54 protein-coding genes (1 of these 54 running past the window's edge) are annotated in these 57671 nt (G+C 46.3%); 26 read left to right on the forward strand and 28 right to left on the reverse strand.

Going from position 1 to position 57671, the window contains the following annotated elements; genetic code table 11:
- Nucleotides 1–225 precede the first annotated feature (225 nt).
- From ACW6QF_RS15165 to ACW6QF_RS15225, 13 genes are all read right to left on the reverse strand, one after another.
- Entirely contained in the window at nt 226–1554 is a 1329-nt protein-coding gene (locus ACW6QF_RS15165) for a formylglycine-generating enzyme family protein (RefSeq protein WP_456088432.1), read from the reverse strand.
- Between the two features lie 42 nt (nt 1555–1596).
- The gene (locus ACW6QF_RS15170) at nt 1597–3174 is read right to left on the reverse strand and encodes a formylglycine-generating enzyme family protein (RefSeq protein ID WP_456088433.1); all 1578 of its coding nucleotides are present in this window, start codon (nt 3172–3174) and stop codon (nt 1597–1599) included.
- Nucleotides 3175–3268: 94 nt separating this feature from the next.
- Nucleotides 3269–3712: a hypothetical protein gene (locus ACW6QF_RS15175; protein WP_456088434.1), complete on the reverse strand. Its 444-nt coding sequence runs from the start codon at nt 3710–3712 to the stop codon at nt 3269–3271.
- 15 nt (nt 3713–3727) lie between these two features.
- A complete protein-coding gene (locus ACW6QF_RS15180; protein ID WP_456088435.1) occupies nt 3728–4129 on the reverse strand; it encodes a hypothetical protein in 402 nt (133 codons plus the stop codon).
- Nucleotides 4130–4133: 4 nt separating this feature from the next.
- Nucleotides 4134–4676: an RNA polymerase sigma factor gene (locus tag ACW6QF_RS15185; protein ID WP_278629847.1), complete on the reverse strand. Its 543-nt coding sequence runs from the start codon at nt 4674–4676 to the stop codon at nt 4134–4136.
- A complete protein-coding gene (locus ACW6QF_RS15190) occupies nt 4660–4884 on the reverse strand; it encodes a hypothetical protein (RefSeq protein ID WP_278629849.1) in 225 nt (74 codons plus the stop codon). The genes ACW6QF_RS15185 and ACW6QF_RS15190 overlap by 17 nt, the downstream gene beginning before the upstream one ends.
- 30 nt (nt 4885–4914) lie before the next feature.
- Entirely contained in the window at nt 4915–5271 is a 357-nt protein-coding gene (locus tag ACW6QF_RS15195; RefSeq protein ID WP_456088436.1) for a hypothetical protein, read from the reverse strand.
- A 613-nt stretch (nt 5272–5884) separates the two neighbouring features.
- Nucleotides 5885–6904, reverse strand: a complete 1020-nt coding sequence (locus tag ACW6QF_RS15200; protein WP_456088437.1) for a hypothetical protein — start codon at nt 6902–6904, stop codon at nt 5885–5887.
- Nucleotides 6905–7031: 127 nt separating this feature from the next.
- Nucleotides 7032–7577: a DJ-1 family glyoxalase III gene (locus ACW6QF_RS15205; protein WP_456088438.1), complete on the reverse strand. Its 546-nt coding sequence runs from the start codon at nt 7575–7577 to the stop codon at nt 7032–7034.
- A gap of 7 nt (nt 7578–7584) precedes the next feature.
- Nucleotides 7585–8439: an energy transducer TonB family protein gene (locus tag ACW6QF_RS15210; protein ID WP_456088439.1), complete on the reverse strand. Its 855-nt coding sequence runs from the start codon at nt 8437–8439 to the stop codon at nt 7585–7587.
- Between the two features lie 9 nt (nt 8440–8448).
- Nucleotides 8449–8859: an ExbD/TolR family protein gene (locus ACW6QF_RS15215; protein ID WP_298549791.1), complete on the reverse strand. Its 411-nt coding sequence runs from the start codon at nt 8857–8859 to the stop codon at nt 8449–8451.
- A 68-nt stretch (nt 8860–8927) separates the two neighbouring features.
- A complete protein-coding gene (locus ACW6QF_RS15220; RefSeq protein ID WP_005640108.1) occupies nt 8928–9638 on the reverse strand; it encodes a MotA/TolQ/ExbB proton channel family protein in 711 nt (236 codons plus the stop codon).
- Nucleotides 9639–9676: 38 nt separating this feature from the next.
- Nucleotides 9677–10402, reverse strand: a complete 726-nt coding sequence (locus tag ACW6QF_RS15225) for a pyridoxine 5'-phosphate synthase (RefSeq protein WP_298549790.1) — start codon at nt 10400–10402, stop codon at nt 9677–9679.
- Nucleotides 10403–10487: 85 nt separating this feature from the next.
- Between ACW6QF_RS15225 and ACW6QF_RS15230 the strand changes: the two genes are divergently transcribed.
- The 11 genes from ACW6QF_RS15230 to ACW6QF_RS15280 all read left to right on the forward strand — a co-directional run bounded on the left by ACW6QF_RS15230 (nt 10488) and on the right by ACW6QF_RS15280 (nt 22694).
- Nucleotides 10488–11147 (forward strand): CBS domain-containing protein, encoded by a 660-nt coding sequence (locus ACW6QF_RS15230; protein WP_298549788.1) that lies wholly within the window; start codon nt 10488–10490, stop codon nt 11145–11147.
- Between the two features lie 34 nt (nt 11148–11181).
- The gene (locus ACW6QF_RS15235) at nt 11182–12060 is read left to right on the forward strand and encodes an NAD kinase (RefSeq protein WP_298549786.1); all 879 of its coding nucleotides are present in this window, start codon (nt 11182–11184) and stop codon (nt 12058–12060) included.
- A 234-nt stretch (nt 12061–12294) separates the two neighbouring features.
- Nucleotides 12295–13122: a hypothetical protein gene (locus ACW6QF_RS15240; RefSeq protein ID WP_456088440.1), complete on the forward strand. Its 828-nt coding sequence runs from the start codon at nt 12295–12297 to the stop codon at nt 13120–13122.
- Between the two features lie 174 nt (nt 13123–13296).
- Nucleotides 13297–13830 (forward strand): FHA domain-containing protein, encoded by a 534-nt coding sequence (locus tag ACW6QF_RS15245; protein ID WP_298549783.1) that lies wholly within the window; start codon nt 13297–13299, stop codon nt 13828–13830.
- 420 nt (nt 13831–14250) lie between these two features.
- Entirely contained in the window at nt 14251–15456 is a 1206-nt protein-coding gene (locus ACW6QF_RS15250; RefSeq protein ID WP_456088441.1) for an MFS transporter, read from the forward strand.
- 74 nt (nt 15457–15530) lie between these two features.
- Nucleotides 15531–16964, forward strand: a complete 1434-nt coding sequence (locus ACW6QF_RS15255; RefSeq protein ID WP_456088442.1) for a TolC family protein — start codon at nt 15531–15533, stop codon at nt 16962–16964.
- Between the two features lie 18 nt (nt 16965–16982).
- On the forward strand, nt 16983–17978 hold the full coding sequence (locus tag ACW6QF_RS15260) for an HlyD family secretion protein (protein WP_456088443.1): 996 nt from the start codon (nt 16983–16985) through the stop codon (nt 17976–17978).
- 22 nt (nt 17979–18000) lie between these two features.
- Nucleotides 18001–19200, forward strand: a complete 1200-nt coding sequence (locus ACW6QF_RS15265) for an ABC transporter permease (RefSeq protein WP_456088444.1) — start codon at nt 18001–18003, stop codon at nt 19198–19200.
- A 15-nt stretch (nt 19201–19215) separates the two neighbouring features.
- Nucleotides 19216–20403 (forward strand): ABC transporter permease, encoded by a 1188-nt coding sequence (locus ACW6QF_RS15270; RefSeq protein WP_456088445.1) that lies wholly within the window; start codon nt 19216–19218, stop codon nt 20401–20403.
- Nucleotides 20404–20522: 119 nt separating this feature from the next.
- Nucleotides 20523–22250: a tetratricopeptide repeat protein gene (locus ACW6QF_RS15275; RefSeq protein ID WP_456088446.1), complete on the forward strand. Its 1728-nt coding sequence runs from the start codon at nt 20523–20525 to the stop codon at nt 22248–22250.
- Between the two features lie 9 nt (nt 22251–22259).
- Nucleotides 22260–22694 (forward strand): hypothetical protein, encoded by a 435-nt coding sequence (locus ACW6QF_RS15280; protein ID WP_456088447.1) that lies wholly within the window; start codon nt 22260–22262, stop codon nt 22692–22694.
- Between the two features lie 60 nt (nt 22695–22754).
- On the opposite strand, the gene ACW6QF_RS15285 is transcribed toward ACW6QF_RS15280, so the two are convergent.
- On the reverse strand, nt 22755–23966 hold the full coding sequence (locus ACW6QF_RS15285; protein ID WP_456088448.1) for a DUF763 domain-containing protein: 1212 nt from the start codon (nt 23964–23966) through the stop codon (nt 22755–22757).
- Between the two features lie 114 nt (nt 23967–24080).
- Here ACW6QF_RS15285 and ACW6QF_RS15290 point away from each other — a divergent pair, with 114 nt between their 5' ends.
- Complete coding sequence (locus tag ACW6QF_RS15290; protein ID WP_298549768.1) at nt 24081–24596, forward strand: DsbA family protein; 516 nt, start codon at nt 24081–24083, stop codon at nt 24594–24596.
- A gap of 255 nt (nt 24597–24851) precedes the next feature.
- On the opposite strand, the gene ACW6QF_RS15295 is transcribed toward ACW6QF_RS15290, so the two are convergent.
- The 4 genes from ACW6QF_RS15295 to ACW6QF_RS15310 all read right to left on the reverse strand — a co-directional run bounded on the left by ACW6QF_RS15295 (nt 24852) and on the right by ACW6QF_RS15310 (nt 27976).
- A complete protein-coding gene (locus ACW6QF_RS15295; protein WP_008145829.1) occupies nt 24852–25853 on the reverse strand; it encodes a GGGtGRT protein in 1002 nt (333 codons plus the stop codon).
- Between the two features lie 8 nt (nt 25854–25861).
- Nucleotides 25862–26053, reverse strand: coding sequence for a hypothetical protein (locus tag ACW6QF_RS15300; protein WP_008145831.1), 192 nt, complete (start codon nt 26051–26053; stop codon nt 25862–25864).
- A complete protein-coding gene (locus tag ACW6QF_RS15305) occupies nt 26046–26738 on the reverse strand; it encodes an iron-sulfur cluster assembly scaffold protein (protein ID WP_186927939.1) in 693 nt (230 codons plus the stop codon). Before ACW6QF_RS15305 ends, ACW6QF_RS15300 begins: the two co-directional genes overlap by 8 nt.
- A gap of 119 nt (nt 26739–26857) precedes the next feature.
- Nucleotides 26858–27976, reverse strand: coding sequence for a TlpA disulfide reductase family protein (locus ACW6QF_RS15310; protein ID WP_298552205.1), 1119 nt, complete (start codon nt 27974–27976; stop codon nt 26858–26860).
- Nucleotides 27977–28089: 113 nt separating this feature from the next.
- Here ACW6QF_RS15310 and ACW6QF_RS15315 point away from each other — a divergent pair, with 113 nt between their 5' ends.
- Nucleotides 28090–32145 (forward strand): response regulator, encoded by a 4056-nt coding sequence (locus ACW6QF_RS15315; RefSeq protein WP_456088449.1) that lies wholly within the window; start codon nt 28090–28092, stop codon nt 32143–32145.
- An 18-nt stretch (nt 32146–32163) separates the two neighbouring features.
- Here the strand turns inward: ACW6QF_RS15315 and ACW6QF_RS15320 are convergent, their stop codons facing one another.
- Complete coding sequence (locus ACW6QF_RS15320; protein WP_456088450.1) at nt 32164–33888, reverse strand: ATP-binding protein; 1725 nt, start codon at nt 33886–33888, stop codon at nt 32164–32166.
- Between the two features lie 327 nt (nt 33889–34215).
- On the opposite strand from ACW6QF_RS15320, the gene ACW6QF_RS15325 reads away from it, so the two are divergent.
- The 10 genes from ACW6QF_RS15325 (at nt 34216) to ACW6QF_RS15370 (ending at nt 52509) form a co-directional block, all read left to right on the forward strand.
- Complete coding sequence (locus ACW6QF_RS15325) at nt 34216–34548, forward strand: hypothetical protein (protein ID WP_456088451.1); 333 nt, start codon at nt 34216–34218, stop codon at nt 34546–34548.
- A gap of 702 nt (nt 34549–35250) precedes the next feature.
- Entirely contained in the window at nt 35251–38322 is a 3072-nt protein-coding gene (locus ACW6QF_RS15330) for a SusC/RagA family TonB-linked outer membrane protein (RefSeq protein WP_456088466.1), read from the forward strand.
- Nucleotides 38323–38346: 24 nt separating this feature from the next.
- Entirely contained in the window at nt 38347–39969 is a 1623-nt protein-coding gene (locus tag ACW6QF_RS15335; protein WP_298552198.1) for a RagB/SusD family nutrient uptake outer membrane protein, read from the forward strand.
- Nucleotides 39970–40348: 379 nt separating this feature from the next.
- Nucleotides 40349–41455 carry a basic secretory protein-like protein gene (locus ACW6QF_RS15340; RefSeq protein WP_298552197.1) on the forward strand — a complete coding sequence of 369 codons (1107 nt, stop codon included), beginning with the start codon at nt 40349–40351 and terminating at the stop codon, nt 41453–41455.
- 16 nt (nt 41456–41471) lie between these two features.
- Complete coding sequence (locus tag ACW6QF_RS15345) at nt 41472–43799, forward strand: GH92 family glycosyl hydrolase (protein ID WP_298552195.1); 2328 nt, start codon at nt 41472–41474, stop codon at nt 43797–43799.
- 17 nt (nt 43800–43816) lie between these two features.
- Complete coding sequence (locus ACW6QF_RS15350) at nt 43817–46105, forward strand: GH92 family glycosyl hydrolase (protein WP_456088452.1); 2289 nt, start codon at nt 43817–43819, stop codon at nt 46103–46105.
- Nucleotides 46106–46251: 146 nt separating this feature from the next.
- Nucleotides 46252–48567 carry a GH92 family glycosyl hydrolase gene (locus ACW6QF_RS15355; protein ID WP_456088453.1) on the forward strand — a complete coding sequence of 772 codons (2316 nt, stop codon included), beginning with the start codon at nt 46252–46254 and terminating at the stop codon, nt 48565–48567.
- A 64-nt stretch (nt 48568–48631) separates the two neighbouring features.
- On the forward strand, nt 48632–49282 hold the full coding sequence (locus ACW6QF_RS15360; RefSeq protein WP_456088454.1) for a DUF1349 domain-containing protein: 651 nt from the start codon (nt 48632–48634) through the stop codon (nt 49280–49282).
- A gap of 104 nt (nt 49283–49386) precedes the next feature.
- Nucleotides 49387–51033, forward strand: coding sequence for a diphosphate--fructose-6-phosphate 1-phosphotransferase (locus tag ACW6QF_RS15365; RefSeq protein WP_456088455.1), 1647 nt, complete (start codon nt 49387–49389; stop codon nt 51031–51033).
- A gap of 90 nt (nt 51034–51123) precedes the next feature.
- Nucleotides 51124–52509 carry a Fic family protein gene (locus ACW6QF_RS15370; protein ID WP_456088456.1) on the forward strand — a complete coding sequence of 462 codons (1386 nt, stop codon included), beginning with the start codon at nt 51124–51126 and terminating at the stop codon, nt 52507–52509.
- A gap of 77 nt (nt 52510–52586) precedes the next feature.
- Here the strand turns inward: ACW6QF_RS15370 and ACW6QF_RS15375 are convergent, their stop codons facing one another.
- A complete protein-coding gene (locus ACW6QF_RS15375; RefSeq protein WP_456088457.1) occupies nt 52587–52742 on the reverse strand; it encodes a hypothetical protein in 156 nt (51 codons plus the stop codon).
- Between the two features lie 308 nt (nt 52743–53050).
- Between ACW6QF_RS15375 and ACW6QF_RS15380 the strand changes: the two genes are divergently transcribed.
- Nucleotides 53051–53452, forward strand: coding sequence for a hypothetical protein (locus tag ACW6QF_RS15380; RefSeq protein WP_456088458.1), 402 nt, complete (start codon nt 53051–53053; stop codon nt 53450–53452).
- Between the two features lie 121 nt (nt 53453–53573).
- Here ACW6QF_RS15380 and ACW6QF_RS15385 read toward each other — a convergent pair whose 3' ends face one another.
- The 3 genes from ACW6QF_RS15385 to ACW6QF_RS15395 form a co-directional block, all read right to left on the reverse strand.
- On the reverse strand, nt 53574–53990 hold the full coding sequence (locus tag ACW6QF_RS15385; RefSeq protein WP_456088459.1) for a DUF2442 domain-containing protein: 417 nt from the start codon (nt 53988–53990) through the stop codon (nt 53574–53576).
- Nucleotides 53987–54220 (reverse strand): DUF4160 domain-containing protein, encoded by a 234-nt coding sequence (locus ACW6QF_RS15390; protein ID WP_456088460.1) that lies wholly within the window; start codon nt 54218–54220, stop codon nt 53987–53989. The genes ACW6QF_RS15385 and ACW6QF_RS15390 overlap by 4 nt, the downstream gene beginning before the upstream one ends.
- Before the next feature lie 115 nt (nt 54221–54335).
- Complete coding sequence (locus tag ACW6QF_RS15395; RefSeq protein ID WP_456088461.1) at nt 54336–54560, reverse strand: hypothetical protein; 225 nt, start codon at nt 54558–54560, stop codon at nt 54336–54338.
- A 425-nt stretch (nt 54561–54985) separates the two neighbouring features.
- On the opposite strand from ACW6QF_RS15395, the gene ACW6QF_RS15400 reads away from it, so the two are divergent.
- On the forward strand, nt 54986–55387 hold the full coding sequence (locus tag ACW6QF_RS15400; protein ID WP_456088458.1) for a hypothetical protein: 402 nt from the start codon (nt 54986–54988) through the stop codon (nt 55385–55387).
- Between the two features lie 42 nt (nt 55388–55429).
- On the opposite strand, the gene ACW6QF_RS15405 is transcribed toward ACW6QF_RS15400, so the two are convergent.
- From ACW6QF_RS15405 to ACW6QF_RS15425, 5 genes are read right to left on the reverse strand one after another with little or no spacing between them, the layout of a single operon-like run.
- Entirely contained in the window at nt 55430–55741 is a 312-nt protein-coding gene (locus ACW6QF_RS15405; RefSeq protein ID WP_456088462.1) for a HepT-like ribonuclease domain-containing protein, read from the reverse strand.
- Nucleotides 55742–55753: 12 nt separating this feature from the next.
- Nucleotides 55754–56053: a nucleotidyltransferase family protein gene (locus ACW6QF_RS15410; RefSeq protein WP_298549886.1), complete on the reverse strand. Its 300-nt coding sequence runs from the start codon at nt 56051–56053 to the stop codon at nt 55754–55756.
- Between the two features lie 47 nt (nt 56054–56100).
- Nucleotides 56101–56442, reverse strand: a complete 342-nt coding sequence (locus tag ACW6QF_RS15415; protein ID WP_456088463.1) for a TM2 domain-containing protein — start codon at nt 56440–56442, stop codon at nt 56101–56103.
- Between the two features lie 6 nt (nt 56443–56448).
- Nucleotides 56449–56757: a nucleotidyltransferase domain-containing protein gene (locus ACW6QF_RS15420; RefSeq protein ID WP_456088464.1), complete on the reverse strand. Its 309-nt coding sequence runs from the start codon at nt 56755–56757 to the stop codon at nt 56449–56451.
- The gene (locus tag ACW6QF_RS15425; RefSeq protein ID WP_298549889.1) at nt 56754–57185 is read right to left on the reverse strand and encodes a nucleotidyltransferase substrate binding protein; all 432 of its coding nucleotides are present in this window, start codon (nt 57183–57185) and stop codon (nt 56754–56756) included. The genes ACW6QF_RS15420 and ACW6QF_RS15425 overlap by 4 nt, the downstream gene beginning before the upstream one ends.
- Before the next feature lie 79 nt (nt 57186–57264).
- Here ACW6QF_RS15425 and ACW6QF_RS15430 point away from each other — a divergent pair, with 79 nt between their 5' ends.
- Nucleotides 57265–57671: the 5' portion of a riboflavin synthase gene (locus ACW6QF_RS15430; RefSeq protein ID WP_298549890.1), read on the forward strand. It continues 196 nt past the right edge of the window; 407 of the gene's 603 nt are visible here — the first part of the coding sequence; it begins with the start codon at nt 57265–57267; the stop codon falls past the right edge of the window.

Consider the following 57671-nt stretch of genomic DNA (forward strand, 5'->3'; position numbering starts at 1 on the left):
TGAAAGAAACACAAAAAATGTTGAAATCCAATGAAAAATAACTATATTTGAACCGTCTAATCAGACGCACTTAGTGGTATACTTTTCAATTACTAAGTGGAGTACTTTTCAGTTATTATCTACAACAATGGCGATAGCCATTACTAAAAACATTCTTTTCATACAAAATTCTCCTTTTTTAATTTATTATATATAAAGTTGATATTTTCTTGTTGACGCAGTGAATTATCGGGAGTTGGCAGCATCAGTCCTTACCACCCGGAAACCGACATTGGCGTACCCCTGAGTGCCCGTCTTCACGTCATCCGATTTCTCGCTGCGACAATCATCGCGTTTAGAGTCCCAGCTACCCCCTTTGACGATATACGAACCGTTTACATCAGTCGAGGATGTCCACTCCCAACAATTTCCCCAAAAGTCGATACCTCCGCAAGCACCGGGCGACTTACTGTAAGCATCCACTGACGTTAATCCGGATTCCACGTGATCGGAGTTCATGGCGACATCCTTGGGCATGTGACCGGCACCAAGAATCCACTCTTCTTCACTTGGCAAGCGGTAGATGTGCTTTCGATCCTGCTCCGTGAGCCAATCACAATAGGCTTTGGCATCATCGATTGTGATATTAACAACCGGATAGTTGTCCTTTCCTTTGTCATAGGTAAATCCGGCTTTGAAAGCGGCGTATTCGGCATTGGTGACAGGCGCATAGCCGATGTAGGCGTTCAGAGCTGAAGCACCACGCAGCACCATCCAAGCATCCTTCGGGTTCTCGTCCTTTCGAGGATCGATAAACCGGAGGAATTGTTGCTGTATTCGGATGTCGCGGTTCTGAACCATTTCGTTCACAATACCCTGCATGTGTTCCACGATACTGTAAGTTCTTGCCTCACGCTCCAGCTCACGGAGTTTGTTTTTCTTTCTTGCCACCACTTTGTCATAACGAACGCCCATTTGCTCCAGTAGTGCTTGTCTGTTGGCTTCCGTCGGTTTCCTTCGGTATTGGAGGAAAAGGGTGTGCGTCTTGGAATCCATCTTAGGCCGTCCTTCTTCGACAAGCGGGGCACCGGGCTTGTCGAACTCCAATTCATTCTCCACCAAGTCATCGGGGCTTATAAATATTCCCGGCTCCACAGTCTGATGTACGCCGAAATAATGTGCCACAAGCCCGTCACGGTAGATGGAAAGCCTATATCCTCCGTAGAGGTCACAAGGCAAGGTGGAGATATAATAATCCTTGCCGGGCATGAAGCCGGACTTGTCGGCTGTGTTGAACGTGATGATAGTGCTTGCGTTTTCTATATCATTCACCGTCGGTTTTCCCTGAGCGTCCTTTTTGATACTTGCCGTACCTGCCAGTGGATTGCCATCGACACTTTCCAATTCTATCTTTGTTACACCCGAAAGACGGATGTTAAACTTAATACCGCAGCAGATTGAGGAATTATTATATACGCCTTGTTTGTCTGTTTGTACGGTCGGAATTACCATCATATTTGTATTGCCATTCTCTTGTGCGGACATAACAGTGGCCGTCACAATGGCAATAGCCATTGTTAAAAACAATTTTTTCATATTTGAATATTGTCTAAGGGATTAAATAGAATCTGTTCTTACTACTCTAAAACCGACATTGATGTAGCCTTGTGTGCCAGTCCTCACAACGTCCGATTTCTCGCTACGGCAATCATCACGGTCAGAGTCCCAACTGCCTCCCTTGATGATATACGAACCGCTCGCGTCTGCCGAAGAAGTCCATTCCCAGCAATTGCCCCAGAAGTCGATACCTCCACAAGCACCAGTCGTCTGACCGTAAGCGTCCACTGCCGTCAATCCCGGCTCCACATGACCGGAGTTCATGGTAACATCTTTGGGCATGTGCCCAGCACCGAGAATCCACTCTTCATCGGTTGGAAGACGATAGGTATGAGAGTTGTCTTGAGTTGTAAGCCAGTCGCAATAAGCTGTGGCTTCAGCAATCGTGATATTCACTACCGGATAATTTCCCTTTCCTGCGTCATAGATAAAGTCTTCTTTGAAAGCTGCGTATTCAGCATTCGTTACAGGTGCATAACCGATGTAGGCATTTGGTGCAGATGCGCCACGCAACACCATCCAAGCGTCATTCGGATTATCGTCTGTCCGAGGGTCAATGAGTCTTAAAAACTGTTGTTCCAATCGGATTTCACGATTTTCAACCATCTCATCCACAATACCCTGCATTTCTTCTACGAGGTCAGGAGTCTTTGCCTCCCTCTCCAACTCGCGGAGCTTAGCTTTCTTTCGTGCCACAACTTTGTCATAGCGAAGCCCCATTTGATTCAACAACGCCTGTTTGTTTTCTTCTGTCGGGTCTTTTTGATATTGGTGGAGAAGAGTGTTCGTGATGGCATCCAGTTCCGGGCGTTCTTCTTCTACAAGTGGGGCATCCGGGTCGTCAAATTCCAATTCGTCCTCCACCAAATCGCTCGGGGTTATGTAAATAGCACGTTCCACTATCTGATGTACACCGAAATAATGAGCAACCAAGCCGTCTTTGTAGATGGAAAGCCTATACCCTCCATAGACATCGCAAGGCAAAGTGGAGATGTAATAGTCCTTGCCGGGAGTGAAGCCGGATTCATCGGAAGCACTAAAAGCCATGATGGAATTGGCGTTTCCAGTTTCATCGATTACAGGCTTTCCCTGAGCATCCCATTTTATTCTAACCGTACCGGATAAGGCATAGCCGTCAACACTTTCCAACTCGACCTTTGTCACGCCCGGCATCTGGAAGTTAAGCTTTATACCGCCACAAACAGTGTGGAAATTCAAAGAATTAGAGATTGTACGAGCCACTGCCACCGCCGACTTTGCATCATATCCGTTGCCTCTGTCAGTTTGAATAGCGGGAATGGTTAGAGTTACACTTTCATAATCAGAAGATACCATACCGTCTGTCGGAAAAATACCGTACAAAGGATTGTCATCGGTGAAAGTGTCTTCAACAGTGCCTGAAAGACTCGACGTGCTACCGGATTCTTGTGCTTCTACGGAGACAGTTTTTCCATCGTAAAGCAACAGGATGGCATCGCCTGCACTCCAATTAGTATAAAGTCCGTCAGAGAGAGTTGCGGTAAGGCTTTCCTGAGTTGAATCCTGTTCTTGTCCGCCGGACAATACGGTATCTTCCATTTCTTCATTCCCACACGAAAACAGTGTAGCCAGAAAGAGGAACGATAAACCACACAAACTGAAAATTTTCAATATCTTTTTCATAATCAAATCGTTATTTATAAGCTTTTTTCTTTTGAGAGCGATAATACAGACGGTTCATCATTTCCCTTTCCAATTTGTAAACACGCTCAATCTGCTTCTGTGTCAGAAATTGGCTGTATTCCACATAATACTTTTTCCTTAGGTCAAGTATCTTTTGGCTGTGGTCAAACCGCTCTTTCAGTGTTTGTTCAGTCTCTGCATCCGTACGATCTGAGGTCTCTCTTTTAGGTCTGGGACCGAGTGCCCAGATTTCTTGCTGGAATCGGCAAAAAGTTGCGATAAACTTTTCTGAGGTCGTATCGTCCATCGCCATTTCCTTTGCAATATATTTAGCCTGTTTCTCGGCTAATTGTTCACGTGTCATACGTTGTCTGCTATCCTTTTGGGCATAAGTGCTTACGCAAAAAGTGGTCATTGCCATAGCAAACAGAAGAATTCTAAAAATACTTTTCATGATTGGTCTCTTTTATTAATTTATAAATAAATCGTCCTGATATACGGTAAATAGATAATCCTGATCGGCGTTGCTTAGGTTTGAGAAAGCTTGTTCAAGCACCTCAAAATCGTTCGTCTTTTGATGATCGGGCAGGATGTTGAATATAAGCAGCAACGTAACGCTTGCTGCTACAAGTCCACCAGATATAGAATACCAAAGGCGATAGTTCCGTTTGGGCTTGGACGGTGTCTCCGTTTTCTCGTCTTTTACCTGCTCGTTCATAAAAAGAGGTGTGAATGTTTCTTGAACGTGGGCTGGTGTCACTTCATCTTTTACCCGCTCCCACACCTGCTTTTCCATATCATCCAAAAAACCTTCAGGAGCTGTGTAGGGCAGACGTTTGCCTATGCGGTTGAAATCAAAATCTTTATTCATATGATTAATTGTTTAAGTTCATATATTTGATAATCTTCTCTTTTGCGATATGATAGCATGCTTTCACACTGTCTGTCGTAGAGCCTGTAATTGCGGCTATCTCATCATATCCCAGTTCATTATAGTATCGCAAGTTGAAAGCTAACTGTTGCTTGGTAGGCAATGCCAAGATAGCCTGTTGCAGCCTGACCGTTTCCAAATCGCTGTAGTCCACATAACTGTCTGCTGCCATTCCGCATAAGGAAATATCAGGGCTATCAAGGGAAACTTGCTCATCCTGACGACGACTTAACAAGCGTAATGCCTCGTTGGTCGCTATGCGGTAAACCCATGCAGTAAGTGAGGTATCGCCCTTAAACTGACTGAAAGAACGGAATATCCGTACGAATGTTTCTTGTGCGGCATCCTGTGCATCAGCGTGTGACACGACTAAACGGCGGATGTGCCAATAGACCGCCTCTTTGTATTTAGCCATTAGAAGCCGGAAACCGTTTTCTGGATTTTTTCTTATTGCCAAAAGGATGTCCGTGTCATTTCGTGTTATCATAGGGCACAAATTCGGTCATTGCCAAATATTCTTCGGCGGTGAAACTACTATTACTTTGAGAGGTTATGTTAGCTTGTTCTGCAACGACAATCACATGATGGCGATGCGGATGACGGCGCGGAGTTTTGTGTATGATGGTACAAGCATTAAATAGCAAAATGATTCCTACCGTCGCTATACCTAACCTCCCTTTTGTTGCAAAGTTCATAATTATAAGAATTTTGTTATATTTACTCTATTATCTTTTCGTGTACAGCTTTTTTCTGCCATCCATTACGAGCATTATTGGTTTCTTTTTATCTGCTACAAAAGCATCCAATTCCGCCTCTGCCGTCGCTATTGTCAGCCTTGTCATCTTGGCATACTTCTTCACGGTAAGATATTTGTGTTTCTCTAAATAAGCAACCGCCATTGCCAGACGTTCCTTTTGGGTGAAACGATTATTGACATGAACCGTTACCGCCGGCTGCGTCACGACAGTAACTACATTACGTGGATAATAGTTCCGACGCCAACGCTGCGCGTTTGCCGTTTCACATACTAAGGCTAAAGCCATCATCATTATCGTAATTTTCCATTTTACTATTGAGTTCATAATTTTAAAATTTATGCGTTATACATTACATTTCACGTTTCTATTCACGAGCCCGTTTGAATGTACATTCTATATATAAGACCTTGCAAAGAGAGGAAAGTAAAATCAGAACAATAATTTTTCTCTCTTTAAAATCTGCTTCAAGTTGACCTTATAAAACATAAACCTTTAAATAACAGCTGATTAGTAGATTTACAAATTGTGGAAAGTGAGGCACAACAAATTCATGTCCCATTCAATAAACTATCATACTTTAATTATTTTTATCCTACTCGTCTTAGGATTTTCGGCAAGTGCAGGGTGCAGCTATATCTATATATATAGCTGCACCCTGCACTTGTGAAATACACTCTGAAAATCAACAACTTATAAATGCATCAAAAAATACAGTGCAATCCCCATTTTTGCACCTCTCATTTCCCATCCCTCCGTTCCCTCTCGAAAATCAACCCAATAAAAAAATCCCCTTATTTATTTCCTGTTTTCAGTCCAAATTCGTACATTTGTACCAAGTTATCAGAGCAGAGCGAAGAAACGCAAAGAACTCCGCACAGTTACTAATTCGTTACCTGTTACCTAACTTTTTACTCTTTACGTCTTGACAATTAGTTAATTAAACTTTTCCCGCAGTTTTTTTGGGAAAAAAGAATTGTGGTTTTCCTCCTCTTGTCAGTTCTCTGCTAAAGGCTAATGGGATAACTTGAATTGCGGAATGATCAATATTCCTTTCTGACATGTATTTGTCGAAACCTGTTTCTTCAAAGAACTCTCTTAGAATTTCATTTTTTACATGATTTTCTAATATTTTTATTCCACTATGGGCGGGAATAGGTTCTACGACTCCACTGATAGATCCTAACATATTTGTAAAAACTCCAACTTGAATCTGACGTGGTTTCAAAAAAAATTGTAATTTGTTCTTCTTATCACCTTTTTTATTATTCATATACCATACGGTTGAGACTCCTATAGTATTAGCCATAATGGAATCTTGAAATGACTTTAGTGTTTTTTGTTGTGATAAATCCATTATCCGAATAGTGCTTTCTCCTTCGTCTGATAAGGGTACGTCTAATGTTAAATTAGTTCGAATTTGGTCATAATAGGTTGCTGTTTGCAAAGTACATGAATAAATATTTTTATCAATAGTGGGATCAAATGATACAATTCTTAATGCTTTTCCATTTGTCGTTTTAGGCTTTTGAAGGATGTATTCATCTAAACATTGTTGCGTCTTTCTATTTATACGTTCATCGAGTTGGAAGGGAGTTTCAATAAACCCTTCAATGCTAATATGTGAGTTTGGATTTTGTATATAATTGATGATTTCCTTATAAGGAAAAGATGTGTTCACGATGTTACCGTTAATGAACAAGTTTAAATTTAAAATGTCATTTTGATAATATCCTTTTTTTAAAGCAATAGAGTAGTCTATAAATGTGCTATCGGGTAGATTCTTATAATCATGGTCACGTAATAATGCTTTTATTGCGCTATTTGGATAAAAGAATTTAATTTTAGATGCTGATAAATATAATGTTATTTTGTTTTTCCTGCTAAGATATAATTTATAACCACTATTAAAAATTGGGATAATTGAAATTATAGCTATTATGAGTAGTATTATTTCCATATGAATTAGGTCTGTTTAGTATTAGGTCTTATTTATGGTTGATATACTTATATTATAAAAGAGAATGTTACAATACTTTGAGTGGTTACTTTATCGTAACATTCTCTTTTGAATTTTTGTTCTTATTTTACAAAAGCAACCCGGCTGCCACCTCTTCCGCAACCGCATCGTTTTTGATGGCGGCTATTAGGGCAAGGCCGAAGTTCATGACCAGTCCCGGACCTTTACCGGTTATCACGTTGTCGGAAACTTCAACGGCTTCACCGGTAACATTAGCACCGATCAGCTTCGGTTCAAAACCCGGATAGCAGGTGGTATTGCGGCCTTTTAATAATCCCAGTCCGCCCAATACCATCGGGGCGGCACAAATAGCTGCTACGATACGGCCTTCGCGATATTGCTGGAGCAACGCTTCCTTGACCGGTTCGGAACTATTCAGATTGGCCGCACCGGGCATGCCTCCGGGAAGGATGAGGGCATCGATGTCGTCGAGTGCTGCCTGCTTCAATGTCGTGTCGGCTGTGACCGGAACATTGTGTGCACCGATGACAACCGGATCGGCCGTGATGGAAACAGTTGTAACTTCGATTCCACCGCGACGCAGAATATCGACAGTCCCCAGGGCTTCCATTTCTTCGAAACCGTTAGCTAAGAATACAATTGCTTTCTTCATATTATTTCTATTTTAGTTTATACAGATAGGTAATCGTACCGCTCTGGTTGTTAGCGCCGCTGATGCTGTTGAACTTGGCACGTTTGGCCGCATCCAGAGCACTCTTGCGCATGGAACCGTTGTCGATGTTCGTTCCCTTGCCTATTTCTGCAAATATAACATTTCCTTTCGGATCTACCGTAATGTTGATTACGATTCGTCCCTCTTCCTGGATCGTGTAGGCAGGGCGTGGAAGACCTCCTGCACCGATCGAACGTCCGTTCAGGTTGAACGAACCGTATCCGCCAACGCCTTCATTAGCCCCGTGGTCGGAGTTCCCGAACGGGCTGCCCTGATTGCCGGTTCCTGATTCGGCATCCCCCTGGCTGTTCCCTTCCTGGCTACCCATTCCGAAAGCCCCTGCGACCTTGTTGCTGATGGCCTGTTCTTTCTTGCGACGCTCTTCGGCGAGGCGTTTCTTCTCGGCTTCCTCCTTACGGATGCGTTCTTTTTCAGCTTCCTCTTTCCGTTTTTTCTCTTCTTCTTTCCTGCGTTGCTCTTCTTTTTCTTTTTTCTTCTTTGCTTCTTCGATTGCAACGCTTTCTTCGATGTCCTGCGTTACCAAATCTTCCTTAGGAGTTTCCACCTTCGGTTCGGGTACAGGAGGGGGAGGAGTCGTTGTTTCCTGTGGGGGTTCCTGTCCGGTATATTTCGGTTCGAAAGTCCCGGCTGCCGCATTGACATTTCCGAAGTTCACCAGTATGCCGCCGTCTTCATCAGGAACGACGGTTTTGAGAACCGTGAATCCCAGAATCAGCAGGATGAACAGGTGGAAAGCTACCGAACCCGCTATACCGTATATGTCATCTTTGTTTAACTTCATAAATCTCAACTATTTCTGCGCTCGTGTGGCAAGCACCATCTTAAACTTATTCTCGTTTGCGATGTTCAGAATACGTACGATTTCCTTATAAGGTACCGTTTCGTCTGCATACAAGGCTACAAACATCTCCGGCTCTTTTGCATAACTGTCTTGCAGGAACGGGGTGATCTCTTCGAAAGACACTTGTTTTTCCCGCTGGTTACCGAAAGCAACATAGTAATTCAGATTCGCATCGATCGTGACACGCGTCAGCGGCTTGGCAGCAGTCTGCTTTTGTGCCTGTGGGAGCGTCACCTTGATGGCGTTCGGAATGACCACCGTTGAGGTAACCATAAAGAAAATCAACAGCAGGAATATGACGTCCGTCATAGAAGCCATGCTGAAGCTTTCATTTACTTTTGTTCTTCGTTTTAAAGCCATAACTTTTTGAGTTATGATTTATGTTTATGATTGTATCTGTGACGGGATAAATCATAAATCATAAATCTTCAGTTTGCGGGTTCGTTCAATAAGTCCATAAATTCCATTGTACGTGCTTCCATCTTGTTCACTACGTTGTCTACCTGCGAAACCAGATAGTTGTAAGCAAACAATGTGATGATACCGACAACCAGACCACCTACCGTTGTCACCAATGCTTCGTAGATACCTCCGGACAACAAGGTTACGTCTACATTCGTTCCGGCATTTGCCATATCGAAGAAGGCGCGGACCATACCGGTTACCGTTCCCAAGAATCCTAACATCGGAGCGCCGGCGGCTGTTGTCGCGATCAATGGAAATCCTTTTTCCAGTTTGGCGATCTCCAGGTTACCTACATTCTCGATCGCAACCAGTACGTCGTTCATAGGGCGTCCCAGACGGGTGATGCCTTTCTCGATCATACGGGCGGAAGGGGTGTTGGTGCTCCGGCACAGGTTCAGCGCCGAGTCCACTTTCCCTTCGTGGATGTAGTCTTTGATACGGTTCATAAATGTTTCATCCTCTTTACCCGCGCGACGGATGACCATCAGGCGTTGGATAAATATATAACATGCCATCAGCGACAGTAATAATAAGACAACCATAATCCACCCCCCTTTAAAAGCCAGGTCGATTACATTGATTTCAGCTTCCGTGGGTGCTGTTACCGCCGTGAGGTCCGGCATCTGTTCTGCTGTTTGTGCCCCTACAGCCTGCAGGGAAAGTAAAATACTCATACCTATTCAATGAATAATTAAAAATGAATAATTAAGAATTAAAGGGTTGTGTCTTGTAAACAACCTTTATAGAGTGAAATTGTTTCTTTCAATCCGTAATAGAGTGCGTCGCAGATCAAAGCATGGCCGATGGAAACTTCATCCAACCCCGGAATATTTTGATGGAAATACGCCAGGTTTTCCAAACTCAGATCATGACCGGCATTGACACCTAATCCTAAGTTTTTTGCCAATGTGGCTGCGGCAATGAAAGGAGCGATTGCTTCTTCACGGTTTACAGGATAGCGGGTTGCATAAGGTTCCGTGTATAACTCGATACGGTCGGTTCCTGTCTTGGCTGCCAGTTCGATATTTTCGAGATCCGTTCCGACAAATATGGATGTACGGATGCCGTGTGAAGTGAAAGTATCGACTAATTCGCTCAACAGGTCGAAGTGAGCTTTCACATCCCAACCTGCATTGGAAGTGATGGCATCGGGAGCATCCGGTACAAGTGTCACCTGCGTCGGTTTTACTTTCAGAACCAAGTCTATAAATTTCTCGCAAGGATAACCTTCTATGTTAAACTCTGTTTTTATTTCCGGTTTCAAGGCATATACATCGCTATACCGGATATGGCGTTCGTCCGGTCTGGGATGGACGGTAATGCCTTGTGCACCGAAAGCTTCACAGTCTAATGCTACTTTTAATACGTTTGGTACATTGCCACCGCGTGCGTTACGAATGGTTGCAACCTTGTTAATGTTTACACTTAAATTTGTCATCGTATATCGTTATATCTTTTTTCTTTCATTACATTTGCACAAAAGTATCGGCAAATTTAGCAGTATTTAGGGAATATACAGAAGAATGTTGGTGAAAGATTTCATAACGAAGGAACTTCCGGTGTTAAAAAGTTTTGACACTGGAGAATACGCATTAGCCTTGATGGATGATTTTAAGTTAAAGCATCTGCCATTATTAAGCGAAAACATATATCGGTGCTTGGTGTCGGAGAAAGAGCTGTTGGCGATGCCCGATCCGGCGGCTACTATCGGCGATCCGGTACTGTTTTCACCGAGTGTCCAGGAAAATACGCATGTTCATGAAGCATTGGCTTTAATCACCCGCTATCAATTGAGTCTCCTGCCGGTAGTCAATTCCGAAGGGGAATATCGTGGGGCTATTACGCGTGATAAGCTGATCGATATCCTGTCCGAGCTTTGCAATGCCGATACGGCGGGGAGTGTTTTCGTTTTGGAAGTGATGCCGCAGGATTATTCGTTGACGGATATTGCCCGCCTGATAGAAGCGAATAACGCGCATGTGTTGAGCCTGCTTTCCTATACGGATAAGGATACCGGACGGTTACAATTGATTATAAAAATAGATCTGGAAGATGCTTCGCCTGTCATCCGTAGTTTCGAACGTTTCAACTATACGGTTCTTTATTATTTTATGGAGAAAGGGATGGTAGACGACTTGTTGCAGCAGCGGATGGAGGAATTGGTTCGTTATATGAATATATAAGGAATTGAAAATGAAGAATTGAAATTGGAAAGGTATGAAGAAAGTTGGGGTTTTCGGTAGTGAGTATCAAGCAGACAAGCAACTTGTGATCAAGCGCTTATTTGAAAAGCTGGCTTCTTTGGAGGCAGAGGTCTATGTGGATCGTGATTTTTACCTCTTCCTTACGGATGCCTTGAATTATGAACCGTCGGTATCGGGCATTCTGACAAGTGACGAGTTCGATTTGGATGTGGCGTTGAGTTTGGGGGGGGACGGGACGTTCCTGCGTACGGCTGCACGTGTTAATAAGCAGGATATCCCTATTTTAGGCATCAACACCGGCCGTCTCGGCTTTTTGGCGGATGTGGCAAGCAATGATATTGAGGATACACTCGACGAATTATTCAAAAACTATTATAAGATAGAAGAACGTACATTATTACGTCTTCATACGGAGGACCGGGTGTTTCACGGCTATAATTATGCTTTGAATGAGATTGCGATCCTGAAGCGGGACACCTCTTCCATGATCACGATTCATACGGCGCTGAATGGTGAATACCTGACTTCCTATCAGGCTGACGGCTTGGTCATCTCTACTCCGACAGGCTCGACTGCTTATTCGATGAGCGTGAACGGTCCGATCATCATTCCGCAAAGCAAAAATCTGGTTTTGAGTCCGGTCGCACCGCATTCGTTGAATGTCCGCCCACTGGTTATTCCGGATTCCTTTACGATCACGCTGGGAGTGGAAAGTCGGAATAAATATTTCCTGATCGCCCTTGACGGGCGTTCCGAGATATTCCCGACCGGCATACAACTACGGGTGAGCAAGGCTGATTATATGACCAAAGTGATCAAACGTTACAATCATACCTTTTACCAGACTCTCCGTGAAAAACTCATGTGGGGGGCGGATGCTCGGATGAAATAGGATTGAAAAACTATGTTTTGTAGCATGTTTTCGTTAAATCGAGTTAAAGAAGTGAGATTTCCAAATGAATATGTATGCTACATAACATAAAGTTCATATATTTGCACTGTGTTTTTCATGGTATTAGATTTAAGGTTAACAATGAAGATTGGCTGTCCGTGATGGATGGCCTTTTTTTTTTGAAACAAATATTAGAGAATCCGTGTTTAATCGCCATAAACGAAAAGAATGGTTATGAACAGGATTCTATTTTATATTGGGGCATTGGTTTTGTTGTTGACGGTTAATTCCTGCATAAAAGAAGATTTGGAGGAATGTCCTCCTCAATTTACGGTAAAAGTATTTATCGAGGATAAACAGTATATAAATATCGGTGAGATTCCTCAGTTGAACAGTAGAGATGAGACGCTTCCTTTTCGGGACTTTGTGGGGACGATTCATTATTCCTTGCACAACCTTCTAACCGGGGAAATTGCAGATTCTTCTTCTTTTGTCCCTGTTGTGGATGACGCAAAGTTTTATATGATTGCGTTTCATAATATACCCGATGGCCGATATGAACTGACTGTCTGGGGGAATGTAACGCAAGATATGGACCCGCGTATCCTGCATGCTGATGGTGCTGAACAGACCGACCTCTTTATGGCTACATCCACTCTTGATTTCACGTCGGGTTTTCAGACGACCGATGTTCTGATGAAGCGGGTCAAGGGGAATTTAGTGCTTATTTGTAATAATTTTCCTTCTGATTTTACGCATGTGGAAGAGAAAATCAGCTCGGTTTATCAATCGGTCGACCCTCATTTTGTGTATTCAGGAAGTACCAATGTTGTAAAGACGGCCCCTTTGCTGCCGGTTAACCAGTTCTTGCTGGCTCCGACTGTAAACGGAACGAATTCTACTGTGAATCTCCGGTTCTTTAATCCGAACAGTGCTGGCAACAAGTCTGCCATAGAATTTCCTGAATTTAATGTGACATTGTCTCGCAACAAAATATCTGTCATTTCCGTAGACTATAATCCCGAAACGATTTCCTGGAAAATCAGGACATCCCTATTTTAGGACCTTTGCTGAACACGGATTTCCGATTTGGATGTGGATGGCAGTGACATTTTGATAATCTTAAATTCATATTCCTCTGTCATGCAGGATGTGTTGCTGCGCCGCCTATGTGTTATGTAAGGGAAAAACCGTATCTTTGTACTCAGTTATATGTCAATATCCAAAAATTAAGATATGAAGAGAGTTTTCTGCCCCAAGTGTGATAATCAGTTAGCATTTGACGAAACAAAATACCCGGAAGGTAAAGTGTTGGCATTCGTATGTCCGCAATGTGGTTCTCAGTTTAAGATCAAATTGGGACGAAAAGTAGTCCGTACCGAATCAGGACAGGAGAAAGAGGTAAAGGAGCCGGATTTTTCCTGCGGTTATATTACGGTAATCGAAAATGCTTTCGGGTTCAAACAGGAGCTTCCCCTCGTAATGGGCGATAATGTGATCGGCCGCCGCAATAAAGATACCGACGGAGTCGATGTCCCTATTATCACGAGCGATCCCAGCATGGGCCGTAAACACTGTGTGATCAATGTGAAAGAAGATAAAGAAGGAAAGCTCGTTTACACATTGCGTGATTTCCCAAGCCTTACCGGAACATTTTTATGCAGTGTCCTTGTCGGAAAGAAAGAGCAAATACGGATCGGCGAAGGCGCCATCGTAACGATCGGTGCTACCACCTTTATTCTCCATGTACCGGGAGGGGAGGAAGAGTAGGGCATGCGGTTAAAACTTAGATACTGTCCGGAGTGAAACTGACCTCTTGCATCAGGGCGATAAGGGAGATAGGGGGAATTTGGCGTAGGTTTCGGGAGAGATGGATGCAAAAAATCCTTTTCGACTCCGGTGCAGTAAACTAAGCTAAAGAATCATTATTCATGCTTTTTGTTTTAGACTTCGACAATAAAACAACTTATAACGGGTTTGGCTCACGCCCTTTTACATAAAGAACCACAAATATATTAAACGAAAGTTTCATCAATTTCGGCTGAATAGGCCTTAAGGAGCTATTACTTAGCTTGTAATCCCTGCGTTGTATTAAAATGAAAATGTTAAATCGGATATTTCGGACAATCTTTCTGACAGATCCTTTTTTATATGTACTTTTGCAAACGAAAGAGGCAATAAGATTAATTAATGGAACAGAACAAGGTACAGGCCACTACGGGGATCACCTTCCATGTACTGGTCGCTTTGAGCATATGTCACTGCTTGAATGACACACTACAGTCCGTTATCTCGGCTGTTTATCCACTATTTAAGGAAGATTTAGGTTTGAGCTTTGCTCAGATCGGTTTGATAACGCTTGTCTACCAGTCGGCAGCATCCGTATGCCAGCCGTTGACTGGGCTGTTCTTTGACAAATGGCCCTCGGCGTGGTCGTTGCCGACAGGGATGGGTTTTACGCTCGTGGGCTTGTCGAGCCTGGCATTTGCCGACACGCTGCCCTTGGTCCTATGCTCGGTTGCATTGGTAGGGATCGGCTCGTCGGTCTTCCACCCGGAGGCTTCCCGGCTGACTTCGCTTGCATCGGGCGGAAAGCGGGGGCTGGCACAGTCGCTGTTCCAGGTCGGGGGAAATTTGGGCGGTTCATTGGGGCCTTTGCTTGCAGCCGTGTTTGTCGCCCCCTATGGGCGGAGGTATATCGCTTTGTTCACGATCCTGGCCTGTGTCGCGATTCTGGTGATGCTTCCCGTCGGGCACTGGTATAAAGGTCTCCTGCTTCGATTGAAGAAAGCGGAAGAGGAAATGCCCAAGACCCATGTCCGTACACCGCTGCCGATGGGAAAGACCGTCTTCTCGATTACGATCCTCTTGATTCTGATCTTCTCCAAATATATTTATATGGCGAGTTTGAACAGCTACTACACCTTCTACCTGATCCATAAGTTCGGGATCAGCGTGCAAGCCTCCCAGCTTTACCTGTTCGTCTTCCTGATCGCGACGGCAATCGGAACGCTGATGGGCGGACCGATCGGCGACCGGGTAGGACGGAAGTATGTGATCTGGGCCTCTATTTTGGGAGCCGCCCCGTTCACGTTGATCATGCCTCATGTGGAGAACCTGTACCTGACGGCGGTCCTCAGTTTCTGCGTCGGCCTGACCCTGTCGTCGGCTTTCCCGGCCATCCTGGTGTATGCACAGGAATTGCTGCCTTATAAATTAGGATTGATCTCCGGTCTCTTTTTCGGTTTTGCCTTCGGGGTGGCAGGGATTGCATCGGCCGTATTGGGGAACATGGCCGACCGCTATGGAATAGAGGCGGTCTATAACGTCTGCGGCTATATGCCGCTTATCGGATTGGTCACATGGTTCCTGCCTGACCTTAAAAAGAAACGGTAGGGCCAGGGGAACAATAGAGGCGGTCGCCTTGTTATAAATCATAAATTTCGCACAAACTAAATTTAGACGCACTTATGATTTATAACATTACTCACTTCAGCATCGCCCTGCTGTGGCTTCTTCCTGCCTTTGCCTCTGCCCAGACAGAGCCGATGGACTTGTCGTTGGAGCAATCCCTCACGCTCTTGCAAAGCGAGAACAAGAGTCTTAAGATTGCCGGGAAAGAAGTGGAACTGGCGAAGAACGAACATCAGAAACTCAATGCTTTCTGGTATCCCACTATCAGTGCCGCGGGAGCTTATGTGCACATGTCGAATCCGGTCGAGGTACGCCAACCCCTGAACCAGTTTACCGATCCGGCGAAAGAGTATGTCCATTCCATCCTCCCCAACGACCAGTTTATCTCATCACTTCTCGATAAGATCGGACAGAACACATTGACGCTGCCCCTCATCTCACAGAATATCACGTCGATCGACGCAAACCTGACCTGGCCTATCTTTACAGGCGGCAAACGCATCTATGCCGGCAAGATCGGCAAACAACTCGTCTCCGTGGCCGAAGTCAACCGCGAACAAGTGAGCGCGAACCAGCAAGCCCTGCTGATCGAAAGCTATTTCGGCCTGCGCCTCGGCCAGCGGGTCGTCGAAGTAAAGGCAGAAACCTATAACTCCCTGAAAACCCATTACGACCAGGCTTTGAAGTTGGAGCAACAAGGAATGATCAACCGAGCCGAGCGCCTTGTCGCTCAAGTAAGCATGGAAGAGGCGAAGCGCGAACTCGAATCCGCCCGCAAAGACCTCGAAGTCGCCAGCCAGGCGCTCAAGAGCCTGATCAATATTGGAGAAGAACAGGAGATCCGCACAACGACCTCCCTCTTCATCAACGAAAGCATCCCCTCAGCCAGCTACTTCAAAGAGATGATCCCTTTTAACAATTACCTGGTCAACCAGTTGAAGCTACAGGAGGGCATCGTTGGCAACCAATTGAAGATCGGTCGTACAGGCTACCTCCCCAACATCGCCCTGATCGGCAAGCAGACCCTTTATGCGGATGGACTCGACAAATACCTTATGCCGCGCACGATGATCGGGGTCGGTTTTACCTGGAACATCTTCGACGGCCTCGACCGGGAGAAACGCATCCGCCAGGCACGCCTGACCAGCCAGTCGCTTGCCATCGGCAAAGAGAAAGCCGTGACCGATTTGCAGGTAGGAGTCGACAAGTTCTACTCCCAGATGCAAAATGCGATGGACAATGTCAAGGCGTTGAATACAACACTTGAGATGAGCAACGAACTGGTCCGTATCCGCGAGAAGTCCTTCAAGGAAGGAATGGCGACCTCCTCGGACGTGGTAGACGCCGAAGTGGTACTCTCGAAGGTGAAGACCGCCTTCCTGCTTGCCTATTACCAGTACGACGTGGCGCTTGCCAACCTCCTATCCATTTGTGGCATTCCCGAAGCCTTCCACCAATACCGGTTGGACGGTAAAACAGAGATCTTATAAACATAAAACCGTATAATCATGGATAAATCGAAGAAATACCTGACGATCTCCTTCATAGTAGTGCTGATCGCCGTAGCCATTATATCCTTGGCAGGCATGTTCCTGTTGAAGAATAAACCTGTGATCTTGCAAGGACAGATCGAAGCAACCGAGATACGCATCTCCGGGAAGCTGCCCGGCCGTATCGATACATTCTTGGTCAAGGAAGGACAGAACGTAAAAGCAGGCGACACCCTTGTCGTCATCAACAGCCCTGAAGCGCTCGCCAAATACCAGCAAGTGAACGCCCTCGAAAATATCGCCCGTTTCCAGAACCAGAAGGTAGACGAGGGAACGCGCAAGCAGATCATTGCCACTGTCCAACAGCTCTGGAACAAATCGAAGTCGGATCTCGAACTGGCAAAGACCACCTACAACCGTATCGAGGCCCTGTATAAAGACAGCGTCGTCTCATCACAACGACGGGACGAGGTGAAAGCCTTGTACGATGCCGCCGTTGCCGGTGAGCGGGCAGCTTGGAACCAATACCAAATGGCTCTCGACGGCGCCCGGATACAGGACAAGGAGAGTGCCCGCTCCCTGGTGAACGCCGCCAAGGGAACAGTCGAGGAGGTCGCCGCCCTTTTGCAGGACGCCCGCCTGACAGCCCCGGAGTCCGGCCAGATATCGACCATCTTCCCAAAAAGGGGGGAACTTGTCGGAGCCGGAATGCCTATCATGAACCTGGTCGTGCTCGACGACGTGCATGTGGTGTTGAATGTCCGCGAAGACCGCCTGCCGCTCTTCCCGATGGGAGGGACGTTTGTTGCCGATGTCCCGGCGATCGACAAGAAGGGTATCGAGTTCAAGATCAATTATGTCAGCCCATTGGGCAGTTTTGCCACCTGGAAGTCGACCAAGCAGACGGGTAGCTATGACCTCCGCACGTTCGAGATACACGCCCTGCCGGTCGGGAAGGTGGAAGGACTGCGGCCCGGCATGTCGGTATTGGTTGAATTGAAAGTTGAGAATTGAAAATCAAAAATTCAAAGACAGTATGGTTAATTCCCGATCTTCAATTTCCAATTCTCAATTTGTACGGGTTCTTCGAAGAGAACTTGCACGGATGGTCTCACGGCGTCTCTATTTCGGAGTGTGCATCGTGCTGCCGTTGTTCTGCATCTTCTTCATGTCCACGATCTTCGGGGACGGGCAGATGGAGAACATACCCGTCGGCATCGTCGACCAGGACCAGACCGCTCTTTCGCGCGAAGTCACCCGGACAGTCGAAGCGGTCCCCACCTTCAAAGTCACCCGCCACTATGCCGACCAGGAGGCCGCCCGCCGTGCCACCCAGTCGAAAGAGATATACGGTTACCTCGTTATCCCGGATCACTTCGAAGCCGATGCCCTGTCGGGGCGGCAGGCGACGCTCGCCTACTATTACCACTATGCCCTCCTGAGCGTAGGCGGTGAGGTACGCGGCGCTTTCGCAACCGTCCTTAGCCAGCTCTCGATGGACCCCATCATCATGCAGGCCACCGCCCTTGGAATAGGGGAAGAACAGATTACTTCTTTCCTTCTTCCCGTCAAAAGCAGCAATCATCCCCTGTTCAATCCCGACTTGGACTATTCGGTCTTTCTGAGCAACCCCTTCTTCTTTGTCTTCTTCCAGATCATTGTCCTGCTGACCACGGTCTATACCGTCGGCAGCGAGATCAAGTTCGGGACCGGAGCGGAATGGCTCTCGGCGGCAGGCGGCAATATCATAACGGCAGTCGCCGGGAAACTATTGCCTTATACCGTTATCTTCAGCCTGATGAGCGTACTGGCGAACTACGTCATGTTCGGCCTTATGCACATACCTTTCTCATGCGGCTTCTGGCCACTCAACCTTACGGCGATCCTGTTTGTTGTTTCAACCCAAGCATTGGCGTTATTCCTCTTCTCCCTCTTTCCGGTGTTGAGCCTTGTCGTCAGCCTCGTGTCGATGGTCGGATCGCTCGGGGCAACGTTGGCAGGCGTGACCTTCCCGGTAGAATCCATGTATGCTCCGGTCTATTACAGCTCCTACCTTTTTCCTGTCCGTCACTTCACCGAGATCTGTCAGAACCTGCTCTATGGCGATTACGGTTTTGCCTATTCATGGGTCAATTACAGTGCGCTGCTTGCCTTTCTCCTTCCCGCCTTGCTGTTATTGCCCCGTTTGAAGAAAGCGATTGTGAACGAAGAGAAGTGGAGGCATCTTCTCTCTTAAAAAAGAAATACGAATATGAATGTTATATCAGTTATACGCGAAGAGTTCAGGACAATTACCCACAGCTATGCCATCGTGCTTGTGCTGATGGGGGGCATCTTTATTTACGGTTTGTTGTACAATTATATGTACGCGCCCAACCTGGTCCGCAAAGTCCCGGTCGCCGTCGTCGACCATTCCCATAGCAAATTGAGCCGCCAATACGTCCGTTTGCTCGATGCCACTCCACAGGTCGGTGTCGTGGCAACGGCCGTAGACTATACGGAGGCCCGTGAGATGATGAAATCGGGAAAAGCTGCCGGTATCCTTTATCTACCGGACGACTTCGAAGACCGTGTTTCGCGTGGCGAAGAGTCTGTCTTCATTATGTACGAGACGACGATCACTTTCCTCTACTATCTTTCCATAGAAGAAGCCTCGACCGGTTCCATGCTGGCCTTGAATGACGCCTACCGGCCGGATATGCTTGTCTTCCTGCCCCAACAAGACGCCCCGAAGTTGGCTTCGGCCCAAGCGATCGAAGTTGTCGGTACGGCCCTCTACAACCCGACCGAAGGTTATGGCACTTATCTGATACCGGCTGTCCTGATTGTCATTATCTTCCAGATATTAATGATGCTGATCGGTTCGATAAGCGGAGGTGAACGGCATAGCGGCTCGATTGTCCGTTTTGCAGGCAACCCAGTGGACCTCTCTTTCTGGCAAATGGCACAAGTGGTAACCGGCAAGGCATTTACATATAGCATCCTTTATGTGGTCTTCACCCTTTTCTTATTAGGACTGCTTCCATTAGTCTTCAATCTGCCGGATATCGGGACGCATTTGCACGTCGTCATGTTGCTAATCCCTTTTATTCTCGCGACCAGCTTTTTCGGACTTACAGCTTCCCTGTTCTTTACAGATTCCGAGATGCCGCCTCTGATGATCCCCTTCTTCTCTGTCGGCCTTCTGTTCCTCTCCGGTATCTCCTATCCGATAGAACTAATGCCCTGGTACTGGCAACTGACTTCCCACTTCATCCCGGCAGCCCCGGCAACAATGGCTTATGTCAAGCTGAATTCTATGGGAGCCTCGATGGCGGAGATACGGACGGAATATTTGATCCTCTGGGCACAGTGTGCATTCTATTTTATGACGGCTTGCCTGGTTTATCGGCATAATATCCGGAAAGCGATAGTCCGGGCGAGTGGTGGAAGACTTTAATATAATATTGTATAAGACCCTTATACAATATGGCTATTTTTCTTTTATCTTCCAACTTTGATTTTTAAATGCATATAAATCATTATATTTGCGCTCATATCTGATAACATGATAAAGAAATGAGACGAATACTACATTTGATTTTGATCAGCTGTCTGTGCCTCTCGGCAGCAGCACAGAAAAACGCCCCTAAATGGATGGACAAAGCCAAGAAGGCGGTCTTTACAATTACCACTTATGGAAAAGATGGGAATAAGCTTGCCACCAGTACGGGATTCTTTATTTCCGAAACAGGCGAGGCTGTCTCTGCATATGATATCTTCAAAGGAGCCGAGAAAGCAACGGTCACAGACTTCGAAGGGAAGATGTTCCCGGTTAAGAATATCCAGGGAGCGGATGAACTGTATGACGCCGTAAAGTTTCAGGTCGAAGTGCCGAAAAAGGTCGCTTACCTGCCGATCGCTGTCGATCCGGTGGCAAACGGGACAAGTGCCTTTCTGCTATTGTATTCAACCGGAAAGAACGCCACCTTTAAGTCTGGTGCCATCACCGAGGTAAGCAAACTGAAAGATCCGTATAAGTATTATAGGATGGCAATCCCATTGGAGAATAACGAACTCAATGCCCCGTTACTGACCCCCGAAGGTGAGGTGTTCGGGCTGGCACAGGCCGATGCAGGTGGAAAGAAAGATATTTGCTATGGCCTCTCTGCCGGATATGCAGGTAGCCTGTCAATAGGCTCTGCCGATTACTTGAGCTCTGCATATCGCAATATCAATATGCCAAAAGGATGGCCGAAGGAATTGGATCAGGCTACTGTTGCACTCTACCTGATTAGTGGCACACAGGATGTAAAGTCGCGCCTGGAAACGGTCAATGATTTTATCGCCTCCTTCCCGGATGCGCCCGACGGCTACTTGACCCGTTCCGATCTCTATGCCTATAACCGTGCGGAGTTGGCAAACTCTCCGGCTGAACAGGCCGCTTGCCTGCAAAAGGCGATGGATGACATAAAAACCGCTTCCAAATACAGTGACAAGAAAGGTGATTTTTGGTATAACCAGGCTAAGTTGATCTACGGTGTTGCTTCGGCCGACAGCACGCTGACCGATCCCGCTTATACGACTGAAGCCGCTATGGAGGCATTGGACAAGGCGATCGAAGAGGACAACCAGCCTGTCTATCACCAGTTAAAGGCGGATATATTGTTCAATAAAGGAGAGTTCCAACAGGCGTTCGATGAATATATGATCATTAACAACAGCGACATTGCCTCTGCTTCTTCCTATTACTTGGCTGCAAAGGCAAAGGAACAGGTTACCGGTTTTAATATCGGTGACGTGATCGACCTGCTGGACAAGGCGATCGAGAAATGCGGGACAACCATGAATGCCGAAGCGGCAGCTTATGTGCTGGAACGGATCGACTGGCGCCTGCGTCTTGCACAATACACAGAGGCTATTGCCGACTATGACCTCTATTATACACTGGTCGGCGGACAAGTGCTTCCGAACTTCTTCTTCTTGCGCGAACAGGCCAAGTTCCGTGCCGGTGATCTGGAAGGAGCTTTGAAGGATATCCGGACCGCCATACAGGGAGGTCCCGACACGCCCGACTATTATGCGGAAGAAGCCTCCATATACGTTCGTATGCAGAAGTATGAAGATGCACTCAAAAGCATAGAGAAGGCAATTGAAATCGCTCCTGATTTCGGAGCCTGCTACCGCTTACGGGGCGTTTGTTATGTCCGTTTGAAGAAGAAAGCAGAAGCTTGCGAAGCATTCAACAAAGCTAAGGAATTGGGGGATCCGCTCGCCGAAAAGCTGATAAAGGAACATTGCAAATAAGAAAGGTATATGAAGAAACTGATGAATGTATTGCCATTGCTGCTTGTCGCTGCCCTGCCGTTTGGTACGGCTTGCCAGAGCAATAAGAAGAAGGTGGCGGAGGACGTGAATATAACGTTGTTCGATAAGGAGTTGCCGGAGATCAAGGCATTGGTCAACGGTGAATGGGAACTGGTGAGTGGCAAGAACGCCCGTGAGTTCTGCGAGTATGAAAATACTTTCATCAAGTTTGCAGACGACCGGTATGTCTGGACGGAGGACGGCAAAGCCGAACCGGGAGCCTTGAATTGGCGCAAAGCGGATACGGGGGCCGGATATGAAGCCTATCTGATGGATGTCTTCTACGAGACCAACCCGGCCTATCCTGTGTCTGTCAAAGGGGATACTCTTATCCTGCAAGATTGCTCTGAAACGGGATATCAATATACTTTAGTCAGGAAATAGCCTGTATCACGAACCGGTATTTTACCGGATGCGGATGATATGGACGGGGGAGCTATCCTTTTACTCATCCCAAAGGCTTAATTGGGTTCCCCCTTTTCCTTCCGGTTTTTTCGCATCTCCGTAGACGGTCTTTCCGCCATACTTATAAGAAGTGTTCCGTTCATGTTCTACTAATTTGTCGAAGTAGTTGTTCGGAGTATAGCTTTTCTCCATCTCTTGTGAGAGATTGGATAGGTTCTTCAGTGCTTCTGACTTGTCCTTATCCCCTAAACGTGCTTGCCGTATCGCCTTGTCGAAGACCTCGATCGTTTCGTCGTACACGCTCGTCGGAACCGGAAAGGGATGTCCGTCTTTTCCTCCGTGCGCGAAGGAGAAACGCGCCGGGTCGGAGAAGCGGGAAGGGGTTCCATGGATCACTTCGCTGACTAACGTAAGCGACTGCAAGGTCCGGGGGCCGATGCCTTCAAGCAACAGGAGGGATTCCATATCGGCGACATTTGTTTCATGGGCAAGGATCAGGGCGGCTCCCAGCCGTTTCAAGTTGACATCTTCCACTTTAACTTCATGGTGGCGGGGCAGGATAAGCGAAACCTCGTGCATGAGTTTGTCTGGCGTCTCCTTTGTCAGTTCAAGAATGCCTTCCTTAGTCGGAGAAGCAAGTTTGTCTGTCAAGTTCAATATCTGGCCTTGGTTACGCCCACAGACTGATGTATGCGGTTCCTCCATAAAGGAACGCAAGGAGGATGAGAGCCAGTGGTAACGCCGGGCCATCCGCTCATTCGGGTTCATTCCCTGTTGGACGACTGCCCATTCTCCTTCTCTCGTGACGACGAAGGAATGGAGGTATAACTGAAAGCCATCTTGGACAGCTGTGTTATCCACCTTTGCCGATAGTTTGCTGTGCTTCACAAGCTCGTCCCCATTCAGTCCGGTTCTGCCGGCTATCGCCAATAACTCTGCCGGGGTTTGAAGGGACGCCTTTCCTCGTCCACCGCAGACATACACGCCCAACTCTTCCGACCTCCTGTTAATCGCCTTCTTTAAGGCATTCATAACCGATGTCGTTATGCCGGACGAATGCCAGTCCATCCCCAACACACAGCCAAGCGACTGAAACCAGAACGGATCACTCAGCCGTTGCAGCAATGCCCTACGGCCATATTCGATGACGATCGCTTCTGCAATGGCGCCTCCCAACAGGCACATACGTTGGGCCAGCCATGGGGGAACGGTTCCGTAATGGAGCGGTAGATCTGCATATCCTCTTTTCATGGCTGCTAAGTTAAATAAAAAGAGAACTAACAATCCGAAACGAATGTATAATATTCGGAACAAACGAGAGGAAAGATGTGTTATGTATTCATAATCAACTAAATAATTATCAATATGAATTTGCATGTGACAGATAAGGATCATATCCTGGGCCCCGACGATGCCCCGATAGAAATAGTCGAATATGCAGACTATCAATGTTCCTATTGCGGAAAGGCTTTCTATATTATGAAGGATATCCTGAAAGAACAAGGAGATAAAATACGCTTCATCTTTCGTAACTATCCGTTGGACGAATTGCACCAATATGCCGTACATGCGGCTGTTGCTGCCGAAACAGCCTCGGCACAAGACAAGTTCTGGGAAATGCACGATATCTTGTTCGAGAACCAGGAAGAACTCGATGATACCCATTTGATCGAATATGCCCGTATTATCGATATGGACGTCAAGAAATTCAAAGAAGATTTCGGGCAGGAGCGTTTCATCCGCAAGGTACAGGAGGACTTCGATTCTGGCAATAAGGCGGGTATAGAAGGAACTCCCACTTTCTTTGTGAACGGAAAGAGGTATGAGGGCGACTGGATGACTAACGAGTTTCCGGAATATCTGAAGTCACTTCTTAAGTGAACCGGACCAGGCTCGTGAGAAAGAAGGAGGAGTGTGGAAAAGGGGAAAATGATAGGTTATTTAATAAAAAGAAGGTGTGTCAAAAGAAAATCCTGCTTACAATATACATAATTTAGGCACGGATTTCACGGATTTACACGGATAAATTTATTCTCTTTCCGTGTAATCCGCGTAATCCGTGCCTTAAAGATCGTGATAAAGGAGTTTTGACACACCTTCCTGCTTATGCTATAAATAATACTATAAAAATAGTTTTTATTTCTTCATAGCTTCCTCGATAGCCACCGCTACGGCAACTGTAGCACCTACCATCGGGTTGTTACCCATACCCAGGAAGCCCATCATTTCCACGTGAGCGGGAACGGATGAAGAACCGGCGAACTGAGCGTCACCGTGCATACGGCCCATCGTGTCGGTCATACCATAAGAAGCGGGACCGGCAGCCATGTTATCCGGATGCAGGGTACGGCCCGTACCGCCACCTGAAGCCACAGAGAAATACGGGTGGCCGTTTTCCATACATTCTTTCTTGTAAGTACCTGCAACCGGGTGCTGGAAGCGAGTCGGGTTCGTTGAGTTACCTGTGATAGACACGTCAACCCCTTCTTTACGCATGATAGCAACCCCTTCGCGAACATCGTCAGCACCGTAGCACTTGACTTTTGCACGCAGACCGTTTGAGTATGCTTTTTCTTCGATTACGTTTACTTCGCCGGTCATATAGTCGAACTGAGTCTGAACGTAAGTGAATCCGTTGATACGGGAAATGATCTTGGCAGCATCCTTGCCCAGACCGTTCAGGATAACGCGCAACGGTTCTTTACGAACTTTATTTGCCATTTCAGCGATCTTGATAGCACCTTCGGCAGCAGCGAAAGATTCGTGACCGGCCAGGAATGCGAAACATTTTGTTTCTTCACGAAGCAGACGGGCAGCCAGGTTACCGTGGCCGATACCTACCTTACGGTCGTCGGCAACAGAACCGGCGATACAGAATGCCTGCAGACCGATACCGATGGCTTCGGCAGCTTCGGCAGCATTTGTGCAGCCCTTCTTGATTGCAATTGCAGCACCTACAACGTAAGCCCAGCAAGCATTTTCGAAACAGATAGGTTGTGTTTCCTTACACATTGTATAAGGGTCGATACCTTTAGCGTCGCAGATAGCCTTTGCTTCTTCGATGCCGTTGATACCATATTCTTTTAAAACCGCGTTGATATGATCGATACGGCGGTCATAACTTTCAAATAAAGCCATATTCTTTTTTACTTTTTTAAATTCTTATTTACCAGAAATAAAGATATCAGAAAATTGAAAACAAGCACACCGCCGCAGCAGGCCACATAAAAAGCCATCCAGGGACGGTCCGGCTTAATCACGAAGTAAGCGATAACCGTTGCCACTATGGTGATAGCGATCAGCCCGAAAAGGACGCGTGTCAGTGTTTTCTTATTCATTACGAGGATCGATATATTTTACAGCTTCTTTGAAACGACCGTAAGAGCCTTTCGCTTTTTCCAGTGCTTCGTTAGCATCCATACCCTTCTTTACCATATCCATGAACTTGCCCAGGTGAACAAATTCGTAACCGATTACTTCGTCGTCAGCATCGAGAGCCATACGGGTACAGTACCCCTCGGCCATTTCCAGGTAACGAGTACCCTTGGCCAGCGTTCCGTACATTGTACCGACCTGGCTGCGCAGACCTTTACCCAAGTCTTCCAGTCCGGCGCCGATAGGCAGGCCGTCTTCAGAGAAAGCAGACTGTGTACGACCGTAAACGATCTGCAGGAACAATTCGCGCATAGCAGTGTTGATAGCGTCACAGACGAGGTCGGTGTTCAATGCTTCCAACAGTGTTTTGCCCGGCAGGATTTCTGAAGCCATAGCAGCAGAGTGAGTCATTCCGGAGCAACCGATAGTTTCTACAAGTGCTTCCTGGATAATTCCTTCTTTAACGTTCAGAGTCAGCTTACATCCACCCTGTTTCGGTGCACACCAACCGATACCGTGAGTCAAACCAGAAATGTCAGAAATCTGAGTTGCTCTAACCCACTTTCCTTCTTCAGGAATCGGAGCACACTGGTGGTTAGCTCCCTTCTTTACAACACACATGTGTTGAACTTCATGTGAATAAATCATAATCGCTAATTTATTATATTAAAGTGATAATAAAACTTTATGCTAATTTTAATGTAAGATCGCTCTTTTAAAGACCGCACAAAGATAAAATTTTTAATTCAGCCGTGCAACAGAACCGGTTATTTCAAAACTTCTTTAATTTTGTCTTCCAGCTCCTGGCCGTGCAGGTTCTTGGCGATGATCGTGCCGTCTTTGTCAACCAGTACGGTGTGCGGGATACTGTTGACGCCATAAAGGGCGGCACCGCCGTTCTGCCAGCCTTTCAGGTCGGACAACTGTGTCCAGGTGATGTTCAGGTCTTTTACGCCTTTGGCCCATGCATCGGCTTTGCTGTCCAGCGAGATGCCGACGATATCGAATCCTTTGCCTTTGTAATCTTTATAGGCTTTGACCAGATTCGGCATTTCTGCGCGGCAGGGAGGACACCAGGAGGCCCAGAAATCGATCAGGACGACTTTGCCGTTACCGACGTATTCGGAGAGTTTGTGCATTTCGCCTTTGGCATCCGGCATTTCGAAATCCGTGAATTTCTGTCCTACGGCGACCTTTTTCAGTACATTCAGATGATCGATCATGTAGCTGATTCCCGGAACGGATTTGAAAGAAGAATCTGCTTTGGAAATAATTTCATTTTGCTGTTCTTCGTCGATGTTGTAACGGAAATCGTACAGGTTTTTGGCGGCTGACTGTTTATCCGTATGAGTCAGGATGTAGTTGACAACGGCTTCCGTAATCTTACGGTCGATTTCTTCATATTTAGCTTCTGCTTGTTTGATCAGGTTTTCATCACCCGATTTCATATCGGCAACCAATTTGTTGATACCGGAGCGTAAGTCTTTGATCTTAGCCTGCAACTCTTTTTGTGCGTCGTTTTCAGGTGTGCCGCTAACCGTGGAAGTCGAATCCAGCACGACTGCCAGTTTCCCGTTTTCAAGTACGAATGTAGCCATGAACGGAGCGTTTTCACCGGGAGCGACACGTACCGGTTCAACCACTTCTTCCGAAAAACGGAGAGTACGGAGGGCCGGGGCGTTTTGTGTGCCTTTCAAGGCAAAAGCTCCGTTTTGAACTAAGGCGCTGTCCAGCGGCGCAGCCTCTTTTACCCCATATTCATAGAGGTACACATACTTACCATTCAAATCATTGTTTGAAACGGTACCGGCAATTTCGTAACCCGGTTTTTCGCTACAGGCTGCAAGAAGCAGGACGGAAGCGGCGATAGGAAGATACTTTTTCATATATTTACGTTGTATTAAAACGATTAATACTTTATTAGTTACAGACGTTTGGCGCAAAAGTAAGAAAAAATTGACACATTATTTACTATATTTGCAGTCTAATAACCGTTATTATGAATTTATCCTATATAGATACCAGATATGCGGCGTTTCTCCGTTTTGTCAGGTCTGTGATTGTCTGCTTGTCTCTGTTTTCTTGTCCGGTGTCCGCGGGGATCTCCCTGCATATGGCGGATAATATAGATTTGTCAAATAATGCCATCCTTGATATGTACCAGGATGAGAACGGTTACATGTGGATCGGCACTTACGACGGCTTGAACCTGTATAACGGCAAGAATACCTATGTGTTTCGCTTTGAACCGAACAACAAGAATACCTTATGCAGCAATATCATCAACAAGATCGTGTATGGCGGAGACGGATATCTGTGGGTATCGACTTCTATGGGATTGAATCGGTTCTCGCTGAAAGACCGGAAGGTGACGGAGTCTTATACGGAATATCCCGAATGCCTGAACGTGGCGTCTGATTCGGCCGGCAATACGTTGGCCATAAAGCAAAAAGACTTTATCTCCTGCTATTCTCCCGAAGCCGGTTCTTTCCAGGATGTACATGTACAGGGGATGAATGAGGAAATGGCCAAAGTCTTGTTTGCAGACGGAGAAAGGCAGTTCTTTATTCTTGACGCCGATGGCAGCCTGCTTGAGATTAGTCCGGATTTCGAGTCCTTCCCCTTGGCATTGGACATAAAGAAAACTCCGGTCCATGAAAAGAAAATTGACCGTGCCTATTACCTCGAAGGCATTCTGTACTATGTGGATATGGAAAACCGCTTTTACTCTTACCGGATGAAAGACCGCAAGAAAGAGTATCTGGCCGATCTTACCGGTTGGATGCATAAATATGGAAAGCTTTCTCGCATCGCTTTGTTTCATTCCGCTCCCTATCTGGTTTTTAGGAATGGGCTTTTGCTAAACATCGATAATCAGGAAGAGGCATTGGGGTTCGATGTCGGGCTCTTCTGTGTTTTGCCTGACCGGAAGCAGGATATCCTTTGGGTCGGGACAGACGGGCAAGGAGTCCGGATGTATTATGACAAGTATAACCGGTTTTCAGGGATTCAACTTAAGAGTTTGCCGATTGTCATGCGTAATCCGGTCCGTTCGATCTACACCGAAGATGAAAAAACAATCTGGTTCGGAACGAAAGGGAATGGTTTTGTACGTGTGGAAGATTATGATTCCTATGAAAAAGGGGAAATCCCGGCCGAAAAGGTCAAACATTTCACTACGTCGAACGGCTTGTCCAGCGATCGTGTCTATTGTTTCCGTAAAAGCAACTATTATCCCTGGGTGTGGATCGGGACGGAAGGTCCGGGATTGTCCTATTATTCTTTAGTGGACAAGCAGGTCCATACGATGGCAAGTCTTGTCGATACAAAGATCCGGTATGTCCATGCCATCCGTGAAGTGAATGATTCGACGTTGTGGATGGCAACGACCGGAGATGGTTTGCTGGAAGTTGTCATTGGTAAAAGGAGTGGGGAACCTGTCATTAAATATGTGGAGTCTTTTATCCTTGAAAAGAATGGAAAAGTTTGCAATGAGTTCCATTCTATGAATTATGATGACGAGACTTCCCTTCTCTACTTAGGAAGCCGTGGGGGATATGGGTTGGTAAGTTTTAACTTGTTGACTAAGAAATACGAGTTTATTTCGATGAATAATGCCGGCAACCGGGCGGTAGGGGATGTGCTCTGCATGTGTTATAGCCAGGATTCTACTTTTTATCTGGGGGCCAGTTCAGGCATGACGCAGATGAAATTACATTCGGGAACCTCGGCGGAGGTACGCCAATATAGCAGGATCGACGGTATCAAGAATGATATGGTTCATGGTATTCTTGAAGATCCTGACGGTTGTATCTGGCTGAGCACGAATAAAGGGTTGACCAAATACAATCCTCACAATCAGTTTTTCCATAATTATGGAAGTCCTGATTTGGATGTGACGGAATTTTCGGATGACGCCTATTGGAAATGCCCTTACACGGGAAAACTGTTCTTTGGCGGAATCAACGGATTGATATGGGTAGACCCGCAAAACGACCGGCAGGAGAATTATAAGCCGGCCTTGCATTTTTTTGAATTGAAGATGGGAAATGAAACGCATAGTCTGTACGACTATACGGATCAGAAAACCGGATATGTGGCCATTCCTCCCAGTATATCCACATTTTCAATTTCTTTTGTGGCGACCGACTACATACATGGGGAAAACTACGAGTATTCGTACTTATTGGAGAACTATAACACATCGTGGACCGAGTTGCAAAAGGATAACGAGGTCGCTTTTACGAAGTTGCCTTATGGAAATTATGTTTTGAAGGTCCGTTACAAGAATGATGTGTTCGATTCGGATGCCAAAGAGTATTTTTTGCATATACGGGTGTTACCTCCCTGGTACCGCAGTTCTTGGGCTATGATCGCCTATGGCCTGTTGTTGGCGGCTGCATGTTCGGGTATCGTGTATTGGCTGCGCCGCCGGATTGTGGAAAAACAGGTAGAAGTGGCCCGGAAGATCAGGGAAGAGCAAAAAGAAAAACTGTATGAAGCGAAGTTGAATTTCTTTGCCAACATCACGCATGAGCTTTGCACGCCTTTGACCTTGATTAATGGTGTGAACGATTATATCAAGACATCTGCCGAACGGTTGGCCGACGGAAAACTGGAGAAATATGCCCGTATCCTGGGTGAAAACGTCACAAACCTGAATGAATTGATCCAGGAAATCTTGGATATCAGAAAGATAAAGGAAGTCGGGTTCAGCCATATACATATCAAGCAGGTGTCCGTAAGCGGTTTGATCCGGAAGCAATGCGAATCGTTTGTGCCTGTTGCCGAGCGCAACGGGATCGATTTTACCTTCAGTGAAGCGGATAAACCGGTTTATTGGAATACCGATGTACCCAGCTTGAAGAAGATTATACGCAACCTGGTGTCGAATGCATTCAAGTACACGGAGCAGAAAGGGGCGATCGATGTCTCTGTCCGGATAGAAAATGATTCTCTGATAATAAAGGTATATAATACGGGCAAGGGGATAGCGGAAGCTGATTTGAAGACGATTTTCGACCGTTTTCAAATCTTGGGTGATTTGGATGGAAATAATTATACTCAGATGACTTCCAGAAACGGACTGGGGCTTTTCATCTGCCACAGCATGGTCCAACTGCTTCGTGGAGAGATAAAAGTGGAAAGTAAGGAGGGAGAATTTGCCGAATTTATCGTAACATTGCCTTATCTGGAAGCAGAGGAGACGGATTCGGATGGACAAGCCGGCGAAGAGGTACCGGTTGTACAACCGGTGGTTTCGGCTGCGGCAGCCGAAACCGAAGTAAATACCGGCAATCCGGTAATATTGGTAGTCGATGATAACCGGGATATCGTTTGGTTGATTAAGGAAACATTATCGTCCGAATATGTCGTCCGGGAAGCATTTAATGCAGAGGAGGCTTTGGCCCTGATGGAGCAGCAAACTCCTGATTTGATTATTACGGATATCATGATGCCGAGCATGGACGGGTTTGCGTTGATCAACCGTATCAAGTCCGATAAGTTTACCCGGCATATACCTGTAATCGTAGTATCGGCAAAAGTCTCGGAAAACGAACAGGCGGAGGGGCTGGATCTGGGTGCCGATGCCTACCTGACCAAGCCGTTCTCGTCTGTGGTGCTCCATTCCGTCGTGAACAGGTTGATGGCGAATAAGAAAGAACTGAAAGACTACTATTATTCCCCGGAAAGCGCTTACAAACAGTCCGGAGGGCAGTTGATCCATCAGGAGGATAAGGAGTTTATGGATTCCGTAACAGCTATAATTAAGGAAAATCTTGCTCAGGACACGTTGCGCCCTGAACTTATAGCCGATAAATTAGGCATGAATACCCGCGCCTTGTATCGCCGTTTCAAAAAGATTTCACCGCTGACACCGAGTGATTTCATCAAGGACTACCGTATGATATATGCAGCCCAGCTCTTAGTCACGACAAACCTGAGCGTGCAGGAAATCATCTATCAGGTCGGAATCTCCAACAAATCCTATTTCTATCGTGAGTTTTCAGCCAAATACGGAGTTACGCCGGGACAGTACAGGCAGATGCAATAGAGTCGATTATTAGAAGTCTTATACTTCTTCCATCCTCTCCAGTTCGCATCCTCTAAATTGCATCACGATAAGGTGAAGCTGAGTTTGTTGTATCATCATCTGTACTTTCCTGCCGGCAGCATATCCCTTGATTTGTTCTACCGCCTCCTGCCATTGTTTTTGGGCTTTCGCTTCGGAGTCCTTGGCCGACAAATATTTCAACTCCACGATGTAGCTGTGCGCCACTTCATAGCGCAACAAGTCCGGCATCAGGAAAAGGTCGCAAAAACCGTGATTCAGTTCTACCTCTGGAGCGATCAGGTAGTAGGCGTTCACGCTCAGGTAAGCGGTGAAGAATCCTTGCAGGTTGCGTTCCCCTTCGATGGCACTGCGCACGGATGAGTTCTCTTTGTAAGCCTGGGCTATGAATTCGAACGTTTCGCGCCATTGTCCGTCGTAGGCCATATTGTCAAACAGGTCAGCCAGTTTGTTCATGTTGATATACCGTTTATTTTGGTATTCTTCCAGCATGAACTCATAATATTGTTTGCGTACATTATTATTTGGAATACTTAATATGATACGCGTTCCGCGCGTGGCACTAATCGTCAGCATACCATAATAGAACAACAGGCTGGGGAAAATCTCAGGATTGGCAATCTCCGAGGCTGGAAAGGTGGTGACCAAAGTCGTAACGATCTGTCCCTCATCGGTGATCTTGCGCAGTACGCCTTTTCGGTCACCATCCAAGCGGTCCAGTTGGATGAGTTTCTTCATCTTGTTGTAATCGGTGCGGGTGTTCGGATCGATCATCAATTTAGGAGATTTGCCTAAATTCATATAATTACGCAAATAATAGAGCACCATATCACAGTTAAACATCTTTGGATCACGATCCAGACATTCTTCGGCAAAACAATAGTTGTCATACCAAGGTTTCATCTCTGTGATCATGGCTTCGATATCCGTATTGTCCGGTAGTTGTCCGGCATCCTTATAATATTGTAACATGGTACGCACATCTTCCTCGCTGAACCCCAGCATCATATTGAATTGATAGCTGGTACTGATGTTCCAGCCGATGTTGAAACCGCTGGTCAGATCGTCCAGGGTTACCGGACTGACGCCAGTCATGAAGATACGTTCGAACATCCCTTTAAATTTCTTGAACACTTCCCGGTAGAAACCGCTGGCATGTGTCAAGGCATGGTAGACCTCGTTGCCTTGCTCATTGAGGACCACGTTCGTAAAGTTGTCATATTCGTCGATGATGAGGTAAAGAGGTATGTTTTTTTCCCTTGTCTGGAAATTCAGATAGTTCAATTTACTGACAAAGTCGGGCAATTCTTCAATTTTTTGTGCAAATCCAGGAAAATAATAACGCTCATACGTTTTACCGAAAGCATCCATTGCCATTCCGCAATAGCGGTCGAAGTTTTCGGCAAGCGAACCGCTGCCTCCGCTGGCACGCGAGAAGTCGAGAAAAAGCACTTGATACTTTCCCTGAGAGGGGGTAGGGTGGCTGCCAACCCACAAATTTCCGAAACGTTCCTGGAATTTATCCTTTTGGGCAATATCATAATACGCCCACAGCATACTCAGGAAGATACTTTTCCCAAAACGGCGCGGACGAATGAAGAACAAACTGTTGGGCTGTTCTTCCAGCAAGGGCAGATACATCGTCTTGTCCACATAATATTGGTTCTGCTCAACCACTTCCACAAAGTTGGATACGCCATACGGGATTCTTTTTACATTTTCCATGTTGTGTCTGTTTTTATTCCTTCTGTTTACGAGGTATCACAAATATAGTCTATTCTTTTGGAAAGAACAAAGAATGTGTAGACTTTAAAATGTTTGAAGGAGATATCTTTATCGGTAATCCTAAACTCGGTTTATCCGGAGTGACAGAATAAAGTAGACAATAACCCCTTTTCAGTCATTTTTCTATTTCAGCTGAAAATCCGGTTCGTTTTGAACTGTCACTTTTCTCGTCTTTCCGGTTTTGGAGTGACGCTGTATGTCAAGTGTTCGGCGTGTCGTTTGGATGCCGGGGCCGGTCTGTCGCAATAAATGGAAAAACGTGACAATATGACAAACCTCAACTTCGGGAGAATCGAATATTTGCGAACGAAGTCGGGACGCCTCCAATTTACGTCAAAAGCCTTTTCCTGCCTTTTCTCCATGAGGTGCGCAGAACTTTTCCATGACGACCGTCTTCGTTGCCGTGACTTGCCGTGTTCATGGGTAGTGACGACCGTCTTCGTGGCGATGAAGCCAATCTTCAAGGCGATAAAGACGGTCGTCGCCGCAGAAAGCTGGCAGATTGATGAAAAAAGGATCGTTTCGCCCTGCAAAAAACGAAATTCCGGTTGCTCTGCCGACAGGGTGTCCAAATGTGAAATAATCTTTTATTTACAATAAGGGGGGCTGGAATAATGATTTATTCACACAAGTCGCAGTTCGGTACTTGTTTATATCCCGTAGCCAATAGTTTTAGGCATCGTAAACCTATGAGTTAGGAAACGTAATACATAGGTTGCCACCCTTATTGTCATATTTGTAAAAAAGTCATTGGTTCGAATCGAAACTACTACCGCATATAATCCGGTTTTCTACCCCATCTAATTCGATTTACCCGCAAGGGTAATATTTTTTAACAAATAGCCTTTTTTGTCACACGGTTAATTATCAGATAAATATACGATAATTCATGTTTTAAAGGGGATATTGTCTTTTTTGCTCAGTACGTTCGGTTACAGGTGGGTGACCGTTTTTGTATAAGGCTTGTCTTTGTATGGTGTCTTGGTTGTACAAAAGAGTGTCATAATCGGTCATTGGCTGAATATGACACCCTTTTTGTATTCCGGTGTTACTCATCTCGTGTTAAGATCCGCTAATATTGCCATCAAATTACAAAAAATTAAAAGATAGAGATTGGATGGTGTTCTTTCAATCTTTCTTTAATAAATATGTTACATGTGTTAAATTAAAAAGCAAAAAATGATGAATGAATCTAAGCTATTATCTCCATGTGGGATAGCGAAGGCCTCAGCCTTGTGCTTGCTAATGTCTGCTTTTTCTGTTAATGCCGTGTTTGCTGCTCCGGAATCGGATAGCAATGTAATGGTGGTGCAACAGGGGAAGACATTGACTGGTACTGTGAAAGACGAGTTTGGTCCGGTCGCAGGTGCTAACATTGTTGTGAAAGGAACAACAAACGGAACGATGACCGACATGAACGGCCATTTCTCCATTTCAAATGTGCCGGTAGGCGCAGTCCTGCAAATTTCTTTTATCGGTTATCTGACAGAAGAAGTGCAGGTTGGTAACCAGTCTTCCATCAATGTCATGTTGAAAGAAGATTCCCAAACATTGGACGAAGTTGTAGTCGTTGGATACGGTACGATGCGCAAATCCGATTTGACAGGTTCTATTTCCCAGGCAAAGGGTACGGAAATTATCAAAGCTCAATCGTTCAATGCCCTTGATGGTTTGAAAGGTAAAGTTGCAGGTGTGAACATTTTCTCCAATACGGGACAGCCGGGTGGCGAGATGCGTGTTGTGATCCGTGGTGTGTCTACCATCAACGCTTCGACTTCTCCTTTGTATGTGGTCGATGGTGTGGTTATGTCAGACTTCCAGTTGTTGAATCCTAATGATATCGAATCGGTCGAGGTGTTAAAGGATGCTTCTTCTGCCGCTATCTATGGTGCTCGTGGTGCCAACGGTGTCGTTTTGGTGACGACCAAGCGTGGTGATGGTGCAAAGGGGGTTCATGTTTCTTACGACGGTTCTGTTTCGGTCGGTATGATGGCGAAGCAGATGGATGTGATGGATTCTTACGAATGGATGGCTGCTTTCAAGCAAGGGTTGGAAAATGCCAATGCTTGGCAGGGAAAGAACTTCACGACCGATTTGTCGCAAATCTTCACGGACGAACGTTTGTTCAATGCTGACGGTACTCCAAAATACAATACGAATTGGCAGGACGAAACCTCCCGAACAGCCGTTTCGCACAATCATCAGATAAGTATTCAGCGTGCTGGTGACGGTTCTTCTGTAGGTGCGTTCATCAACTATACAGACCAACAGGGTATCTTGCTCAATTCTTATTTCAAACGTATCAATGCAAAGTTGGCGTATGATGACAAACCGACCAAGTGGTTGTCTACGTCCGTCAACTTGCTGGTTAACCATACATGGGGTAACCGTACATCCGATAACCCATACGGACAGGGCGCTTTGCGTACGATGATAGAACAGTTGCCGTTCCTTCCGGTTAAGTTGGACGGTGTCTATACGCAGACCAATATCATCAAGACAAGTGGTATTTTGAACGATAAGGACAATCCGAACAGTGGATATCAGAATTTCAGTCCGGAAGGTGTCGGTAACCCAGTCGAATTGTTGGAAAGATTGTATGCGATGCAATATCGTACGAAAATCTTCGGTAATGCCGGTCTTACTTTCCATTTGATGAAAGGGTTGGATTTGAAGACACAGTTCGGTGTGGACTATCAGAACAGCCGTGATGCCAATTACACGCCGTTCACTCCGCGTCCTATGATCAATCAAAACTCTGAAGGTTCGGCCTCTGCCAATAACTCCAACGCGTTGTACTGGCAGGAAGAAACTTATATGAACTATTCTACCTTGTTGGATAAGCATTCTATCAATGCCATGCTCGGATTGTCTTGGCAGGGACGTGAATATACTTATTTCAGTGCTTCAGATAGCAAATTTACGGACGATTTCTACGGTTATTATAACTTAGGTAAAGGAACGAACCGCCCAAGTGTGGGTAGTGATTATGACAAGTGGACGATGAATTCCTATTTCCTCCGTTTGGCTTATTCGTATGACAGTAAGTATATGGCTACGGTGACCGGACGTTATGACGGTTCTTCCAAATTCGGTGCCGGAAATAAGTATGCTTTCTTTCCCTCTGTCGGTTTGGGTTGGTTGATGTCTCGTGAAAGTTTCTTGATTGACAATCCGACTATCAGCAAGTTGAAATTGCACACTTCTTATGGTTTGACGGGTAACTCTGAAATAGGTACTTATCGTTCTTTGGCTACCGTAAGCCAGGGTACTACGATTATCGGTAACGCTTTGCAGACTGTTTCTTATCTGGATAATATGCCGAACGACAAGTTGAAATGGGAAAAGACAGCTCAGTTTGACTTTGGTGCCGAACTCGGTTTGTTTAAGGACCGCTTGAGTTTCGATGTTTCCGGTTATTATAAATATACATCGGACCTGTTGCTTAACCGTCCGGTTCCGGAATCTACCGGCTACTCTTCAATCATGGATAATATCGGTGCTGTATCTAACCGTGGTGTGGATATCTTGGTGACGGCACATCCGGTTCAGACGAAAGATTTCCAGTGGACATCCACAATCAATTTGGGTTACAACAAGAGCCGTGTTGAAAAGCTGGATGAAGGTGCTTCCATCGATCCGATTTCCGGAAAACGTCAGATCACGACCGATGGCTTTGTGGGATATGATATGCTGATTCGTGAAGGCGAACCGTTGTCGGCTTTCTATGGTTACAAACGTGTGGGCATTTATGATGGAAAACCTGAGAATTGGGATCCGGAAACGATGAATATCCCGTCTGTAATCGGTGAGAAGGTGACGACGAAGGACCGTGTGATCATTGGTAACGGTTTGCCTGACTGGATGGGGTCTTTTGTCAATACATTCAACTATAAGAATTTCGATTTGACACTTGATCTTCAGTATTCTTGGGGTGCTGATGTGATGCAGGAATACTATCATTCGACTGTGGCTCGTTTCTTGACAAACGGTCTTGACCGTTTTTATACGGAAGCATGGCATCCGACATTGAATCCGGATGGCAAGGAACAAGCGATTCGTCTGAACAACTTCGGACAGGGTGCTAACAATGCGGCCGATGATGACTGGGTTGCTAATGGTTCTTACTTACGTTGCAACATGATCCAGATTGGATACACGTTCGATCCGAATGTGATCAAACCGCTCGGTCTGTCTTCATTGCGTCTGTATGCCAATGTGAACAATGCTTTCTTGATCACAGCGTCAGACTATCTGGGATATGACCCGGACAACTCCTCTCGTTTGGGTGGTAATAACTGGGGTTCCAACCGTCAGTTCTTTACTTATCCGCGTCCGAGAACATTTATGTTTGGTATCAATGTCGCATTTTAATCCGTCTAAATTATAAAGATCATTATGAAACTAAAGAAAAAATATATTTCATTCATCTGTCTGTGTTCATTGGCGATGAGCTCTTGTGATAGCTTTTTGGAAGAAAAGCCTTTGGATATGAAAGACTCCAATCAGTTCTGGCAGACTCCGGCTGATGCCGAAACAGGTGTGAACGCCTTGTATTTTGGTGGTGTTCCTTATTTGCACAATACGGGTGGCGGTTGGACTCCCAAGGCTACTTGTTGGGGAGGTATTATCTCCGGTTTGTATGTCGACAGACGGAAAGACCGTCAGTTTACGAATGCCTCTGAGGGTTGTAACTTCAATGTCGCATCGTTCGATAGCCAGGCTATGAGCTATTGGCATGAATTTTACAAAGGAATCTCGCGTGCTAATTTCGTGATTGCCAATGTGCCGAATATGACAGATGTGTTGAGCGCGGAAACAATCAAGAATTATGTGGCTCAAGGGAAGTTCTTCCGTGCCTATGCTTATTTTTGGTTGGTAAAGGAGTTTGGTGATGTGCCTTATGTCTCTGAACCTTATACTTCTACGGAGGGAATGTTTAAGGAACGTGTTCCGGCTGCTGAAATTTATGGTTATATCGAACAGGATTTGCTTGATATCGTAAACAACAATGCGTTGCCAAACAAGGCTTTCTATGACAATGGTTGTTATGCCACACTTCCGATGGCACAGACACTGTTGGCTCAGGTTTATTTGCAACGTGCCGGTGCTCCGATGAACGGGGGGAATGCCGATTACGAAAAGGCTGCCCAGATGGCTTTGCGGGTGGTTGAAGGCGGTCAGCATGCCTTGATTCAGCCGAACGGAAGTAGCGATGACCTCAATTCGGCTTTCAACATCATCAAGACGACGAATACTTCAAACGAAATCATCTACGCAAAAGAGTATAACTACTCAAATCACAATGTAGGTAACTCTTATGCTGTTCATTCAATGGGTTCCGATGCGTTCCAGTGGAAAGATGCGACTGGCAATGGTATTTTCCACCCAGGAGGTGATGTGCTGGAAAATATTTATTTGCCTTGCGACATGATCATTAACAGTTATGATCCGGCCGATATCCGTGGACATGAAAAGCAGTTCTTCTTTAAGGAGTATACGGATGCAACAGGTGTGAACCATACATTGAATAATTATGGCAACTGGGCTTGGTTTGATGAAAAAGCTTTGATGGAAGGGCATGACGGTGATTATAATATGCCGACATTCCGGTATGCTGAAGTATTGTTGATCGCAGCTGAGGGGTTGGCACGTGTCGGTCAAGAAAGCGCGGCATTAGGCTATTTGAATCAGGTTCGTCAACGTGCTGGTTTGACAAACGAAACTGCAACGGGCGATGCATTGATTCAGTCTATTCTGACAGAGCGTTTACATGAATTTCCGTTGGAATTTAAGGTTTGGGATGATATTCGTCGTACTCGTTTGTATCCGGAAGAAGCCGGAGCGCATTCCGGTAAGCTTAATTGGGTACCCCTGTCTTCTGCCAAGATCCAGAACAAACCGGACGGACAGATTCGTGTAGGTGCTATTCCCGAATATGCCTTGTTGTGGCCGATTCCTTTGGATGAAATGCAGGCTAACCCTGCTTTGCAAGGACATCAGAATCCGGGGTGGAATTGATGAATTGATAAACAGGAGAGAGGCCTGATTATGTGAAAAGAGGCTGCGACGTAAAAAATAATTACGACACAGCCTCTTTTATTCATAAATATTGAACTCTTTGGAAAAGTGTCATAATCGTCTTAAAAGGTGTCATGATCGATAAATGTCAGTTTATGGTACTCTTTTGGTCTTCGGATGTTACTTCTTTATTGAAAAATATAGCTAATATTGCTATGGATTTGGAAAATTCTATAAGGGTATAAAGTATATAGCTTAATGTAAAAATGATAGGGAGTTTGTGTTTTTAGTTTTAAGCATTCGCCGGAGATACTTGGCGATCTCCGGTAGAATGTTTGTTTGATTTTTGAATGAAAACGGAATTAAATATATTGAAGATATGAAGTTGTATGTATCGTTATTGATAGGGGGATTATTGTGTTCTTGTCAGGCAAAATTACCGGTGAATGTTCCCGAATTGTCTGATGGAAATCCGACAACCTGTTTTGTGGGAACGGAAGGGGTGAATAAAGTGATTTTTGATCAGCAATATACTGTTCCCGTCCAAAGTTATAAAATCTATTCGTCCGGCGAGACGCCTGTACATGATCCGTCTGCCTGGACATTGAAAGGTTCTTATGATGGGAAGAACTGGGTGGTTGTGGATGAACGGAAAGACCAGACGTTCTGTTCCCGCTATCAGGAAATCCTTTGCCCGATCGCCAAGCCTTCCAATTATAAACAATATATGCTGGAAGCCGCAACGGCAGCCGGTGATACGCTGGTGTTGGGAGATGTGATGTTGTTTGATGAGAATTTGAATGCCGGTTGGGAGGATTTCGAATATCCGGAAATCGATTACGAAGTGATTGACCCGGAAACTAAGGGGGCTGCCATTTATGCGGATCTTGTCCAGAATCCGGACGAATACATACGTTATCATGCTCGAAAGGTAGCCGAAATTCTTTTCTATTCGGCAAAAGATACGATGAATGATGTTCAAAAGGTTCATTATACGTTGAAAGATTATGACGGAGTTTCAGCCAAGAGCGGTAATCCGGCCAATACCTCGATTGTCTATAGTACGCAACATATCGAGAAATCAGCGAACGAATCCCTTTATAAACTCGATTTCGAAACACGTGGCGTTCTCTACCATGAATTGGTACACGCTTACCAGTTCGAGCCGAAAGGAATCGGTTCCTACTCGACCAACAAGACATTCTGGGCTTCTATCGAAGGCCTGGCGGATGCCGTCCGCGCCCAGGCAGGATATTTCGATATGAGTACCCGTAAACCGGGCGGAAACTGGATGGACGGTTATCGTACGACCGGCTTTTTTATCCAATGGCTGACGACCAAAGACCCGGATGCCATCCGCAAGTTCCATGAGACGGTCCGCGACCTCGACGAATGGAGTTTCGACAAAGCGATGAAGCGTATGTTCGGCGAAGATGCCAGCATTGAAGGACTGTGGAACGAGTATCAAGTCTTTTTATCAAAATAAAATAGAAACAAGATCCATGAAGAAGACTATTCTTTTATTTTCTGCATTGCTGACCTTTGGGAGCTTGTCCGCTCAGGATAAGACCGCATGGGTGAACCCGATTATCGGGACGAACGGGATGGGGCATACGTTTCCGGGGGCTTGCGTGCCTTTCGGACTGGTTCAGTTGAGTCCGGACACGGACACGATCCCTCATAACGTGGATGGCAAGTATCAGCCGCGTGCTTATGAATATTGTGCCGGCTATCAACATAAGGACAGCAGTATCGTCGGGTTCAGCCATACGCATTTTAGCGGAACTGGGCATTCCGACCTCGGCGATATCCTGATTATGCCGGTTACCGGCGAATTGAAACTGAATCCCGGAACGGCAACCGACCCGGACGGCGGCTACCGTTCGCGTTTCTCACACGATACGGAGGTATCCCGTCCCGGCTACTATGAAGTGATGCTGGCCGACTACGGCGTGAAAGCACAACTGACGGCAACCAAGCGGGTGGGCGTACATAAATATACGTTCCCGAAAGATGCCGGGAACCAGCGGATCATCTTAGATATGATCCACGGTATCTACAATTACGACGGAAAAGTCCTTTGGACGAATATCCGGGTCGAAAACGATACGCTGGTCACGGGCTATCGTATCACGAACGGATGGGCGCGTACCAACTATACCTACTTTGCCATGTCTTTCTCCAAACCGGTCGTTCATTACGGATGCGAGGAAAAAGCAAAAGTCAATTACCGGGGCGGATACGGCAAATTCAATATGAAAGAAAACTTCCCGGATATAGGCGGACGCAAGATCGTCGCTTATTTCGATTTCGATCCGGCGGCTTCCGAGGAATTGGAAGTGAAAGTGGCGCTTTCGGGAGTCAGTGCCGACGGTGCTTTGAAAAATCTGCAGGCTGAAGCCTCCGGCCATAGTTTCGACCGGTTGGCGGCTCGTGCCGGTGAAACCTGGAATAAGGAATTGTCCGTTATCGAAGCCAATGGCACGGACGACCAGTTGGCGATGCTGTACACCTCTTTGTATCACACCATGATCAATCCTTGTGTCTATACGGATGTGGACGGACTGTATCGCGGATTGGATCATAATATCCACAAGGCGGACGATTTCACGAACTACACGGTCTTTTCCGTTTGGGACACCTATCGTGCCCTGCATCCGCTGTTCAACATCATCAACCGCCGGGTAAATACGGATATCGCCCGCTCTATGCTGAAGCATTGCGAGCAAAGCGTGCATAAGGCTTTGCCTATCTGGAGCCATATGGCAAATGAAAACTGGTGCATGATCGGATATCATTCCGTTTCCGTTTTGGCCGATGCCGTGGCGAAAGGTCTTCCGTTAGACAAGGAAGAGGTTTTGAAAGCGATGGTGAGCAGTTCCACGATCCCTTACCTGGACGGGACCGGCGAATACATGGAAAAGGGGTATGTCGCACTCGATCATAACGGCAGCGCCGCTTCCCTGACGTTGGAATATGCCTATGACGACTGGACCATCTACCACACGGCGCTTTTGGCCGGCAACCGTTCTGTTGCCGATACGTATAAAAAACGGGCGGCCAATTATACGAATGTTTTCGATACGAATATGGGGTATGCCCGTCCTCGTTATGCCGACGGACGCTGGAAAGAGAATTTCAACTTGCTGAACACGCATGGCGAAGGTTTTATCGAAGGAAATGCCTTGAACTATTCTTTCTATGTGCCGCAGGATGTGGACAACATGATCCGCCTGATGGGAGGGGACAAGTCGTTTGTCTCCAAGCTCGATTCCCTGTTTACGATGCACCTGCCTGCCGAGTTTTTCGCCCAGACCGAGGATGTGACGGAGGAAGGCTTGCTGGGCGGCTATGTGCATGGCAACGAACCGAGCCATCATATCCCGTTCCTGTATGCCTGGACCTCGCAACCTTGGAAAACGCAATACTGGCAGCGTGAAATCATGAATAAAATGTATCGCAATAATATCGACGGCCTGTGCGGTAACGACGATTGCGGCCAGATGTCTGCCTGGTATATCCTGTCTTCGATGGGGTTCTATCCGGTTTGTCCGGGTACGGACCAGTATGTGCTGGGAGCTCCTTACTTGCCTTATATAAAGGTTATGCTGGAGAACGGAAAGACTTTTGAGGTAAAGGCCGACAAGGTGAGCGACAAGAACCGCTATGTCAAGTCGGTCAAGTTGAACGGCAAGCCTTATACAAAAGGATATATCACCCAGCAGGATATCATGGATGGTGGTGTCCTGACTTTCGAGATGTCGTCTTCCCCCAACAAGAAACGTCTCTTTACGGGGACTGACAAACCCTATTCTTTGTCTTCTAATTAATTAAACATATTCTATCCATGAAGAAATTATTTATTTTAGCGATTACGCTTTGCAGCAGCCTCTTTACGGTGGATGCGGCCGACAAAAAGGACCTGGTGGATTACGTGAATCCGCTGGTCGGGAGCCAGTCGAAAATATCCCTTTCGACAGGTAATACTTATCCGGCGATTGCCATGCCCTGGGGTATGAATTTCTGGATGCCACAGACCGGAAAGATGGGAGACGGCTGGGCGTACACATACGATGCGGACAAAATCCGTGGTTTCAAGCAGACTCATCAGCCCAGCCCGTGGATCAACGATTACGGACAGTTCGCCATCATGCCCGTTACCGGTAAAGTGGTGTTTAACCAGGACAAACGCGCCAGCTGGTTCTCCCATAAGGCAGAAGTGGCAAAACCGAATTATTACCGGGTGTATCTGGCAGACCATGACGTTGTGACGGAAATCACGCCGACGGAACGTGCCGCCATGTTCCGCTTCACTTTCCCCGAATCGGACAACTCGTATGTGATTGTCGATGCTTTCGACCGTGGTTCTTATATCAAGATCATACCCGGAGAAAACAAGATCGTCGGCTATACGACTCGTAACAGCGGAGGGGTTCCTCAGAACTTCCGCAACTATTTCGTCGTCGTGTTCGACAAACCGTTTACCTATAAGGCGACTGTCGGCGACGATGAGATCCGCAAAGGCGAAACCGAAGCGAAAGAGAACCATACCGGTGCCATTATCGGGTTTTCCACCCGTAAGGGCGAGATTGTCCATGCTCGCGTAGCTTCTTCCTTTATCAGCCCTGAACAGGCGGAATTGAACCTGAATGAATTGGGAGGCCGTTCGTTTGACGAAATAGCCGAGGCCGGCCGTCAGGTATGGAATGAGACATTGGGACGTATTGCTGTCGAAGATAACGATGTGGACAAACTGCGCACGTTCTATTCCTGTCTGTACCGTTCGCTGCTTTTCCCGCGCAGCTTCTACGAATTGGATGCCAATGGCAAAGTGGTGCACTACAGTCCGTATAACGGAGAGGTGCTGCCGGGTTATATGTTCACCGATACCGGTTTCTGGGATACGTTCCGTTGCCTGTTCCCGTTCCTGAACCTGATGTATCCGGATATGAATACGAAGATGCAGGAGGGGCTTGCCAATACTTATAAAGAGAGCGGCTTCCTGCCGGAATGGGCAAGTCCGGGACATCGTGGCTGCATGGTCGGCAACAACTCGGCTTCCGTCGTGGCGGATGCTTACCTGAAAGGACTTCGCGGATATGATATCGAGACGCTTTGGGAGGCTGTCGTGCATGGGGCCAACAGTGTACATCCGAAGGTGAAATCGACCGGACGCTTAGGATATGATTATTACAATGAATTGGGCTATGTGCCTTATAACGTGAAAATCAACGAAAGCGCCGCCCGCACGTTGGAATATGCTTATGACGACTGGGCTATCTATAAATTAGGGAAGGCTTTGGGCAAACCGGAATCCGAAATTGCCATTTTCGCGAAACATGCCATGAACTATAAGAACCTGTTCGATCCGGAAACCAAGTTGATGCGTGGCCGTAACGAGGACGGCTCGTTCCAGTCTCCGTTCAATCCGCTGAAATGGGGAGACGCCTTTACGGAAGGCAACAGCTGGCATTATACTTGGTCGGTTTTCCATGACCCGAAGGGGCTGATCGAACTGATGGGAGGAAAGGTCGGTTTCAATGCCATGATGGATTCCGTATTCAATGTCCCGCCTTTGTTCGATGACAGCTATTACGGCGGCGTGATCCATGAGATCCGCGAAATGCAGATTATGAACATGGGGAATTATGCGCATGGCAACCAGCCGATCCAGCACATGATCTACCTGTACAACTATTCCGGCGAACCTTGGAAAGCACAGTATTGGGTGCGTGAAGTGATGGACAAGCTCTATTTCGCGACTCCCGACGGCTATTGCGGGGATGAGGACAACGGGCAGACTTCGGCATGGTATGTATTCTCGGCTCTCGGCTTCTATCCGGTTTGTCCGGGTACGGACCAGTATATCTTGGGGTCTCCGCTGTTCAAAAGCGTGACGCTGAATCTGGAAAACGGCAAGAAGGTCGTGATCAAGGCCAACAATAATGGCGAGGCGAATCGTTACATCTCGTCTATGAAAGTGAATGGCAAGAACTATACGAAGAATTATCTGACACATGGCGACTTGATGCGTGGCATGAACATTCTTTATAATATGTCGGCCACACCGAACAAGAGCCGGGGTACGCAGGACAGTGACGCTCCTTACTCATTCTCCAATGAATTGGGAAAATAATCGGAATGTATATAGATTAGCCGGAAGCATTAATATTAACATAAGCACTTAATTATAATAGCATTTCCGGCAAAGCTATAATCAAAAGGGCTATTTGGACCTTGTTTCAGATAGTCCTTTTTATTTATAACGACAATAGTTTGAATATGAAATTACGAATTTGTACTTTGATCGCTGCGTCGTGTGCCGCCTTATCCGGCACGGCACAGAATGAAAAATTGACGGAATACGTCAATCCGCTGGTAGGAACGGATGGTTACGGCAATGTGTATCCGGGGGCGCAGATCCCGTTCGGAGGGATCCAGATCAGCCCGGATACGGATGCCAAATACTATGACGCGGCTGCCGGCTATAAGTATAACCACACTTCGATCCTGGGCTTCAGCCTGACGCATCTTAGCGGGACCGGTATTCCCGACCTGGGCGATTTCCTGTTTATCCCCGGAACTGGAGAGATGAAACTGGAACCCGGAAGCCGTGAGAACCCTGATGAGGGCTATCGCTCCCGGTACACGCACGACGAGGAACAGGCCACTCCTGACTATTATGCCGTTCGCTTGCAGGACTACGGAGTAAAGGCGGAGATGACGGCAGGACTGCGGAGCGGAATGTTCCGTTTCACCTATCCCGAATCGGAAAAATCATTTATCATGATCGATATGAACCATACGCTTTGGCAGTCGTGCGAATGGGCCAATCTGCGTATGGAAAACGATTCGACCATCACGGGCTATAAGCTGGTGAAAGGATGGGGGCCTGAACGCCACGTCTATTTTACGGCTGTCTTTTCCAGAAAATTGACGGGCCTGCGTTTCATGCAGGATAAAAAGCCGGTGATCTATAATACATCCCGGTTCAGGAGCGACCGCGAGGCCTGGGGGAAGAACCTGATGGCTTGCCTCTCTTTCGCAACCGGGGAAGGGGAGGAAGTGATCGTGAAAACGGCTATCTCTTCCGTCAGTACCGCCGGAGCGAAGATGAACATGCAGGAACTGGACGGGTTGACATTCGACAGCCTCAAGGAGAAAGGGGAGGACCTGTGGGAGAAAGAATTGCAAAAATACCGGATTACCGCCGACCGCAAGACAAAGGAAACGTTTTATACTTCCGCCTACCATGCCGCCCTCCATCCGTTTGTTTTCCAGGATGCGGATGGCCGTTTCAGGGGCCTGGACAAGAATATCGGGCAGGCGAAAGGCTTTACCAACTATACGACTTTTTCCTTGTGGGACACCTACAGGGCTTTGCATCCCTGGTTCAACTTAGTGCATCAGGACATAAATGCCGATATCGCCAACTCGATGTTGGCCCACTTTGACAAGAGCGTGGAGAAGATGCTCCCGATCTGGTCTTTTTACGGGAACGAGACATGGTGCATGATCGGCTATCATGCGGTTTCCGTCCTGGCGGATATGATCGTCAAAGGGGTGAAGGGCTTCGACTACGAACGGGCGTATGAGGCGATGAAAACGACTGCCTTGAACGAACATTACGACTGTCTGCCCGACTATATGCGGAATGGTTACGTCCCGTTTGACAAAGAGGCGGAGTCGGTTTCCAAAACATTGGAATATGCCTATGACGACTATTGCATCGCACAGGCCGCCAAGGCGTTGGGCAAGACTGACGATTACCGGTATTTTCTGAACCGTTCGCTGTCTTACCAGACCTTGATCGACCCGGAAACGAAGTATATGCGTGGCCGTGACAGCAAAGGGGACTGGCGTACGCCGTTTGCCCCGATCGCCTACCAGGGACCGGGTTCCGTCAATGGCTGGGGAGACATTACGGAAGGGTTCACCATGCAATACACCTGGACCGTCCCGCACGACGTACAGGGATATATCAACCTGGCAGGGAAAAAGTGGTTCGAGAAACGTTTGGATGAACTCTTCACCGTCGAGTTGCCGGATGATATACCGGGCGCTCACGATATTCAAGGGCGTATCGGCGGCTACTGGCATGGTAACGAACCTTGCCATCATGTCGCCTATCTGTACAACTATTTAGGCAAACCCTGGAAATGCCAGAAGTGGATCAGGGAGATCGTTGCCCGTTTTTATGGCAACGAACCGGGCTCGTTGAGCGGGAATGACGACTGCGGACAGATGTCGGCCTGGTATATGTTCAACTGCGCAGGCTTTTATCCGGTAGCCCCTTCCAGCAATATCTATAACATCGGCTCTCCGTGTGTAGAGGCGCTTTCGATCCGGATGAGCAACGGAAACGAAATAAAGATGACCACGGAAAACTGGTCGGAAGAGAACGTCTATGTCAAAGAGCTATATGTCAACGGAAAGAAATATGATAAATCCTATCTGGCCTATGAGGATGTGCAGGCAGGAATTACCCTGCACTTTGTGATGAGCGGCAAACCGAACTACAAGCGTGCCGTTTCGGCGGACGCCCGTCCCGCCTCGTTGTCGTCACCGGGCAAAACGATGTTTTACCAAATTAAATAGGAGCGGGAGTTTTTCTTTTTGTCCATAAGCGTATACCTTTGTCGAAATAATTAAAACGAAAATAATGAAAAAGATGATTTTGGGAGTGCTTGCATTCCTGTTGATACAGATGGCATCCGGACAGACTCTGGAAAAGATGCAGTGGTTTAACGAGCCGGAGAAATGGGAGGTCAAGGAGCAGGCATTGTCGATGTTTGTCACCCCGCAAAGCGATTACTGGCGCATATCCCATTACGGTTTTACCGTCGATGACGCGCCTTTCTATTATGCCATCTACGGAGGTGAGTTTGAAGTGAAAGTAAAAGTGACGGGCGATTATAGAGCACGTTTTGACCAGGCCGGGCTGATGCTTCGGATCGATCACGAAAATTATATTAAGGCTGGTATCGAGTTTGTAGACGGGAAATTCAATCTGAGCACCGTCGTCACCCATAAAACGAGCGACTGGAGTGTGATTTCGTTGGATAAGCCGGTTCCGTATATCTGGATCAAAGCGGTCAGGCGGTTGGATGCCGTGGAGATATTCTATTCGTTTGACGACAAGGAATACACCATGATGCGCAATGCCTGGTTGCAGGATAACATCCCGGTAAAGGTCGGTTTTATGGCTGCCTGCCCGGACGGAAGCGGTTTCCAGGCGAAGTTCGAGCACTTTAAAGTGACGCATCTGCCCGATATGCGCAGGTTGGAATGGCTGAAGAAAAATGCGGAATAAAGGGCTATATCGTATTATCTTCTTTCGCGAATACAGAAAAATTTCTATATTTGCACCGCCTTTAATTAGGAATCAGATACTTTCTAAATAAATCAGATTAAGAAATGACAAAGAGTGCATTACAAATTGCAAGAGCAGCTTACCAGCCAAAGGTTCCCGCTGCATTGAAAGGCGCTGTAAAAGCCGTAGATGGTGAGTACACACAATCAGTCGCCGATCAGGACGAAATCAAAGAGTTATTCCCGAACACGTACGGAATGCCTGTCGTTACTTTCGAAAAGAGTAACGAGAAGAAAGAGCTGCCGGCCATGAATGTCGGTGTGATCCTTTCCGGTGGCCAGGCTCCTGGCGGTCATAACGTGATTGCAGGTCTGTTCGACGGTATCAAGGCTAACAACGCAGCTTCTCGTCTGTATGGCTTCATCCTGGGCCCCGGTGGTCTGATCGATCATAAATATATGGAACTGACGGCTGACATTATCGACGAATACCGTAACACGGGTGGTTTCGATATGATCGGTTCAGGTCGTACCAAACTCGAAACAAAAGAACAATTCGACAAGGGTCTGGAAATCCTGAAAGAGCTGGACATCAAGGCACTGGTTATCATTGGTGGCGACGATTCCAACACGAATGCGTGCGTATTGGCCGAATATTACAAAGCAATCAACGCAGGTGTACAGGTAATCGGCTGTCCGAAGACAATCGACGGTGACCTGAAGAACGAACAGATCGAAACTTCTTTCGGTTTCGACACGGCTTGCAAGGTTTATTCGGAAGTTATTGGCAATATCCAGCGTGACTGCAACTCCGCACAGAAATACTGGCACTTCATCAAGCTGATGGGACGTTCCGCTTCCCACATCGCTTTGGAATGCGCTTTGCAGACTCAGCCGAACATCTGTATCATCTCTGAAGAAGTGGAAGAAAAGAACATGTCTTTGGACGATATCGTGACGTATATCGCCGGCATCGTTGCAAAACGTGCTGCCGAGGGCAACAACTTCGGTACGGTGCTGATCCCCGAAGGCCTGATCGAATTCGTTCCGGCCATGAAACGCCTGATCGCCGAGTTGAACGACTTCCTGGCTAAACACGATACCGAATTCAAGATGATCAAGAAGAGCGAACAGCGTGCTTACATCATCAGCAAGCTGACAAAAGAAAACTCCGACTTGTATGCTTCCCTGCCGGAAGGCGTGGCACGTCAGTTGTCACTCGATCGCGACCCGCACGGAAATGTACAGGTTTCTCTGATCGAAACAGAAAAATTGCTTTCTGAAATGGTCGGCAAGAAGTTGGCTGAATGGAAGGTTGAAGGCAAATACGCCGGCAAGTTCGCCGCACAGCACCACTTCTTCGGTTACGAAGGCCGTTGCGCCGCTCCGTCCAACTACGATGCAGACTACTGCTATTCCTTGGGCTATACGGCTTCCTGCCTGATCGCTGCCGGCAAGACCGGTTATATGTCTTCCGTGCGCAACACGACTGCTCCGGCCGACAAGTGGATCGCCGGCGGTATCCCCGTAACCATGATGATGAACATGGAAAAACGCCACGGCGAAATGAAACCGGTTATCCAGAAAGCCTTGGTGAAACTCGACGGCGCTCCTTTCAAGAAATTCGCCGCCAACCGCGACGAATGGGCAATGACGACAAGCTATGTCTATCCCGGCCCTATCCAGTATTTCGGCCCGACTGAAGTATGCGACGAACCGACCAAGACATTGCAGTTGGAACAGGCTAAATAATATATCCAACGAGATATAATCAATAAATGATAGAGGTAAGGCATTTCGCTTTACCTCTATTTTTTTATCTTTACGGAAAAATAAAAGGATATGGATAATTTGCAGCAGTTATTGGACGAATGGCAGGCCCTTCAGCCTCTGAAGCCGGAAGATGAGAAGCGGTTAGACCGCAAGTTCAGGTTAGAGTTTAATTATAATTCGAATCATCTGGAGGGGAATACACTGACGTATGGCCAAACAAAACTTTTGTTTATGTTTGGTGAGACATCCGGCTCTGCTTCCTTGAAAGATTATGAAGAAATGAAAGCCCATAATGTCGGTCTGGAGATGATGAAACAGGAAGCAATGGATAAAGAACGTCCCTTGACCGAGCAATTTATCCGTGAACTGAATAAGACAATTCTTGTCCAGGATTATTGGAAGGATGCCAAAACCCCTACAGGTACAAAGACGCGTATGGAGATAAAGGTCGGAGTGTATAAATCCCGCCCTAATTCGGTTATAACAGCGACAGGGGAGGAATTTCATTATGCATTGCCGGAAGAAACACCCGCTTTTATGACGGATTTGGTAGATTGGTATAATGCGGAGGCGGCAAAAGGCGTCCTATCTCCGGTGGAACTGGCCGCCTTGTTGCATTACCGCTATATCCGCATTCATCCTTTTGAAGATGGTAATGGGCGTATTGCACGCCTGTTGGTGAATTATATATTGTTTCGGAACGGTTATCCGATGATTGTGATCCATACGGAAGATAAGCAAAATTATTTGCGGGTTCTGCATCAATGTGATGTGGCGGTCGGCCTGACTCCTTCGGATGGTGCGAATGCTTCGCTGGATAAAATCAGGCCGTTTGTCGGTTATCTGAATGATTGTGCGGAACGTGCTTTGCGAATCGGCATAAAGGCTGCTAAAGGCGAGAATATAGAAGAGGAGGATGATTTTGAAAAAGAATTGGCTGTTTTGCAGCGGCAGATAAGGAAAGAAGAGGTGAAAAACGATTCGCCTAAGTTTAGCGTCGAGATGGTTTTGGATGTATTGGAAAAGGTGTATAAACCCTTCGTGAAGAAGTTAGAGGAAGCGGTTGCCCCTTCGGAGGTGTTTTTTATGTCTGTCCGGAAATATGACTGGATCAGCAAAGGGCTTGACCTGATTGCGGATGGAATGATGCAAACATCTTCCGTTTCAAAAGAAACGTTGGATGACCCTAAAATACAAGAGATACTTGGAAATGCCCATGCATTCGTTTTTCGGATCGATTTATCCGAACCTAAGCGGGAATATAATATGGAATCGATAGCCGTTAGGATAGATGGCCGTATATTCTTGGAAGAAACCTATTATACCTTTGCCTCTGATCCGGATAAACTTTACCCATATGCGACTTATCCTTCTTTGGAAGATATAGCCCGAATGATTCAGTCCATAAAAGCCGGTATCCTTTTAAGCATAAGAAAGGCGGCCAAAGCGGAATAGCTGTTGCGTGTCTTTCGTGGATTGTCGGTTGGAAAAGGAGGCTATAACCAAGATGGTTCGGGGAATCATATCCGGTATTACAGCTCGCCCGGCCGTTCATCGCCGGCTTCTCCTCCTTCTCCTTTCTTCTTGCTGCCGCGCTGGTTGCGGGCGGTGCGAGTTTCGGCGATCAGGGTGTTGACGCTCCGGATGAAAGCGGCCGTCCCAACTTGGGACGACCGTTTTTGTGACAAAAAGTAATTTACCCAAGTCGGGACCGCTGTTTTAGAAAGCCAAAGAGCACGAATCCACTATATTTTCGGCCTTTTTTTATTTGCATGTTTACGAAAAAACTTATATTTGCAGCGACTAACATTATTTCCCAGAAGCAGTGAACCTGCTTCTGCATGGATGCAGGCATTTTTATGCCTGTCTCTATCCCCATAGGCGGTTCCGTACCCCCGTGGGGAGCATTAATGTGCCTCCAGCTTCTGGGAAGTGTTAGTCAACGGGAAAGGCGGGACCGTTTTTTTTCGCCCTACTTTTAATACCTTATTATATTATGGAAGCAGCAAACACCTTGACACTCCCGGCAGAAGCTATCCAAGAGGTCTTTTTCAGGGAAGAAGCCAGCCGTATCCGGAAAGCGTTCGCCAACAAAAGCGATGAAGACGACCTGGATTATCTCCTTCACCAGTTACGATGCATAAAAAGCCTGATGGTACATCTGGAATTGCCTTGGGATCGCCTGATCACTGTCCTTTTCAGATGTTTCGCTTATTACATGCGGCAACCGAATGTGGAGAACACCCGTAAAACCTACCAACTGGCTACCCAGCTGATGGATTGCATCGTCTTCATGTCCCGGAACGGAAGGGTGATGAATGCATTAGTCGAGTTCTTTGATCACCAGATCGACGATCTTGACAAATTGTTGGCGGAAAAAAACGAAACCCAGCCTTAATAGGTTAGAAACCGGAGATAGGGGCAGGGATGGGACTTGCCTCTATTTTAGGAGAGACTGAATGTTGATCAGAAACCAATCGATGATGCCTCGCGATTCGAAACTTCCGGATCTCTTTTTGTCATCCGACCTCTTGTAACGCCTTGCCCAGTGTATGAAGTTCATTGATGATTTCTTTCCTTCTTGCCTCGGAAGGCTTTTTGGAACCGCAGATGTAGGCGGCCATCAGACTTTGCTTGATTCCCAGGCGGCGGGCGAGAGCGGCAACATTGATTTCCGGGAAATTCTTGAACATCCGATAAAATTCAGTCTTATCGCTAAGCGTTTCCTCTTGCAAAAATCCTTCATAGCATAAGTCTTCATCCAGATCCGGCCAGTGAATGCCGACATTGTCGGTTTCAAAATTCTGCAATTGTTCGGGAGAAGCGTTTCTCAGGCGTTCGTAATCGGCAATAGCTTCCCGGTGCTCTATGCCATCGGCGGTGAGTATATGTACGAATTTGTTATCGACCCAAGTTTTTATGACATCTGGTTTCATAAGATTACCTCCTTTCTGTTTTTGTTGAAAAATTCGTTCCACCTTTCGGATCTCAACTCCTTATTCTCTTCAATGATCATTTCTGCCAGTTTTATTTCATTGGATTGTAATCCATTGTTTGTTATCAAGGTTATTTCCGGCTCAATGTTGAACTTTGCACTTTCTTTTATACTTCCTTTTCCTTTGATCACATGTACATGTATTGGTTCATGATTATTGGAGTAGAACATAAAACGTAATCCGAAAAATGTAAATAGTAAAGGTATGTCTTTATTTTTAGTTGTCTACAAATATAGGTTATAAATCAATATCCTGCAAATGGGAAAAAGATTATCTCAAAAAAACTTATTTCCTTACGATCTCTTCTAGCTTCTTCATATTCTTCCTCTTTGTCGCCCCCATAATCAGGAATAAGTCGATCAAGTACCAAACGCTCAAGCCGCCGAATGTGAGCAGTTTGAAGATTGTTTTTGTAGCGATAAAATGCCTGGCGAAGGCTTCGCGGAGTACCTTTTGTTTTTGGAAGTGCTTCGCAAAGCCTTCGCGGGGTTTAAAAGTGATTAAAATCATATAAGCCAGGCGTTTATCTGGTTTATGTGGATGGAAAGGTTTTGAAAGTTTTGATTACCCGGTAGTAGTGGCCGTATATTCCTGGAAGAAACCTATTATACCTTTGCCTCTGATCCGGATAAACTTTACCCATATGCGACTTATCCTTCTTCGGAAGATATAGCACGAATCCACTATATTTTCGGCCTTTATTTATTTGCTTATCCGTGAAAAGAGCTATATTTGCAGCGACTAACATATATATCCAAGGTGTGGTGAACCTGCATCTGATTCGTTGCGGGCATTTTTATGCCTGCAACGATCTTCATAGGCGGTTCCGTACCCCCGTGGGGAGCATTAATGTGCCTCCAGCATCTTGGATGTGTTAGTCAACGGGAAAGGCGGGACCGTTTTTTTTCGCCCTACTTTTAATACCTTATTATATTATGGAAGCAGCAAACACCTTGACACTCCCGGCAGAAGCTATCCAAGAGGTCTTTTTCAGGGAAGAAGCCAGCCGTATCCGGAAAGCGTTCGCCAACAAAAGCGATGAAGACGACCTGGATTATCTCCTTCACCAGTTACGATGCATAAAAAGCCTGATGGTACATCTGGAATTGCCTTGGGATCGCCTGATCACTGTCCTTTTCAGATGTTTCGCTTATTACATGCGGCAACCGAATGTGGAGAACACCCGTAAAACCTACCAACTGGCTACCCAGCTGATGGATTGCATCGTCTTCATGTCCCGGAACGGAAGGGTGATGAATGCATTAGTCGAGTTCTTTGATCACCAGATCGACGATCTTGACAAATTGCTGGCGGAAAAAAACGAAACCCAGCCTTAATAGGTTAGAAACCGGAGATAGGGGCAGGGATGGGGCTTGCCTCTATTTTAGGAGAGACTGAATGTCCTCTTTCAATGCCGGGATATGTTTGATGATCAAGCTCCAAAGAAATTCTGTTGTCACACTGTCATAACCATGAATCACCCGGTTTCTTGTATTGACAATTGCTCTTGCGTTAGGTAATTGGAAAGTTGCATCTATTTTTAGGATTCTGTTGATCGCTTCTCCCATAATATCAACATTACGTTCGATAGCCCGTTGCCTGAGAATGTCTTTTTTGAAATTCTCGAATAATTTAGGTTGTCCGGTGAAATAACTTTCTACTTCTTCTATGGAAAGAAGGACATCGTTCAAATGCTTTTATATTCATCCATAAATGATAAGTTTAGAACTATCGATATTCTTTCTCAAAATCGGATTGCGGATTGCCTGTTCTTCCAATAAATCTATCTCCCGGTGGAGGATGGATGATAGTGAATCTTTCAGGTCAAAGTAGTTATCGGCATATTCTTCCAATGGAACATTTTCAAAATCGACAACTAAATCGATATCACTTTTATCATTGAAACGATTGGTCAGGACAGAACCGAAAGCAAATAACTTTTTGACCTTATGCTTTTTGCACAAAGCTATTATACCAGGCAGATAGTTATTGAAGAAATCCATATTTGTTGTATTTGCTTGGAACAAAGGTATGTTTTAAATCCGAAAAATCAAATATCCTTTTTCACGATCTCTTCCAGCTTCTTCATATTCTTCCTCTTTGTCGCCCCCATAATCAGGAATAAGTCGATTAAGTACCAAACGCTCAAGCCGCCGAATGTGAGCAGTTTGAAGATTCCTTTGACCTTGTCTCCGATCATGAAACGGTCCAGCCCGAAGTATCCGAAGAAAAAAGAAACAAGCAGCATGTCGCCTGGGCTTTTGAAACGGGTTTTTACCAAAACCGCCTCTTTTTCAGGAGGAAGGTCGAGCAACCGGTGGATCGGTATTTCATAATCGGGGAATTTGCTTTCATTGGCAAGAAGGAACTTGTCTACTTTGTCTGCTTCCATATTATATTAAGTATTTCTTTGATACAAAATGATTCCTTTCCGTCCGATATGGTCTATCAAGTCCGGATTGGTCAGTCTGTGGAAAATGGACACGTCGAATTGATAGGGCAAAAGCAAGTCGTCTATGTCCAGCACGATCCGGTTCAGTTCACTGCGGGTCAATCGTTCGCCGACGAGCGTGATGTCCACGTCGGAAAAAGGCTTGTAGTTCCCTTTTGCACGCGAACCGTACAAGATGGCTCGTTCAATGTTTGGATACCGGTTGAAGACGGTTTCCAACCGGTTCCATTCCGTATCGCTTAAACCGTATTTCATTTGCTTGAAATTAAAGAAGACATTTTTTGCTCGAATTGTCTGAACAGCGGATAATAGATATGGACAATGTTGTCGTATATCTCTGTCGCCACTTCGTTGTTGTAATTGTGGGAGGTCAGATTGCGGTCGTTGATTGTTTCCATCCAACGTTTGTTTTCGACAAGTCCTATTTCCAGGGCTTTCCGAATAGCATCGCGTGACCCGTGGATATCTGTGTATCCTTGGTAGCCGGCGTAATCTTTCATGACTTTCCAAGCGAGTTCATGCGTGTATTCAAAACGTTGTATCAAGCCTTCTTGCAGGAGTTGGTCTATTTCTTCGTCTCTCTTTTGTTGTTCCGATAAAATATCGACCGCCTGTTGTAGTTTGAGCAATGCTTTTTGGTAATTGGAAAAGCGTTGTTGCCAACGTATATCTTGTTCTTCCATCTTGAATGATTTTTGTATGTGGCAAATATAGTTATTTTCCGTATCTTCGCCCTCCGATAATCATTAAAACAACAATCTTATGTTTTCAGGAATTGTAGAAGAAACAGCTCAGGTCGTGGCGATCGAGCATGATAAGGACAATATTCATATCACCATGAAATGTTCTTTTGTCGATGAATTGAAAATAGACCAGAGTGTGGCCCACAATGGCGTTTGCCTGACCGTGGTCCGCAAAGACGGCGACACATTCACTACTACAGCCATGCGCGAAACCCTGGAACGTTCCAACTTGGGGCTTCTGAAACCGGGTTCGCTCGTGAATCTGGAACGCAGCATGATGATGAACGGACGCCTGGACGGGCATATCGTGCAGGGGCATGTCGACCAGACCGCCGTTTGCACAAGCGTGGAAGATGCCAACGGAAGCTGGTATTATACGTTCGAATATCCGTTCGACAAGGAGATGGCCGGGCAGGGATATATAAC

This window comes from Parabacteroides sp., from assembly GCF_977054455.1.

Excerpts from the sequence above, each read along its gene's own strand:
- ACW6QF_RS15280 (WP_456088447.1), top strand. The coding sequence starts at position 22,260 with ATGAAGAAACTGATGAATGTATTGCCATTGCTGCTTGTCGCTGCCCTG.
- ACW6QF_RS15190 (WP_278629849.1), bottom strand. The coding sequence starts at position 4,884 with ATGAACTTTGCAACAAAAGGGAGGTTAGGTATAGCGACGGTAGGAATC.
- ACW6QF_RS15215 (WP_298549791.1), bottom strand. The coding sequence starts at position 8,859 with ATGGCTTTAAAACGAAGAACAAAAGTAAATGAAAGCTTCAGCATGGCT.
- ACW6QF_RS15305 (WP_186927939.1), bottom strand. The coding sequence starts at position 26,738 with ATGATTTATTCACATGAAGTTCAACACATGTGTGTTGTAAAGAAGGGA.
- ACW6QF_RS15200 (WP_456088437.1), bottom strand. The coding sequence starts at position 6,904 with ATGGAAATAATACTACTCATAATAGCTATAATTTCAATTATCCCAATT.
- ACW6QF_RS15290 (WP_298549768.1), top strand. The coding sequence starts at position 24,081 with ATGAATTTGCATGTGACAGATAAGGATCATATCCTGGGCCCCGACGAT.
- ACW6QF_RS15260 (WP_456088443.1), top strand. The coding sequence starts at position 16,983 with ATGGATAAATCGAAGAAATACCTGACGATCTCCTTCATAGTAGTGCTG.
- ACW6QF_RS15360 (WP_456088454.1), top strand. The coding sequence starts at position 48,632 with ATGAAAAAGATGATTTTGGGAGTGCTTGCATTCCTGTTGATACAGATG.
- ACW6QF_RS15395 (WP_456088461.1), bottom strand. The coding sequence starts at position 54,560 with ATGATTTTAATCACTTTTAAACCCCGCGAAGGCTTTGCGAAGCACTTC.
- ACW6QF_RS15165 (WP_456088432.1), bottom strand. The coding sequence starts at position 1,554 with ATGGCTATTGCCATTGTGACGGCCACTGTTATGTCCGCACAAGAGAAT.
- ACW6QF_RS15170 (WP_456088433.1), bottom strand. The coding sequence starts at position 3,174 with ATGGAAGATACCGTATTGTCCGGCGGACAAGAACAGGATTCAACTCAG.
- ACW6QF_RS15265 (WP_456088444.1), top strand. The coding sequence starts at position 18,001 with ATGGTTAATTCCCGATCTTCAATTTCCAATTCTCAATTTGTACGGGTT.
- ACW6QF_RS15410 (WP_298549886.1), bottom strand. The coding sequence starts at position 56,053 with ATGGATTTCTTCAATAACTATCTGCCTGGTATAATAGCTTTGTGCAAA.
- ACW6QF_RS15285 (WP_456088448.1), bottom strand. The coding sequence starts at position 23,966 with ATGAAAAGAGGATATGCAGATCTACCGCTCCATTACGGAACCGTTCCC.
- ACW6QF_RS15345 (WP_298552195.1), top strand. The coding sequence starts at position 41,472 with ATGAAGAAGACTATTCTTTTATTTTCTGCATTGCTGACCTTTGGGAGC.
- ACW6QF_RS15185 (WP_278629847.1), bottom strand. The coding sequence starts at position 4,676 with ATGATAACACGAAATGACACGGACATCCTTTTGGCAATAAGAAAAAAT.
- ACW6QF_RS15315 (WP_456088449.1), top strand. The coding sequence starts at position 28,090 with ATGAATTTATCCTATATAGATACCAGATATGCGGCGTTTCTCCGTTTT.
- ACW6QF_RS15340 (WP_298552197.1), top strand. The coding sequence starts at position 40,349 with ATGAAGTTGTATGTATCGTTATTGATAGGGGGATTATTGTGTTCTTGT.
- ACW6QF_RS15245 (WP_298549783.1), top strand. The coding sequence starts at position 13,297 with ATGAAGAGAGTTTTCTGCCCCAAGTGTGATAATCAGTTAGCATTTGAC.
- ACW6QF_RS15335 (WP_298552198.1), top strand. The coding sequence starts at position 38,347 with ATGAAACTAAAGAAAAAATATATTTCATTCATCTGTCTGTGTTCATTG.
- ACW6QF_RS15180 (WP_456088435.1), bottom strand. The coding sequence starts at position 4,129 with ATGAATAAAGATTTTGATTTCAACCGCATAGGCAAACGTCTGCCCTAC.
- ACW6QF_RS15225 (WP_298549790.1), bottom strand. The coding sequence starts at position 10,402 with ATGACAAATTTAAGTGTAAACATTAACAAGGTTGCAACCATTCGTAAC.
- ACW6QF_RS15310 (WP_298552205.1), bottom strand. The coding sequence starts at position 27,976 with ATGAAAAAGTATCTTCCTATCGCCGCTTCCGTCCTGCTTCTTGCAGCC.
- ACW6QF_RS15230 (WP_298549788.1), top strand. The coding sequence starts at position 10,488 with ATGTTGGTGAAAGATTTCATAACGAAGGAACTTCCGGTGTTAAAAAGT.
- ACW6QF_RS15235 (WP_298549786.1), top strand. The coding sequence starts at position 11,182 with ATGAAGAAAGTTGGGGTTTTCGGTAGTGAGTATCAAGCAGACAAGCAA.
- ACW6QF_RS15350 (WP_456088452.1), top strand. The coding sequence starts at position 43,817 with ATGAAGAAATTATTTATTTTAGCGATTACGCTTTGCAGCAGCCTCTTT.
- ACW6QF_RS15300 (WP_008145831.1), bottom strand. The coding sequence starts at position 26,053 with ATGAATAAGAAAACACTGACACGCGTCCTTTTCGGGCTGATCGCTATC.
- ACW6QF_RS15390 (WP_456088460.1), bottom strand. The coding sequence starts at position 54,220 with ATGTTCTACTCCAATAATCATGAACCAATACATGTACATGTGATCAAA.
- ACW6QF_RS15255 (WP_456088442.1), top strand. The coding sequence starts at position 15,531 with ATGATTTATAACATTACTCACTTCAGCATCGCCCTGCTGTGGCTTCTT.
- ACW6QF_RS15325 (WP_456088451.1), top strand. The coding sequence starts at position 34,216 with ATGACAAACCTCAACTTCGGGAGAATCGAATATTTGCGAACGAAGTCG.
- ACW6QF_RS15195 (WP_456088436.1), bottom strand. The coding sequence starts at position 5,271 with ATGAACTCAATAGTAAAATGGAAAATTACGATAATGATGATGGCTTTA.
- ACW6QF_RS15400 (WP_456088458.1), top strand. The coding sequence starts at position 54,986 with ATGGAAGCAGCAAACACCTTGACACTCCCGGCAGAAGCTATCCAAGAG.
- ACW6QF_RS15320 (WP_456088450.1), bottom strand. The coding sequence starts at position 33,888 with ATGGAAAATGTAAAAAGAATCCCGTATGGCGTATCCAACTTTGTGGAA.
- ACW6QF_RS15385 (WP_456088459.1), bottom strand. The coding sequence starts at position 53,990 with ATGAAACCAGATGTCATAAAAACTTGGGTCGATAACAAATTCGTACAT.
- ACW6QF_RS15355 (WP_456088453.1), top strand. The coding sequence starts at position 46,252 with ATGAAATTACGAATTTGTACTTTGATCGCTGCGTCGTGTGCCGCCTTA.
- ACW6QF_RS15370 (WP_456088456.1), top strand. The coding sequence starts at position 51,124 with ATGGATAATTTGCAGCAGTTATTGGACGAATGGCAGGCCCTTCAGCCT.
- ACW6QF_RS15415 (WP_456088463.1), bottom strand. The coding sequence starts at position 56,442 with ATGGAAGCAGACAAAGTAGACAAGTTCCTTCTTGCCAATGAAAGCAAA.
- ACW6QF_RS15295 (WP_008145829.1), bottom strand. The coding sequence starts at position 25,853 with ATGGCTTTATTTGAAAGTTATGACCGCCGTATCGATCATATCAACGCG.
- ACW6QF_RS15175 (WP_456088434.1), bottom strand. The coding sequence starts at position 3,712 with ATGAAAAGTATTTTTAGAATTCTTCTGTTTGCTATGGCAATGACCACT.
- ACW6QF_RS15380 (WP_456088458.1), top strand. The coding sequence starts at position 53,051 with ATGGAAGCAGCAAACACCTTGACACTCCCGGCAGAAGCTATCCAAGAG.
- ACW6QF_RS15275 (WP_456088446.1), top strand. The coding sequence starts at position 20,523 with ATGAGACGAATACTACATTTGATTTTGATCAGCTGTCTGTGCCTCTCG.
- ACW6QF_RS15420 (WP_456088464.1), bottom strand. The coding sequence starts at position 56,757 with ATGAAATACGGTTTAAGCGATACGGAATGGAACCGGTTGGAAACCGTC.
- ACW6QF_RS15220 (WP_005640108.1), bottom strand. The coding sequence starts at position 9,638 with ATGAGTATTTTACTTTCCCTGCAGGCTGTAGGGGCACAAACAGCAGAA.
- ACW6QF_RS15425 (WP_298549889.1), bottom strand. The coding sequence starts at position 57,185 with ATGGAAGAACAAGATATACGTTGGCAACAACGCTTTTCCAATTACCAA.
- ACW6QF_RS15270 (WP_456088445.1), top strand. The coding sequence starts at position 19,216 with ATGAATGTTATATCAGTTATACGCGAAGAGTTCAGGACAATTACCCAC.
- ACW6QF_RS15205 (WP_456088438.1), bottom strand. The coding sequence starts at position 7,577 with ATGAAGAAAGCAATTGTATTCTTAGCTAACGGTTTCGAAGAAATGGAA.
- ACW6QF_RS15365 (WP_456088455.1), top strand. The coding sequence starts at position 49,387 with ATGACAAAGAGTGCATTACAAATTGCAAGAGCAGCTTACCAGCCAAAG.
- ACW6QF_RS15240 (WP_456088440.1), top strand. The coding sequence starts at position 12,295 with ATGAACAGGATTCTATTTTATATTGGGGCATTGGTTTTGTTGTTGACG.
- ACW6QF_RS15250 (WP_456088441.1), top strand. The coding sequence starts at position 14,251 with ATGGAACAGAACAAGGTACAGGCCACTACGGGGATCACCTTCCATGTA.
- ACW6QF_RS15210 (WP_456088439.1), bottom strand. The coding sequence starts at position 8,439 with ATGAAGTTAAACAAAGATGACATATACGGTATAGCGGGTTCGGTAGCT.
- ACW6QF_RS15330 (WP_456088466.1), top strand. The coding sequence starts at position 35,251 with ATGGTGGTGCAACAGGGGAAGACATTGACTGGTACTGTGAAAGACGAG.